The sequence below is a fragment of the Chromobacterium sp. Rain0013 genome (genome assembly GCF_015291765.1).
GTDB lineage: Bacteria > Pseudomonadota > Gammaproteobacteria > Burkholderiales > Chromobacteriaceae > Chromobacterium > Chromobacterium haemolyticum.
The window spans coordinates 396,152-452,443 of record NZ_CP031514.1; the positions used below are offsets into that span (position 1 = coordinate 396,152).

At 66.1% G+C, this 56,292-nt stretch carries 54 protein-coding genes (2 of these 54 only partly in view); 27 read left to right on the top strand and 27 right to left on the bottom strand.

The window, feature by feature from the left end:
* Positions 1–281 carry the beginning of a cytochrome gene (locus DXT74_RS01955; protein ID WP_194427184.1) on the bottom strand. It extends 826 nt beyond the left edge of the window, so only the first 281 of its 1,107 coding nucleotides appear in the window; the start codon lies at positions 279–281; the stop codon falls past the left edge of the window.
* Positions 278–904 carry a DUF6058 family natural product biosynthesis protein gene (locus tag DXT74_RS01960; RefSeq protein ID WP_194427185.1) on the bottom strand — a complete coding sequence of 209 codons (627 nt, stop codon included), beginning with the start codon at positions 902–904 and terminating at the stop codon, positions 278–280. Before DXT74_RS01960 ends, DXT74_RS01955 begins: the two co-directional genes overlap by 4 nt.
* 80 nt (positions 905–984) lie before the next feature.
* Here DXT74_RS01960 and DXT74_RS01965 point away from each other — a divergent pair, with 80 nt between their 5' ends.
* Positions 985–1,701, top strand: a complete 717-nt coding sequence (locus DXT74_RS01965; protein ID WP_081549963.1) for a helix-turn-helix transcriptional regulator — start codon at positions 985–987, stop codon at positions 1,699–1,701.
* A 49-nt stretch (positions 1,702–1,750) separates the two neighbouring features.
* Here DXT74_RS01965 and DXT74_RS01970 read toward each other — a convergent pair whose 3' ends face one another.
* Positions 1,751–2,200 carry a hypothetical protein gene (locus DXT74_RS01970; RefSeq protein ID WP_194427186.1) on the bottom strand — a complete coding sequence of 150 codons (450 nt, stop codon included), beginning with the start codon at positions 2,198–2,200 and terminating at the stop codon, positions 1,751–1,753.
* Positions 2,201–3,185: 985 nt separating this feature from the next.
* On the opposite strand from DXT74_RS01970, the gene DXT74_RS01975 reads away from it, so the two are divergent.
* Together DXT74_RS01975 and DXT74_RS01980 are read left to right on the top strand one after the other, a co-directional pair.
* Entirely contained in the window at positions 3,186–3,740 is a 555-nt protein-coding gene (locus tag DXT74_RS01975; protein WP_043642348.1) for a cysteine hydrolase family protein, read from the top strand.
* A 21-nt stretch (positions 3,741–3,761) separates the two neighbouring features.
* The gene (locus DXT74_RS01980; RefSeq protein ID WP_043642350.1) at positions 3,762–4,151 is read left to right on the top strand and encodes a VOC family protein; all 390 of its coding nucleotides are present in this window, start codon (positions 3,762–3,764) and stop codon (positions 4,149–4,151) included.
* 61 nt (positions 4,152–4,212) lie between these two features.
* Here DXT74_RS01980 and DXT74_RS01985 read toward each other — a convergent pair whose 3' ends face one another.
* From DXT74_RS01985 to DXT74_RS02040, 12 genes are read right to left on the bottom strand one after another with little or no spacing between them, the layout of a single operon-like run.
* Positions 4,213–5,685, bottom strand: coding sequence for a lipid II flippase MurJ (locus DXT74_RS01985; RefSeq protein ID WP_194427187.1), 1,473 nt, complete (start codon positions 5,683–5,685; stop codon positions 4,213–4,215).
* Between the two features lie 13 nt (positions 5,686–5,698).
* The gene (locus tag DXT74_RS01990) at positions 5,699–6,562 is read right to left on the bottom strand and encodes an acyltransferase (RefSeq protein WP_052052120.1); all 864 of its coding nucleotides are present in this window, start codon (positions 6,560–6,562) and stop codon (positions 5,699–5,701) included.
* The gene (locus DXT74_RS01995) at positions 6,559–7,983 is read right to left on the bottom strand and encodes an O-antigen ligase (protein ID WP_081555973.1); all 1,425 of its coding nucleotides are present in this window, start codon (positions 7,981–7,983) and stop codon (positions 6,559–6,561) included. Before DXT74_RS01995 ends, DXT74_RS01990 begins: the two co-directional genes overlap by 4 nt.
* Positions 7,980–9,083, bottom strand: coding sequence for a glycosyltransferase family 1 protein (locus DXT74_RS02000; RefSeq protein ID WP_194427188.1), 1,104 nt, complete (start codon positions 9,081–9,083; stop codon positions 7,980–7,982). The genes DXT74_RS01995 and DXT74_RS02000 overlap by 4 nt, the downstream gene beginning before the upstream one ends.
* On the bottom strand, positions 9,067–10,329 hold the full coding sequence (locus DXT74_RS02005; protein ID WP_196783809.1) for a glycosyltransferase: 1,263 nt from the start codon (positions 10,327–10,329) through the stop codon (positions 9,067–9,069). Before DXT74_RS02005 ends, DXT74_RS02000 begins: the two co-directional genes overlap by 17 nt.
* The gene (locus tag DXT74_RS02010; protein ID WP_081575740.1) at positions 10,326–11,657 is read right to left on the bottom strand and encodes a cellulase family glycosylhydrolase; all 1,332 of its coding nucleotides are present in this window, start codon (positions 11,655–11,657) and stop codon (positions 10,326–10,328) included. The genes DXT74_RS02005 and DXT74_RS02010 overlap by 4 nt, the downstream gene beginning before the upstream one ends.
* On the bottom strand, positions 11,650–12,834 hold the full coding sequence (locus tag DXT74_RS02015; protein WP_043642360.1) for a glycosyltransferase: 1,185 nt from the start codon (positions 12,832–12,834) through the stop codon (positions 11,650–11,652). Before DXT74_RS02015 ends, DXT74_RS02010 begins: the two co-directional genes overlap by 8 nt.
* On the bottom strand, positions 12,831–14,825 hold the full coding sequence (locus DXT74_RS02020; protein WP_194427189.1) for an exopolysaccharide transport family protein: 1,995 nt from the start codon (positions 14,823–14,825) through the stop codon (positions 12,831–12,833). The genes DXT74_RS02015 and DXT74_RS02020 overlap by 4 nt, the downstream gene beginning before the upstream one ends.
* A 27-nt stretch (positions 14,826–14,852) precedes the next feature.
* Complete coding sequence (locus tag DXT74_RS02025; RefSeq protein WP_019104153.1) at positions 14,853–15,659, bottom strand: polysaccharide biosynthesis/export family protein; 807 nt, start codon at positions 15,657–15,659, stop codon at positions 14,853–14,855.
* A gap of 5 nt (positions 15,660–15,664) precedes the next feature.
* Complete coding sequence (locus tag DXT74_RS02030; protein ID WP_194427190.1) at positions 15,665–16,579, bottom strand: glycosyltransferase family 2 protein; 915 nt, start codon at positions 16,577–16,579, stop codon at positions 15,665–15,667.
* On the bottom strand, positions 16,576–18,039 hold the full coding sequence (locus tag DXT74_RS02035) for a mannose-1-phosphate guanylyltransferase/mannose-6-phosphate isomerase (RefSeq protein WP_019104151.1): 1,464 nt from the start codon (positions 18,037–18,039) through the stop codon (positions 16,576–16,578). The genes DXT74_RS02030 and DXT74_RS02035 overlap by 4 nt, the downstream gene beginning before the upstream one ends.
* A 7-nt stretch (positions 18,040–18,046) precedes the next feature.
* Positions 18,047–19,480, bottom strand: a complete 1,434-nt coding sequence (locus tag DXT74_RS02040) for an undecaprenyl-phosphate glucose phosphotransferase (protein ID WP_081556006.1) — start codon at positions 19,478–19,480, stop codon at positions 18,047–18,049.
* 238 nt (positions 19,481–19,718) lie between these two features.
* Here DXT74_RS02040 and DXT74_RS02045 point away from each other — a divergent pair, with 238 nt between their 5' ends.
* The 20 genes from DXT74_RS02045 to DXT74_RS02140 all read left to right on the top strand — a co-directional run bounded on the left by DXT74_RS02045 (position 19,719) and on the right by DXT74_RS02140 (position 38,228).
* Positions 19,719–19,898, top strand: a complete 180-nt coding sequence (locus tag DXT74_RS02045; protein ID WP_019101069.1) for a DUF3460 family protein — start codon at positions 19,719–19,721, stop codon at positions 19,896–19,898.
* Positions 19,899–19,959: 61 nt separating this feature from the next.
* Entirely contained in the window at positions 19,960–20,628 is a 669-nt protein-coding gene (locus tag DXT74_RS02050) for a class I SAM-dependent methyltransferase (RefSeq protein ID WP_043642366.1), read from the top strand.
* Positions 20,629–20,894: 266 nt separating this feature from the next.
* Positions 20,895–21,305, top strand: coding sequence for a biopolymer transporter ExbD (locus tag DXT74_RS02055; protein WP_194427191.1), 411 nt, complete (start codon positions 20,895–20,897; stop codon positions 21,303–21,305).
* Positions 21,305–22,171: an energy transducer TonB gene (locus DXT74_RS02060; RefSeq protein WP_370551752.1), complete on the top strand. Its 867-nt coding sequence runs from the start codon at positions 21,305–21,307 to the stop codon at positions 22,169–22,171. The genes DXT74_RS02055 and DXT74_RS02060 overlap by 1 nt, the downstream gene beginning before the upstream one ends.
* 74 nt (positions 22,172–22,245) lie before the next feature.
* Positions 22,246–23,535 (top strand): Tol-Pal system beta propeller repeat protein TolB, encoded by a 1,290-nt coding sequence (gene tolB / locus DXT74_RS02065; protein WP_194427193.1) that lies wholly within the window; start codon positions 22,246–22,248, stop codon positions 23,533–23,535.
* A gap of 14 nt (positions 23,536–23,549) precedes the next feature.
* The gene (pal, locus tag DXT74_RS02070; RefSeq protein WP_043642370.1) at positions 23,550–24,077 is read left to right on the top strand and encodes a peptidoglycan-associated lipoprotein Pal; all 528 of its coding nucleotides are present in this window, start codon (positions 23,550–23,552) and stop codon (positions 24,075–24,077) included.
* Between the two features lie 308 nt (positions 24,078–24,385).
* Complete coding sequence (gene ybgF / locus DXT74_RS02075) at positions 24,386–25,129, top strand: tol-pal system protein YbgF (RefSeq protein ID WP_043642372.1); 744 nt, start codon at positions 24,386–24,388, stop codon at positions 25,127–25,129.
* 333 nt (positions 25,130–25,462) lie between these two features.
* On the top strand, positions 25,463–27,124 hold the full coding sequence (locus tag DXT74_RS02080) for a hypothetical protein (protein ID WP_156039087.1): 1,662 nt from the start codon (positions 25,463–25,465) through the stop codon (positions 27,122–27,124).
* 27 nt (positions 27,125–27,151) lie between these two features.
* The gene (locus DXT74_RS02085; protein ID WP_052371023.1) at positions 27,152–28,630 is read left to right on the top strand and encodes a S8 family peptidase; all 1,479 of its coding nucleotides are present in this window, start codon (positions 27,152–27,154) and stop codon (positions 28,628–28,630) included.
* A 316-nt stretch (positions 28,631–28,946) separates the two neighbouring features.
* On the top strand, positions 28,947–29,783 hold the full coding sequence (locus tag DXT74_RS02090) for a CPBP family intramembrane glutamic endopeptidase (protein WP_194427194.1): 837 nt from the start codon (positions 28,947–28,949) through the stop codon (positions 29,781–29,783).
* Positions 29,784–29,885: 102 nt separating this feature from the next.
* Entirely contained in the window at positions 29,886–30,374 is a 489-nt protein-coding gene (purE, locus tag DXT74_RS02095; protein WP_043642380.1) for a 5-(carboxyamino)imidazole ribonucleotide mutase, read from the top strand.
* Positions 30,374–31,504: a 5-(carboxyamino)imidazole ribonucleotide synthase gene (locus DXT74_RS02100; protein ID WP_043642382.1), complete on the top strand. Its 1,131-nt coding sequence runs from the start codon at positions 30,374–30,376 to the stop codon at positions 31,502–31,504. Before purE ends, DXT74_RS02100 begins: the two co-directional genes overlap by 1 nt.
* 184 nt (positions 31,505–31,688) lie before the next feature.
* The gene (locus DXT74_RS02105; RefSeq protein WP_194427195.1) at positions 31,689–32,108 is read left to right on the top strand and encodes a fosfomycin resistance glutathione transferase; all 420 of its coding nucleotides are present in this window, start codon (positions 31,689–31,691) and stop codon (positions 32,106–32,108) included.
* A complete protein-coding gene (locus DXT74_RS02110) occupies positions 32,105–32,791 on the top strand; it encodes a DNA alkylation repair protein (RefSeq protein WP_194427196.1) in 687 nt (228 codons plus the stop codon). Before DXT74_RS02105 ends, DXT74_RS02110 begins: the two co-directional genes overlap by 4 nt.
* Positions 32,788–33,666, top strand: coding sequence for a phosphoribosylaminoimidazolesuccinocarboxamide synthase (locus DXT74_RS02115; protein ID WP_194427197.1), 879 nt, complete (start codon positions 32,788–32,790; stop codon positions 33,664–33,666). Before DXT74_RS02110 ends, DXT74_RS02115 begins: the two co-directional genes overlap by 4 nt.
* Positions 33,667–33,898: 232 nt before the next feature.
* Positions 33,899–34,444 carry a cysteine hydrolase family protein gene (locus tag DXT74_RS02120; RefSeq protein ID WP_194427198.1) on the top strand — a complete coding sequence of 182 codons (546 nt, stop codon included), beginning with the start codon at positions 33,899–33,901 and terminating at the stop codon, positions 34,442–34,444.
* A gap of 5 nt (positions 34,445–34,449) precedes the next feature.
* The gene (locus DXT74_RS02125) at positions 34,450–35,031 is read left to right on the top strand and encodes a GNAT family N-acetyltransferase (protein WP_043642391.1); all 582 of its coding nucleotides are present in this window, start codon (positions 34,450–34,452) and stop codon (positions 35,029–35,031) included.
* A 298-nt stretch (positions 35,032–35,329) separates the two neighbouring features.
* Complete coding sequence (locus DXT74_RS02130) at positions 35,330–36,268, top strand: alpha/beta hydrolase (protein WP_194427199.1); 939 nt, start codon at positions 35,330–35,332, stop codon at positions 36,266–36,268.
* A 489-nt stretch (positions 36,269–36,757) separates the two neighbouring features.
* Positions 36,758–37,579, top strand: coding sequence for an SAM-dependent methyltransferase (locus DXT74_RS02135; protein ID WP_043642396.1), 822 nt, complete (start codon positions 36,758–36,760; stop codon positions 37,577–37,579).
* Between the two features lie 214 nt (positions 37,580–37,793).
* Positions 37,794–38,228, top strand: coding sequence for a lysozyme (locus DXT74_RS02140; protein WP_043642398.1), 435 nt, complete (start codon positions 37,794–37,796; stop codon positions 38,226–38,228).
* A gap of 89 nt (positions 38,229–38,317) precedes the next feature.
* On the opposite strand, the gene DXT74_RS02145 is transcribed toward DXT74_RS02140, so the two are convergent.
* The 10 genes from DXT74_RS02145 to DXT74_RS02190 all read right to left on the bottom strand — a co-directional run bounded on the left by DXT74_RS02145 (position 38,318) and on the right by DXT74_RS02190 (position 49,022).
* Complete coding sequence (locus DXT74_RS02145) at positions 38,318–39,415, bottom strand: AAA family ATPase (RefSeq protein WP_043642402.1); 1,098 nt, start codon at positions 39,413–39,415, stop codon at positions 38,318–38,320.
* A 49-nt stretch (positions 39,416–39,464) separates the two neighbouring features.
* Positions 39,465–40,292, bottom strand: coding sequence for a S1/P1 nuclease (locus tag DXT74_RS02150; RefSeq protein WP_194427200.1), 828 nt, complete (start codon positions 40,290–40,292; stop codon positions 39,465–39,467).
* 185 nt (positions 40,293–40,477) lie between these two features.
* Complete coding sequence (locus tag DXT74_RS02155; RefSeq protein ID WP_043642468.1) at positions 40,478–41,137, bottom strand: DUF799 domain-containing protein; 660 nt, start codon at positions 41,135–41,137, stop codon at positions 40,478–40,480.
* Positions 41,138–41,148: 11 nt separating this feature from the next.
* A complete protein-coding gene (locus tag DXT74_RS02160; protein WP_194427201.1) occupies positions 41,149–41,505 on the bottom strand; it encodes a DUF4810 domain-containing protein in 357 nt (118 codons plus the stop codon).
* 191 nt (positions 41,506–41,696) lie between these two features.
* The gene (locus tag DXT74_RS02165) at positions 41,697–42,371 is read right to left on the bottom strand and encodes a CsgG/HfaB family protein (RefSeq protein WP_043642407.1); all 675 of its coding nucleotides are present in this window, start codon (positions 42,369–42,371) and stop codon (positions 41,697–41,699) included.
* Between the two features lie 223 nt (positions 42,372–42,594).
* The gene (gene tauD / locus DXT74_RS02170; protein WP_194427202.1) at positions 42,595–43,425 is read right to left on the bottom strand and encodes a taurine dioxygenase; all 831 of its coding nucleotides are present in this window, start codon (positions 43,423–43,425) and stop codon (positions 42,595–42,597) included.
* Positions 43,426–43,482: 57 nt separating this feature from the next.
* Positions 43,483–44,346, bottom strand: a complete 864-nt coding sequence (gene tauC / locus DXT74_RS02175) for a taurine ABC transporter permease TauC (RefSeq protein WP_194427203.1) — start codon at positions 44,344–44,346, stop codon at positions 43,483–43,485.
* Complete coding sequence (locus DXT74_RS02180; RefSeq protein WP_194427204.1) at positions 44,333–45,127, bottom strand: taurine ABC transporter ATP-binding protein; 795 nt, start codon at positions 45,125–45,127, stop codon at positions 44,333–44,335. Before DXT74_RS02180 ends, tauC begins: the two co-directional genes overlap by 14 nt.
* Before the next feature lie 16 nt (positions 45,128–45,143).
* Entirely contained in the window at positions 45,144–46,148 is a 1,005-nt protein-coding gene (gene tauA, locus DXT74_RS02185) for a taurine ABC transporter substrate-binding protein (protein WP_114152888.1), read from the bottom strand.
* A 264-nt stretch (positions 46,149–46,412) separates the two neighbouring features.
* On the bottom strand, positions 46,413–49,022 hold the full coding sequence (locus DXT74_RS02190) for a glycoside hydrolase family 15 protein (RefSeq protein ID WP_194427205.1): 2,610 nt from the start codon (positions 49,020–49,022) through the stop codon (positions 46,413–46,415).
* A 236-nt stretch (positions 49,023–49,258) separates the two neighbouring features.
* Between DXT74_RS02190 and DXT74_RS02195 the strand changes: the two genes are divergently transcribed.
* The 3 genes from DXT74_RS02195 (at position 49,259) to DXT74_RS02205 (ending at position 54,124) form a co-directional block, all read left to right on the top strand.
* Positions 49,259–50,863: an FAD-binding oxidoreductase gene (locus DXT74_RS02195; RefSeq protein WP_194427206.1), complete on the top strand. Its 1,605-nt coding sequence runs from the start codon at positions 49,259–49,261 to the stop codon at positions 50,861–50,863.
* Between the two features lie 173 nt (positions 50,864–51,036).
* Positions 51,037–52,992 (top strand): hypothetical protein, encoded by a 1,956-nt coding sequence (locus DXT74_RS02200; RefSeq protein ID WP_194427207.1) that lies wholly within the window; start codon positions 51,037–51,039, stop codon positions 52,990–52,992.
* A gap of 37 nt (positions 52,993–53,029) precedes the next feature.
* Positions 53,030–54,124 (top strand): ferritin-like protein, encoded by a 1,095-nt coding sequence (locus DXT74_RS02205; RefSeq protein ID WP_194427208.1) that lies wholly within the window; start codon positions 53,030–53,032, stop codon positions 54,122–54,124.
* Here DXT74_RS02205 and DXT74_RS02210 read toward each other — a convergent pair.
* Both DXT74_RS02210 and DXT74_RS02215 read right to left on the bottom strand, forming a co-directional pair.
* A complete protein-coding gene (locus DXT74_RS02210) occupies positions 54,099–55,415 on the bottom strand; it encodes an ATP-binding protein (RefSeq protein ID WP_194427209.1) in 1,317 nt (438 codons plus the stop codon). The two genes, DXT74_RS02205 and DXT74_RS02210, sit on opposite strands and share 26 nt — an antisense overlap.
* Positions 55,412–56,077 (bottom strand): response regulator, encoded by a 666-nt coding sequence (locus DXT74_RS02215; RefSeq protein WP_194427210.1) that lies wholly within the window; start codon positions 56,075–56,077, stop codon positions 55,412–55,414. The genes DXT74_RS02210 and DXT74_RS02215 overlap by 4 nt, the downstream gene beginning before the upstream one ends.
* A 110-nt stretch (positions 56,078–56,187) precedes the next feature.
* On the opposite strand from DXT74_RS02215, the gene dsbD reads away from it, so the two are divergent.
* A protein-coding gene (dsbD, locus tag DXT74_RS02220) for a protein-disulfide reductase DsbD (RefSeq protein WP_194427211.1) crosses the window boundary here: on the top strand, positions 56,188–56,292 show its start. The gene runs 1,674 nt beyond the window's last position; the window shows 105 of its 1,779 coding nt (coding positions 1–105); its start codon is at positions 56,188–56,190; its stop codon lies beyond the right edge, outside the window.

The following is a 56,292-nucleotide window of genomic DNA, read 5'->3' on the forward strand; positions in this document are numbered from 1 at the left end:
TTCAAGGCCGGATGGCGCGGCGCCTCGCTCATCCGCGCCCACAGACAGAAAGTCCGCGCCAAGCCGCCATCGCCCAGTGGCGGCGGCGCGGGCTGCTCCAGCGGCCGCACCCGGCATGTCGCTGAAGCCAGCGCCGCCTGTACCGCCGCGTGGCCGGCGGCCACCCACAACCCCAGGCCGGCATCAAAATACAATGGCTGTCGCTGCGCCAGATCCCGGTAATAGGGATAGGGATGGGCGTGGACCACCGCCGCCAGCGGGTCCGAGGGCCAGGCGCTCACGCCGCCGCTCCCAGATACCGCCACCGCGTCAGCTCCACGCAGCGCGCGCGCGAGCTACCCGCTCGCTCATGCGGCGCAAACGGCGCCGCTACCTCGTCCAGCAAATCCACCGCCCACGCCAGGCGCTCACGTTCGGCCGGCGCCAACCCGGGCCGGCGTTGACGATCCGTCAACGCGTCGATCAGCGACACCAGCGCCTCCTTCTGCGCGACCTCCCCCGGCAAGCCGGCGCGGGTGCACACCCCGTAGCTTCCGGCCAGGAAATCCCGCCACACGGCCGCCAAGTCCGGCTCCGCCTCGGCAGGAGGCAGCTCCAACGCCGCCAGCCCCTCGCGCCACGCGCTCTCAAAGCCGGTGCGCAAACGCTCCGGCTCGCCGTCCAAGGCCAGCGCCTGACCCAACCAACACAGCATGCCCCGCGGATACCAGGCCGACTCCGCGCTCAAGGCCGCCGAGCCCATGCAGGACGCCGCCTCCCCGGCCAGCGTCAGCCGGTACGACGGCCACGGCGCCGCGCCGGCCCGCTGCCAGCCGCGCAAAGTGTCCAGGCTCACACCGCTGTGCGCCAACAGCTCCGGTTCCGCCAGAAAATGACGGCGCAAATAGTCCAGCAAATCCTCCACTCCCGCTCTCCTTGTTCCAACTTGACGATGGGTTTATCGTAGCCGGCGGCGTCCGCCAAAGTTTCAGCCGAGGATGAACCATGCTTGCAACCCCGCACGACCGCATACCCGACATCAGCCGCCTGGCCAGCCTGCTGGCCGATCCCGGCCGCGCGCTGATGCTGCTGCTGTTGCAAGACGGCCGCCTCTACCCGGCCAGCGACCTGGCCCAGGCCGCCGGCCTGTCGCCGCAAGCGGCCAGCAACCATCTGGCCAAGCTGCTGCACGGCCAGGCGGTGCGGGTGGAACAGCGCGGCCGCCACCGCTATTACGGGCTGGCCAGCCCCGCCATCGCTCATGCGCTGGAAGCCTTGTCCGCCGCCGCCGGCCACCACGCCGCGGTGCGCCCCAAGGGCAACGCCGACATCCGCCTGGCGCGCAGCTGCTACGACCACCTTGCTGGCCGGCTGGGCATCGTCGTCGCCGACTTCCTGCAACAGCAGCAACTGCTGCAACGGCGCGAGGAGCGCGAGTTCGCGGTGACGCCGGCCGGCTCGGACTGGCTGGCGGCGCGGCTGGACATTCAACTGGACGGCATCGCCCGTCCGCGCCGGCCGCTGGCGCGGGCCTGCCTGGACTGGAGCGAACGCCGCGACCACATCGCCGGCAGCCTGGGCGCGGCCCTGTGCCAGGCCTTTTTGCTGCGCGGCCTGACCGAGCGCCGCAACGACAGCCGCGCCTTGCGGATCACGCCGGCCGGTTACGCCTTCTTGAAGCAGGAATGCGGAGTGGGCAGCGAGCAGCTGCGAGGGGAGTGAGGGGGATTAAGGTGGGTATCGCCGGACGGCGATACCCACGCGGCGGAGGTCAGCGATTGCGCAGGCGGATGCGACGGAAACGCGCCTCCAGCTTGAGCCGTTGTCCCAGCGCCAGATAGAACTGATGTTGACTATCGACATGGCGGTAGACCCTGACCCGGTCGGCACCCAACAGCATCATGATTTCCAGATAGTTGAAGAAACCCATCCACTGACCGCGTCCATCGCGGTCGTCAAAATCGATGTCGCGCGCCACGCGGCTGAGCAGGCCTTTGCCAACGTATTCGCGGTTGTCCTTCATCCATTGCAGCAGGTGGGCCGCGCATTCGCGGCCGTAGGCGCTGTCGGCGGGGTAATCCTTACGGGGCGTGGGCATTTGCCAGTAATGCGCATAGGTGCGGCCGGGGCAGAAACGAACAAAGGGAAGCAAGACTTCCTGCTGCTCCAGCGAGTGCAGTTTGTAGCGGCGACGACGAGGGAAGTTTTGAGCGTGATGCATGGTGTTTCTCCTGCTGTGACACAAGATAAACCACCTGCCGGGGGAAGCTGAGGTGAGGCAGGCGCGTGGCAGGATTGGCGTACCGGGCTAGCATTAAACCGGCGAGTGCATGGCACTCTCCTCCCACACGCCTGCCGAATGGCGCTGCCATGGCAAAGCAGCCCACGCAGCATGCTGCGTAGGCCCAGGGTTAATGCTAGCGACGGGACGCCAATCCCGTGTGCCGCTTGTTTTGGCGGCAACGGGGGGATTGTTGCCGAGGGGGCGGTTGGGGTCAAGGTGGAGTGGTTGCTTTGATTGAGCGTGGCTTACTTGTTGAGTGATCTGGTTTTGAATCCGCTACGCGGATATTAATTAGGTGCCGCTTTCCGCGCGGCGAACGGGGAGGGGGCGGGCCGCCGCCCCCTTCCATCCCCGCTCGTCCCCCAGGATGCGAAACCCGGAGCGCGCCCCGAGGTGACACTTGGGCGCTACACGAGGTGGTCTTTTTTGAATAAGAGGGGTCGTTTAGCAAAGTGGGGCATTTCTGTGGGTAACTTGGCCCCATTGCTCTTGTCTGTGGATAAGCCTAGCTCCCTATAAAGAAAGCATGTATCCGACGCGCCCCAGGTCCCTTCAAGCCTGCCGACGGGTGGCAGGCCCGAGGTCTTAAGCGGCTGCTTGTTCGAGCAGCGCGACGTTAGCGCGCTGCGAGTTCAGCCGCGCCTCGGGCCTGACGGGAACCGGCGGGAAGCCGTAGGCCAGGCTTGCAGGGCGGCCTTTGGGGTGAAGGGGAATTTGGCCGAGCAAATTCCCCTTCCTGCCCGCCGGGCAGCCCCGGCAATCAAAAATATCATCCGCGCAGCGGATTCAACAAAACAACTCTCTCCAAGCACAAAGCTATCTAAAGACCGTAAGCCCCTCCACAAAACCAATCCCAAGCCATCGGCACACCCCCGCCTCCCCTGCTACACTAAACCCCCGCCATGACCCCGGCATTCCTGCCATGCACACCGCCCCCGCCCTCATCATCATCGACATGCAACAAGGCATGAGCCGCCCCGAAGCCGGCCCGCGCAACAACCCCCAGGCCGAAGCCAATATCGCCCAACTGCTGAACGCCTGGCGCCAGGCCGGCGCGCCGCTGGTTCACGTGCGCCACATTTCCCGCACCCCCGGCTCACCGTTCTGGCCCGGCCAGCCCGGCGTCGAATTCCAGCCGGCGCTGACCCCGCTGGCGAGCGAACACGTCATGGAAAAGAACGTGCCGGACGCCTTCGCACACAGCGGCCTGGAACGCTGGCTGCGCGTGCGCGGCATCGAACAACTGCTCATTGTCGGCGTCAGCACCAACAACTCGGTGGAAGCCACCGCCCGCAGCGCCGGCAACCTCGGCTTCCGCACCCTGGTGGCCGCGGACGCCTGCTTCGCCTTCGACAAAGTGGACTACGCCGGCACACCCCGCAGCGCAGATGAAGTGCACGCCATGGCGCTGGCCAATCTGGACGGCGAGTACGCTCGCGTCGTTGAATGCGCCGACATTCTGCGGCAACTGCAATAAACCCTGATCAGGAGCTCAACCATGCAATTCGGTTACACCATTCTCTACGTCTCCGACGTCGCCGCCTCGCTGGCCTTCTTTGAAAACGCCTTCGGCCTGAAGCGCCGCTTCCTGCACGAATCCGGCGATTACGGCGAGCTGGACACCGGCGCCACCACTCTGGCGTTCGCCGCCCACCCGCTGGGCCGGATGAATCTGCCGGAAGGCTATGTGGCGGCGGACGCCTCGCCGCTGCCGCTGGGCATGGAAATCGCGCTGGTCACCGACGACGTGGCCGCCGCGCACGCCCAGGCCTTGCGCCACGGCGGCGTTGAACTGCAAGCGCCGTCGCTCAAGCCCTGGGGCCAGACCGTGTCCCATCTGCGTTGTCCGGATGGCTTGCTGTTGGAGTTGTGCTCGCCCATTTCCTAAAGAACCTGTTCAAGGTCTGCCGCGCTTCGGCGATACGGCGTTGAAAACGTCTTCGGAATGCTCATGTACTTCTTGTAGATTCCGCTTCCTCAGCCGTTTTCGCCTTGCCTCGCTCTTGCTCGCGAGACTTTGAGCCGGCTCTAAAACGCCAGCCCAGAACCAGCAACAGCACAGCGCCGGCCACGGCGGCCAACGCCAGTTGCGGCCACGGGCCGAAGCCGCGCAGCGGAAACAGTAGCAGGCCGGCGGCGGCCAACGGTACGGACGCCGTCAGGCCCTGGCGGACCAGCCTTGGCAACAGGCCCTGACCCAAGCGGGCGGCGAGCAGGCCGCCGGTCAGCCATACTCCCGCCAAGGCGGCCAGCGCCAGGCCGGGCAAGCCCAGCCAGCGCGGCAGCGTCAGCAGCAGCGCCGCGCTCAACGCGCTGCCCGCCAGTTCCAGCAGCATCGGCCCGCGGGTATCGCCGCCGGCGTAGCAATAGCGCGCCAACAGCGCGTTCCAGGCGCCGAACACAATGCCCGGCGCGTATAGCGCCAGCAGCAGCGGCAGGCTGCTCGCCGCCAGCCCGGCCGGCAGCAACAAGGCCACCAGCGCCGGCGCGGCGCCGATCAAACCGGCTGCCGCCGGCAGGGTCAACAGAGTGCAGGCGGCCAGGCCGCTATCCAGCAACCGCAACCGGTCCGCGCCCAGCGCTCCGCTCATCTTGCTCAACAGCACCTGGTTCAAACTCATCAGCGCGATCAGCGGCAGATTGATCAGCTTGCGCGCCAGGTTGAGCAGGGTAATCGTTCCCTCCCCCAACAACGAAGCGGCCACCCGCTCCAGCAAGCCCAGGCCCTGGCTGGCGGCGCCGCTGGCCAGCAAGGGCCACAACTGCCGCCAGGCCTGGCCGGCTTCGCCGCGGCCGGCTCGCAGCCAGGGCCGCCAACCCAGCCGCCAGTTGCCGGGCAGCAGCGCCGCCGCCATCAGCAGGCTGCCGACAAGAAAGCATTGCGCCAGCGTGGCCGCCTCTGCGGCCGGTCCGGCCCAATACAGGTATGACACCGCCGGCAGATTGAACAGCAGCGACCCCAATCCGGCCAGCAGGAAACGGCCCTGGGCTTGCAGCGGCGCCGCCAGCGCCGCCTGGACCAACAGGCCGGGTGCCAGCCAGGCCAGCCAACGCAGCGCGGCGGCGGCCTGCGCCGCGTGAGCGGCGTCGACGCCGGGCGCCAGCGCCCGCGTCAGCCATGGCGCGGCCAGGCTCAACAACGCGGCCAGGCCCAAGCCAACGCCCAGCCAGTGGCGCAGTTGACCAGCCAGCCAGGCGCCGCGCCGCGCCGGCGTCTGCGCTTGCCACAAGGGCAGCAGCGCGGCGGACAGCAAACCGCCGGCCAGCAGAGTGCGCAAGGCTTCCGGCAGGAACATCGCCACCAGAAAGGCGTCGCTGCGCCCGCCGGCCCCCCAGGCGGCCACCAGCAGCCACTCGCGGGCGAAACCGGCCAACAGGCCGGCCAGCGTGGCCAGGGTCAATAAGGCGGCGGGACCGAACATGGGCTCAGTGTCATTAGTGGAACAGGGTGAACAGCCCTTTGCCGCCCACCTTGTAGTTGAGATCGCGCGGCCGCTCGCCCATGGGCTTGGCGCCGCTGCCGCCGACGATCTTGTACGGGGCCACTTCCTTGCCCACCACGGTATTGGCGGTGACCACGGCGCCGCGGCCGATGCGCGCGCCGTGACCGATCAGCGCTCCGGTGGCGATCCAGGCGTAATCGTCGATGTACACCGGCGCAGACACAGACCAGAATTCCGGCGCGCTCAGGTCGTGGCTGCCGGCGATGATTTTGGCGTAGGAGGCAATGGCGACATGATCGCCGATGATCAGCCCGGCGCGGGCGTCCAGCAGGCAATGCCAGGCCACGCAGCTGTCCGCGCCTATCACCAGATTGTTGACGCCCAGCACCTCGGTGTTGCGCCACACGCTGGAGCCCTTGCCGATGCGCGCGCCGCCCAGGCGCAGCCAGGCCAAGCGCAGGTGATGGGACGGCAGTTTGTTGATCAGGATGTTGTAGCACTGCTCCCAGGCGCGCAGCCAACGATCCTTGAAAGTGGGCCAGTTGAGGCCGTAACGCGGCACCAGTTGGGTGGGCACTTCGTCGCGCAGCAGCGCGTAGAAGCGGCTCGCCAACGGATGCGGGATGCGGCTTTCCATATTCACGGAAACGATGGAGACGCGCGGCTCCGCGGCGTCGCCCTCTTCGAAGGCCACATTATTGGCCAGCATCCAGTCGTAGGCGACGGCCAGTTCCGCGGCCGGAACGCCAAGGCGCGCGGCGTAGCCGTCCAGGCGCTCGCGCAGCGCGCTGCTGTGGTAAATACGGTGGCGTAGCGTCAGCGCCGGCGGCGCGGGGGGAAGGTCGGTCGGGTTCATCGCGGTTTCGCTTTCAGATCGATTGGCGCGGAGCCTGCCGGCGCAGAGAGGGTCAACAGCGGGTCGCCGCGGCCGGCCAGCCGGCGCGCCGCTTGCAGATTGACGCCCATCAGCAGCCAGAACAGGCCGATCAGCACCATGGTGAAGCTGTAATAGTGGTCAAACAGACCGGTGAGCAGCGCAGCCAGCAAGCCGGACAGGGTGCCGAGCCAGATGGCGCGCTCCGGGTCCAGCGCGGACAAGGGGCCGCGCGGCCGCGCCTCGCGCCACCAAGCCACGGTGACGGCGACGAACAGCAACATGCCGGGCGCGCCCAGCTTGTAGACGAAGTTGAGCCAAAGATTGGAGATGCCCAACAGGCCGCTGTCAGGCGGCGGCGGATCCACCTTGAAGCCCAGGCCCAGCGGGTAAGCGCGCACCGCGTCGGGAAAGCGGCGGTATTCGTCCATGCGCACCTCGGTGCTGGCGTTGCTGGCGGAAAAGGTCGTGGCCAGACGCTGTTGCAAGGGCGGGTAAAACAGGACCAAGGCTAGGCCCAGCGCCGCGGCCAAGCCGATGATGCGGCCGGCGTGCGGCGCGCGCCGCCAGCTCAGCCAAAGCAAGACCAGCGCCAGGCTGACGATGGCCCCGCGTGAAATGCTGAACAACAGGCCGGCCGCGCCCAACAGCGCCACCGTCAAGCCCAGCAGCCGGCGCCAGCCGCGCTGCGTCAAACCGTAAAAGAAAGCCAGCGGCAGGAAGAGCGCCAACGCGCCGCCGGTGAGGTTGGGGTGCACCCAGGGCGAGGCCATGCGGGTGTAGTTGGCGGAAAAGATGTCGCGCACCGCTTCCGGGTGGGCGTAGCGCAGTTTCTCCAGCACCGGGATGAAGCTGTTGGCGTCGCGGTCCTTGAGAAAGTAGCCGATGGACAGCAGCAGCATGGCCAGCGTGCCCAACAACAGCATCACGATCAGACGGTCGCGGCTGCGCTCGTCCGGCAGCAACAGCGGGGCCAGGAACAAGGCGGACAGATTAAGCAGCCAGCGCGCCCAGTTGACCGGGCCGTTGCCGTCGGCCTGCACCATCAGCTGCCCCGCCAAAAACGGCAGCAGGCTGAAGGCCATCAGCCACAGCAAGCGCCGCTCGACGCGGCCGCTCGGCCATTGCAGAACGCCAACGGCCAAGCGCGGCAGCGCGCCCAGCCAGGCCAGGCCCAGCAGCGCCTCGGATACGGTGACGCGCACGCCCAGTTGCACCGTGGAATAGGGCGTCAGGGTGGCGGCGAAGCCGAACAAAACCAGACCCAGCAGCGGCGCGCGCAGCACGGCGACTCCGGCGCAGGCGGCGGCCAGCGCCAGCGCGGCGGCGGCCGGGCTGAAGGCCAGCAAGCCGCCGAACAATAGCCCGCAGACCAGGGCGAGCGCGCGGTTCAGCGGCGTCATGCCAGTAGCCGGTCCAATAGCTGATCCACGCGGCGGCGATAGGCATCCATATCGTAGCGTCGCGCCCAGGCGCGGTTGGCGTCGGCGTCGCCGTCCGGCCCGGCCGCGGCCAGCCGGTGCATCAGGGCTTGCAGCCCGCTGGCGTCGTTGGGGGCGAAGCGCGCCGCTTGCGGCGGCGCGACTTCGTCCAGCGCCGAGCCGGTGGCCACCGCCACCGGCGTGCCTTGCGCCAGCGCCTCTATCACCGGCAGGCCGAAGCCTTCCGCGTAGGACGGTTGCCACAGCCGTTCCGCCGCCGCGTACACCGCGCTCAACATGCCGTCGTCCAGATCGCTGAGCCAGATAAGCCCCTCCAGCCGCCGCAGTTCCGCCGGCAGGTCTTCCGGCCGCGCCACCAGCGCCAATGCCGGCAGGTCCGGCTGGCGCTGACGCGCCTTCCTCCATTGCTCAACAAACCAGGGCATGTTCTTGCGCGGTTCGCGCGCGCCCACCGCCAGCCAGTAGCGCGCCGGCAGCGAGGCAGGCAGCGCCGCGGCCGGCGCGGCCGGCTGCGGCACCGCGTTGGGCAGCAGCGCCAGTTTGGCGCGCTGACGCGGGAACAGCCGCGCGGCGGCGTCGGCGGTGAATTGCGACGGTGTCCATATCGCGTCGGCGCGCTGCAAGGAGCGCGCGGTGCCGATCCAGTCGATCACGCGGTAAGCCAGCGCGCGCAGCAAGCTGACGTGGTAGTTGTCCAGGGTCAGCTGGAACACATCGTGCAGCAGCATGGCGTAGCGCACGCCGCCGGGCGCGCGCCAGAGCGGCAGGCCGGTGTTGGCGGTGGCGATGTACAGGTCCAGCCGACGGGCGCGGATGGCCCGCGGCAAAAAACGGCATTCAAAATGCCAACGCTCGCGCGGGCGGTGCAGTCCGTCCGTAGGACTGGGCCGCGCCGGGCATTCGGCCAGCCGCCGGTGGGGATGGTCTGCCGGACAGGCGGTGAAGCGCAGCACTTCCACGTTCGGCCGCGCCGCCAACGCGGCTTCCAGCGCCAGCACTTGCCGCGCGATGCCGGAGCGCGGCGCGGCGGTGACCGGACGGTAATCAATTCCGATGCGCATGTCTCAGCTCCCGATACAAGGTTTCCAGCTGGTCGGCGGCGATGGCCCAATCGTGCCGCCTCCTCACGTATTCCCGCCCGGCCGCGCCCAGGCTGGCGGCGCGCTCCGGCCGGCTCAGCAGCGCGGCGGCGGCCTCGGCCAACTGCTCGGCGTCGTCGCCCCTCAGGTAATCGCTGTCAGGCCGCAGGTCCAGCCCGGACGCGCCCTGCGGCGTGCTCAGCAGCGCCAGGCCCGCGGCCAGCGCCTCCAGCACTTTGAGCTTGGAGCCTCCTCCCTGACGCAGCCCGGCGATGAAGGCGGCGGCGCGGCGCTGCTGCGTCGAGAGTTCCGGCACAAAGCCCAGCCACTCCAGGCGCTCGTCCGGCCACCGCCGCGCCCAGTCTTCCGGCATCGCGTAACCGCATATCGCCAGCCGCGCCCGCGGCAGCCGCCGCCACAGCCGCGGCATCACTTCCTCCGCCAGCCAGACAACGGCGTCGCGGTTGGGCGGGTATTCGAAATTGCCGACGAACAGCAGGCGCTGGCTGGCGTAATCCGGGCGGACTTCGGCGAAGGCGTCGGCGTCCACGCCGTTGATCACCACGTCCACCAGCCGGCCGCTGTGCTGAGCCATTGCCGCGGCATCCTCCCAGGTGACGGCGGCGACGCGCTCGGCGGCGTTCAACGCCAGGGCCGCCCAGCGCCGATAACGCCAGCGGTCCCACCACACAAAGGGCGCGCACCAGCGCGGCAGGTGCTGATAAGTGGCCGCGCCCAGCTCGGATTCGACATTGTGCTCGGTCAGCAGGAAAGGCTGACCGTGGCGGCCCAACACGTCCAGAAAGGGCTGCAAGCCGTAACTGTGCTCGATTTGCACCACGTCCCAAGGCTGGCGCAGCAGGCCGTCGAAGGTCCGGCTCAAGTCCGGCGCCAGGCCGTTGACGCTGGCCAGCAGCGGATACGGGCCCAACGCGGCGGCCAAGAGCGTCAGCGGGTGTTTCAGCGGCCGGCGCGGCAGCACGATCAGCCGTTCAACAATGCTTTCCAGCTGGCGGCGGCAGGCGTCGCTGGCGGGCTCCTTGCTCTGCACCAGCAAGGTGATGCGATGGCCGCGCGCCGCCAGCGCGCGCAGCAGTTGGAACTGCCGCAGCTTGCCCCCGCTGGTGGTGGGCCAGGGCAGATAAGGCAGGGTCCACAAGATACGCAGCGGCGGACACGCGCCGGTGGAACCGAGGGAAAGTGGACGGTGAAGAGACCCCGGTTTCATTCTCGCCACTCCAAAATTTGCAGCTGCGGCGTCACCGTCACGCGCAGGCTGTCTCCGGCGGCGCTCAAGGCGGTGCTGCCTCCGCTCAGCGGCTGACGCAGCGTGGCGCGGGCGATGCCGGGCAAACGCGCCGCGCCGCCGCTCGCGCTCCAGAACATCCACAGGCGCGCGCCGTCCGGCTTGCGCCAGGCGATGCTGTACAAACCGTCCGGCGCGGCGTCCAAGCGCGGCGGGGCCGCCGGTTCCAGCCGCGGGCCGGTAATGGCGAGGAAACGCGCCAAGGCCTTGTAGGCGGGCTTGGGCTTGCCGTCGAGATCCAGCAGGCCGTAGCCGCGGTCGCGCGCGCTGGCGCGCTGGTCAAGATCGGACAGCGCAAACAGGAAGACACGGTCGTAATCCAGCGCGCTCATCAACGCCAGCCGGCGCAATAGATAATCCGCCTGGCCGTCGCGGCCGATAATGTCCTGCTCCTCCTTGGGCCCGGCGTAGCTGGACCAGCCCCATTCGGTGGCCCAGATCCCCGGCGCCTTGACCTGGCGCAGCCGGGCGTTGATCTGCTGCGCGCGCAGCACGAAGTCCCGCGTTTTAGGATCGTCGCCCTCCGGCTGCTGGCTGTACGGATGGTAGGCGACGATGGTTTTCAGGTTCAGGCTTCCCTTCTTGCCCAGCTCCTCCAGCATCAGCCCGCCGCGCACCGGCATCTGACTGTAATAAGCCATGCCGGCCATCACCACCGGCTTGCCCGGCGCAGCGGCGCGCAGCGCTTCGGCGCTGGCCTGCAACAAACGGCCGTACCCTTCCGGACTGGGCAGCGGCCGCCAGAAGCCGGGCAGATTGGGTTCGTTCCACACCTGCCAGGCATCCACCGTCGGATAGCGCCGCGCCAACATGGCCATGCGCTTGGCGAACACCTTGTCGTCCTTGGGCGGGTACTGGTCGCTGGAACCAAGCAGCGGCGGCACGCTGCTGGCGAAGGGCGCCGACCCCACCAAGTAAAAGACCGATTTGAGCTTCTGCGCCTTGAGCGTGTCCACCAGTTGGTCCAGCGGCGCAAACACAAACTGGTTTTCCTTGGGCTCGTGGCGATCCCAATGCAGGTCCACGCGCACCCAGTTCAGGCCAAGCGACTTGAGCTGCTGCATCTGGCGCTGGTATTGCGGCGGCGTGAACCACAGGAAATGCGCATTGACGCCAAGGAAATCGCGCCACACCACCGGCCGGCCGGCTGTCAGCTCGGTGGTTTCCGCACGCGGGCCAGCCGCGGCCAAACCCAGAACCGCCGCCAGAACCAACATCCGCCGCGCCGCGCCGCCGCGCGCGCTAGCCATGCGCTCTCTCCCGCAGCGCCGTCTGAAACAATTGCAGAAATTGCGTCGCCACCCGCGGCCAAGCGCGCTCCCGCCCCAAGCTCCGCGCCTGCTCGCTATGCTGACGCAAGCGCTCCGGCTGACGCAGCAGCCCGCTCAAGGTCCGGGCCAGCGCCGCGCTGTCGCCCCGGGCGTACACCGCGCCGTTGCCGAAGGAGGCCTCCTCGGCCAGGGCTCGGGCGTCGGAACAGACCACGCCGCGGCCGCAGGCCACCGCCCAGGACAGCGCGCCGCTGGCGCCGCACATCCGGCCCAGCAAGGCCAGCTTCCACGATTCCCGATAAGGCAGCACCATGGCGTGATTGGCCTGGATCAGGCCGGGAATCTCGGCCGCCGGCAGGTCCGGCCGCCATTCCAGCATGTCCCGGTGCAGCCCCAGCAGGATGGCTTGCTGGCGCAGGGATTCCAGATAAGAGCCGGAGCGGCCGAAGGCGACGTCCGGCGCCACTCCGCCCGCCAGAGTCAGCCTCACCCGGTCGCGGGTATCCGGCTCTTCCTGCAGCAGCGCCAGCGCGTCCAGCACATCCTCGATGCCCTTGCCCTGGTAGATGTAACCGAAGTACAGCAGCCGCAACGGCCCTTGCGGCGGCAAGGCCGGCAACGGCTGAGCGGCGATCTCGCAATTGCCGTGCGCGATATGGAACACCCGCCCGTCCGGCAGCCGCATCCGCCGGGCCAGGCGCTCCGCGCCGATGGTCGTCAGCGTCACCAGCCGGGTCAAGCGCCGGGCCAGCCGCCGCTCTCGCGCCAGCGTCAGCGGAGCGGCCAGCAAGGCGGCGGCCTGGCCAAGCGGGCGCGGCAGCCGCCGCGGCAAGCCGGGCGGCCTCCAGACCAGGCGTTCCGGGTCATGAACGGTGGCGGTCAGCCTCAGTTCCGGCTGATGACGCGCCAGCCACTCCAGCGCCATGAACTCGCCGCAGCGCCCGCCTCCCAGCTCCGCGTGCACCAAGTCGAAATCGCTCCAATTCACGTTCTGCATCTGCCAGGACAGTTCCAGAGCGTTGCTCGCCAGCGGCTGCCCCCCCAGCGGAGAGACGACGCTGACGCCTTCGTTTTCCAAAGCCCGGCGCCAGGCGTCGGCATAGTCGGCAATGCCGTTCTGCTCCGACGGCAGCGGAGCCAACAGGGCGATCTTCATCGGCCTTCTCCTTTCCAGCGCGCCGCGCGTTTCAACACGGCGGCGGGGATTTCAAAACGGCGGCGGTTGAGCACAATGCCGTCCACCTGTCCAAACGCGGTGCCGAGGATGGCCAGCGCGTTTTCCACCACCGGCACCGTGGAGGCGCGCGCCTCCACCACCAGCAGGATCAGATCGGCGCGCTTCAACTGCACAAAGGCCTGTTGATTGTCGAGCAGCGCCGGCGCCTCGATCAGCGCCACTTCGCCGGGGCCGACGCGCGCGTCGCCGGCGACCAGCCTTGCCGGCACGCCTCGCTCGGCCAACACGCGCAGGAACTGGCCGGCGATGAAGCTGACGCCCTCGCCGCGCCGCGAGGACACCAGACCGATGACCAGACCGTCTCGCGCCAGCTTGTCTGCCGGCAGTTGGCTGTAAAGTCGATAGACACTGGCTTCGAACGCCGGAGGCGGGGTTTGGCCCGGCTCCAATTCCATCAGCGTGCTCCACAGCGGCACGCCAAAACGGCGCTCAACGCCCCCACCATCGTGAATGCGCTGGTCCAGCAGGTAGCACAGGTAGAGCACGAACAGCCCCACCGCCAAACCGGCCGGCACCGCGGCCAACAGGATGGCCAAGCTCTTGGGAAACACTCGCGCCGGGCTAAAGGTGGCTTGCTCGATCACCGCGATATTGCTGATGCGGCTGTTGTCCAGCTCACGGTCGATGCGCGCTTTTTCCAGACTGTCGCGGTAGAGCAGGTAGTTCTTTTCCGCCACCGCCAGATTGCGCTCCAGCCGCGACAGCTCCGGCTCCACGCTCAGAATGCGCGCGCGCTCGTCCTTCAGCGCGGCGATGGCCTTGTCGTAAGCCGCCACCTTGGCCTTTAGCTCGCCGGCGCGCATGCCGCGCTCCAGCTTGCCGCGCTCCAGCAGATTGACGAGGTCGCTGGGCACGCGGTTTTCCGAGCGCTGCACCGTGTCTTTTTCGCGCGCGATCAGCGCCTTGAGCGCGGCGATGTTTTCGTCCAACTCGCGGATGGGCGGCGCGTCAGGCAAATAAGTCTTGAGCTTGTCCAGCCGCTCCAGCTCCAAGCCGTTGAGCTTGAGCTTGAGATCCTGCTGCGCCGGATTCAGGCTCAGTTCGCGCTCCTTGGTGATTTCACGCGGCAGCTTGCCGCCGCTGGCCTGGGCATTGGCGATGCCGCCCTGCGCCGCCATCCAGTCCGCCTGGTCGGCGCTGCGCGCCGCCTCCAGCTTGTTGAGCTGGTCGGTAAGGCTGTCCAGCCTCTCCTTGGAACTGATGCCGTCGATCTGGCGCAATTGCTGGCCGATGCGTTCCTTGTAGCCGGCGATCTGCTCGGCCAGCTTGCCGCTCTCGGTTTCGTAAAACGCGTACAGGCTTTTGCGGCCCAACGCGCGGCTGCGTTCATCGATGTACAAGGACAGCCACTTGGCCAGCACTTGCTGCGCCACCGCCGGATCGTCCCAGCTGAAAGCGATTTCCATCACCGCGGAGCCGCTCTGATGACTGACGCTGAATTGTTTTTCCAGCCTGGCGGCCAGGCGCTCTTGCGGGGTCTGCGTTTCCACCACCCCGATCAGGGCCAGCGCGTCGCGCACCCCGTCCAACACCGTGGCGGCGGCCTGCTTCGCCTGATACTTGAAGGTTTTCCACCAGCCTTGCGGCGGCGGAGAGCGCATTTCGTTCAGGTAGTAGTCGGCTACCTGGTGGATGATGGGACGGCCGGTCAGCAGCTTTTCCTCATCCACGATGGGATCGCGCTGGGTGCTGGGCGCCACCAGCGTCTGACGGTCGGCGTATTCGATCGGCAGCGTGCTGGTGTCGCGGCCGGGCTTGACCAGCAGCCGCGCCTCGGATTCGTAGCGGGCCGGCAGCAAGAAAGCGCCCAGCACCGCCACCAGCACGGTGGCGGCGAACGCCCATTTGAACTCCCGCCGGAAGATGAAGAACAGGCGGGCCAGATCGCGGAAGGAGCGGATTTCTATCATGTCGCTATCGCCGGTGCGGACCAGGGGCTAACCGCCGGCCTTGATGGTAGGGTTGTTCTGGATGTTGACGTTGTTGCTGCCTTTGCCGCCCAGGTCGTAATTCAGGCCTATGCCTATCGCCTTGGAGAAGGGCAGCAGCTGGTTGACGTACATGTCCACGCCTTCCACCGCCTTGCCGATGGCGGACTTGGGCACAAACACGATGTCGCCGCGTTGCAGCATGACGCCGCGCCGTCCAGCGGCCGGGTCCAGCATCCGCGCCAGATCGGTGAAATAGATCTGATACAGGCCGGTCTCGTCCATGCGCAGCAGCGCCACGTGCTCGCTGTCGGCGGACGGCAGCACGCCGCCGGCGCCGATCACCGCTTGTTCTATGCTGGCGGCGGCGCTCAGTTCGAAGGCGGACGGATTGCGCACCGCGCCGCCTACGAAGACGCGGTTGCCCGGCGCAATGGCGATGTTGACGGTGACTTGCGGCTGGCGATACAGCGTGGACAGCCGGTCGGTGATCTCCGCCCCTATCTCCTCCGGCGTGCGGCCGCCGCCGCGGACCAGGCCGGCGTGGGGGTAGGAAAAGCTGCCGTCCGGGCGCACGAAGAACAGCGCCATCTCGTCTTTTTCGGCCGGAGATTGCGCGTCTCGGACAATGCGCAGGGTGTCGCCGTTCATTACCCTGGTAACGGGCGGCGGCAATTGGCTGATGTCGCGCAGCGCCAGCTGCCGCGCTTCCACGGTCTTGGCGTCCGGCAGCGCGATGGTGCTGGGGGTGGAACAGGCCGTCAGACCGCCCAGAACGGCGAACAACAAAACGGCGGCGAGTTTGGCGGTAGTCATCGCATTCATTTCCAATAAGCGGGGAACATGCTGAGGCGGCGCTTGAACGCTCGCGGCAGCCAGCGCTCAACATGGCCCAGGCGGTAGCCGGCCAGCTTGAGCGCGCAACGCAGCAACACTTCGGACTGCCGCCACGGCTGGCCTGCCCGGCGGACGGTTTCCAGCTCGGAGCGCAGAAAACGCCGCCCTTCCGCGCCAGCGCGGCCAAAGCGCTCGGCGATCCAGCGCTCGCGGCCGTAAAACACGCCGATATCGAAATAGCGGCGCATTTCCTCCAGCAGTCCGTAATCGTGCGAGTGGTGAACGCAGGCGGCGGCCTCGTAACGCACCGCCCAGCCGGCCAGCAGCATGCGGCCGGCGACGTGGGCGTCTTCGGAGCCGATCACGTCGGAGGGGAAGCCCCCCACCTCGCGCAAGGCCTCGCGGCGATAGGCGGCGAAGGAGTCCGAGCTGAAACAGGTCTTGATGCCCAGTTCGGCGGCGTCGGCCAGCCGCTTGGTGCGGCTGAACGGCGGGTAATTGAAACGGCGCGCGTGCGCGCCCAACAGGCCGGCGTCTGGCTGCGGCAGTTGGCGGCCGTAGGCGACCCCGATGTCGTCCTCCGCCAACAGCGCGTCGCGCAAGCGGCGCAAGGCGTCGGGCCCGGCCGGGATGGCGTCCTGGGTCAGATAGATCAACACCTTGGCGTCGGTCAGTTCGCTGGCTAGCCGGCGCGTGCCGCCGTGATTGAAGTCCGCGGCGCGCACCGGCACCACGCTGGCGCCGGCGGCCAGCAAGCGCGCCCGGCTGCCGTCGCTGGACTCGCTGTCCAGCGCCAGCCATTCGTCCGGCCGCAAGCTTTGCGCCGCCAGCGCCGGCAACAGCCGGTCCAGGTGGCGGCCGGCGTTTCGCACAGGCAGGATCAATGCGGTGCGGCTCACGGCGCGGCCTCCGAGCGGCCGTAGTCATCGGCGAAGCGCACGATGTCGTCCTCGCCCAAGTATTCGCCGCTCTGCACCTCGATCAATACCAGATCGATCAGCCCGGGGTTGCTCAATCTATGCGTTTCGCCAGCGGGAATGAAGGTGGATTCATTGGTGTGCAGCAAGCGCTCTTCTTGGCCGTGGGTCACCATCGCGGTGCCGCTGACCACGATCCAGTGCTCGCTGCGGTGGTGGTGCATCTGCAAGGACAGCGACGCGCCCGGCTTCACCACGATGCGCTTGATCTTGTAGCGTTCGCTGTCCGCCAGCACGGTGTAATGGCCCCAGGGCCGCTGCGAGCTCAGATGCAGCCGCCAGGCAGGATGATTCTGGTCCTGCAGCCGCCGCGCCAGCTCGCGCACTTCCTGGCTGCGCCCGCGGTCTGCCACCAACAGGGCGTCCGGGGTGTCCACCACCGCCAGATTGTCCACGCCCAGCATCGCGATCAAGCGGCCGCGGCTCTGGATGAAGCAATCATGGCTGTCCCGCAGCAAGGCGTCGCCGCTGACGCGGTTGCCGTCCGCGTCGGCGGGAAACTGCTCGGCCAGGCTGTCCCAGTTGCCGATATCGCTCCAGCCCAGTTCGCAACGCACCACCGCCGCGGCGCGGGTGCGCTCCATCACCGCGTAGTCGATGGAGATGTCCGGGCAACGGCCAAAGCGCTCGCGCTCCAGCGCCCGCAAGCGGTGGTCCGCGCTCTGGGACGCAGGGCTGTGCGCCAAGCAATCCCGCACCGCCGCCAACACATCGGGCGCGTGTTCGGCCAGTTCCTCGCACAAAGCAGCGGCGGAAAAGCAGAACATGCCGCTGTTCCACAAATGACGTCCGCCAGCCAGATAGCCTTCGGCGGCGGCGTGGTCCGGCTTTTCCACGAAGCGAGCCACTTCCTGTCCGTCAGCGCCTATCGCCGCGCCGGCCTCGATATAGCCGAAACCGGTTTCCGCGCGGCTGGGCTTCAAGCCGAAAACGACAATGCGTCCATCGCCGGCCAGCCGCGCGGCTTTCTCCACCGCGGCGGCGAAGGCGGCTTCGTCGGCGATCAGATGATCCGCCGGCAGCGCCAATAGCAAGGGATTCGCCGCCGGTTCGCGCTCCAGCAGGTCCGCGGCGGCCGCCGCCAGCGCTGGAGCGGTATTGCGCCCTTCCGGCTCCAACAGCAGCTCCAACGCCAACCCGCCGGCGTTGACCGCCCGGCATTCGTCCAGGGTGCGCAGTTGCGCCTGCTGATTGGTGATGATCATCACCCGCTTCACCCCCGGCAGGCGCGCGGCGCGCAGAAAGGCCTTCTGCAGCAGGCTCTGATCGTCGGCCAAGCGGATGAAGGGTTTGGGAAAAGCCTGCCGGGACACCGGCCACAAGCGGGTGCCGGCGCCGCCGGACACGATGCAGGGAATCAGTTCTGGAATTTGGGTTTGCATGGCGGCCTCAATAGGCTTCGTCGGCCGACAGCACGGCCGGCAGAGTGCGGATCAGAATGTAGGCGTCGAACCATAGCGACCAGTTCTCGATGTATTCGAGATCGTGCGCCACCCGGCCCTCTATCTTGGCCAGCGTGTCGGTTTCGCCGCGGTAGCCGTTGACCTGGGCCCAGCCGGTAATGCCCGGCTTGACCCGATGGCGAGCGGAATACTCCGCCACCGCGTCTTCGAACAAGACACCGGCGGCCTTGGTGGCGGTTGCGTGCGGACGCGGCCCCACCATGGACATGCTGCCGCCCAGCACATTGAGCAATTGCGGCAGTTCGTCCAGGCTGGTCTTGCGGATGAAGCGCCCGACGCGAGTCACGCGCGGGTCGCTACGTGTGGTTTGCGCCTCGGCGTCGGCGTCGGTCCGCTCCACGTACATGGAGCGGAATTTGTAGACCTCGATCAAACGGTTGTTGTAGCCGTAGCGCCTTTGCCGGAACAGCACCGGCCCCGGCGAATCCAGCTTGATCAACAAGGCGATCAGCAACATCAGCGGCGCGGTCAGCGCCAGCGCGCAAACGGCGAGCAGCACGTCCTCGCAGCGTTTGAGCAAGGGCGACCACCCCTTGAGCGGGCGCTCGGAAATATTGAACATCGGCAACCCCGCCACCGCGGTCACCCGATGATGAGCGTGCTGCAAGCCCGCCATGTCCGGCGCCAGCAGCACCGTCACCGGCAAGCGTCGCAGCATGCTGACCAAGTCTCCCATCCGCTTGACCGCCGCCCAAGGCAGCGCCACCAGGATTTGCTGTACCTCGCCCTCGCGCACCATCGTCTCCAGCCGACGCATGCCGCCCAAATAAGGCAGGCCGGCCATGGCGTGCTGCAAGCGGTCCGAACGATCGTCCACAAAGCCGATCACGCAGGCGCGGATGTCCGCGTTTTCCTTCAGAAAACCGGCCAGCAAATGGCCGCTGGCAGTACAACCCAGGATCACCGTGCGTTGCAGGCCCACGCCGCGACGCACCAGCCGGCGGCACCAGACGTGCACCAACAAGCGCTGCGCCAGCAATAAGGCCAGCGTCGCCGTAAACCAGACCGGCCACAGCCGGTCCGGCAAGGCGGCCAAGGCCGGGGACAGCCCGCGGGCCAGCCACAAGACCAAAAACAAAAGCACGCACGCCGCGGCCAAGGGCCGCAGGCGCAACTGACGTAAAAACATGCCTCCGCCGTAAACGCCCAGCGCCTGGAAAGACAGCAAAGCCAGCGCGCCGGCCAACAACAAGAGCTGTCCGGCCTGCCCGCGGGCCGCCGCGGCGGCCGGATCAAACAACAGCAAAATACAGCCGGGCGCCAGCACCATCGCCAGGTGCGTCAACCGGGCCAGCAGCCGCAGATAGGTCAAGGTCTCGGGATAGAACTGCACCAAGCCGTCCACATTGCGAATTCGCATCTTGTAAACCATTAAGTTTAATTTGATTAAACAAATCCACCTTTTCAGTTTAAAATTTTAATTTAATGTCTTTAAACCTTTTGCGTAATATCGCAGCAAAGCGTCCTACACGCAACCAGGATTTGCTCTGCACCTTGAAATCTGTTGTCAAAAAGAATGTAAAGCGAAGCCGGCAAGCTGACTGCGCGACGATTTATCGATTAAAATCACAACATCAGCCTTAGGAAGGAACGATGCGATGTATCAGTCCGATTTCACCCAATTCATCAATGGCTTCCTGGAAGAACACCCGGAAGTGGACAGCCAACGCCGTGAGCTGCGCCTGACCCTGTGGGACCGTCAATTAAACGCCGACGACCAGAAGCGCTGGAAAGAATCCCGCGTTCCGCAGCAGCCCTACGTTTACCAGCCGGAATAAAACCGGCTCCCGCCTGACCCGACGCCCGCGCCGCGGGCGTTTCCGATTGCACTGCATACCCATGACCAGCCGCACCCTGGCGCTAGACGGCGCCTTGCACGACTACTTGCTGAACATCAGCCTCAGCGAACATCCGGTGATGCGCGAGCTGCGCGAATTCACCGCCACCCACCGCATGTCCAAGATGCAAATCGCGCCGGAACAAGGCCAGTTCATGGCCTGGCTGGCTCAACTGATCGGCGCGCGCCGCTATCTGGAAATCGGCGTGTTCACCGGCTACAGCGCGCTGGCGGTCACCTTGGCGATGCCGGCGGACAGCCGCACGCTGGCCTGCGACGTCAGCGAAACCTTCACCGCCGTCGCCCGCGATTACTGGGCCCGCGCCGGCGTCGCTGATCGCATTGAGCTAGTGCTGCAACCGGCGCTCGTCACCTTGCGCCAGCAGCTGGACGCCGGCCAAGCGGGTCAGTACGACCTGGCCTTCATCGATGCGGACAAGCCAGCCTACCGCGACTACTACGAAGCCTGCCTGCAACTGGTGCGCCCCGGCGGCGTGATCGCCATCGACAATATTTTCCTGTCCGGCCGCGTGGTGGAACCCAAGCCGGAAGACCCGCCTGGCGTGCACCTGATGCACGAATTCAACGCCGGGCTGAAGCACGACCCTCGCATCCGCATGTGCGTGCTGCCGGTGGGCGATGGGCTGACCTTGTGCACGCGGCTGGCCTGAACGCCTCAGGCCGGCGCGGCCATGAACTTTTCATGATCCGCCGCGGTCTGACCCGCTTAGAGCCTGCTCATCAGTCTCGCGAGCTAAGGCGAGACAAGGCGAAAGTCGTTGAGAAAGCGGAATGTACAAGCGGTACATGAGCATTTCGAAACGGTTTTCAACGCCGTATCGCCAACGCGCAGCAGATCGTAAACAGGTTCTTAGCCGGCCCACTTGGGCCGGAGCCCGGTGTATCATGACCGCTTGCCAACGCTAACAGACGCTCCATGCTCAATCGCCGTCCCCGCCGCCAGATGAACCAGATGAACGTCGTGCCTTACATCGACGTGATGCTGGTGCTGCTGGTCATCTTCATGGTGACCGCGCCGATGTTCACGCCTGGCGTGATAGAAGTGCCCAGCGTGTCCCAAGCCGCCAGCATCGACACCCGTCCGCTGGAAGTGACCGTGGACGCCCAGGGCAAGATTCAACTGATAGACCAAGACCGCAAGACAGACGTCGCCTCCGTCGCCGACCTGGCCTCGCAGATCCAGGCGCTGGGCGCGGCCGAGCGCCCGGTGGCCATCTCCGCCGACGCCAACCTCAAATACGCCGAGGTAGTGCGCATCGCCGACAAACTCCACCAGGCCGGCGTCAAGCGCGTAGCGCTGACGGTCAAGCAGCAAAAGCAGGGATGATGGCCGCAGTGTCCACCTCCCCGCGCCCTTGGTCGCTGATTGTCTCGGTGCTGCTGCACATCGCCGTGGTCGGCCTGCTGCTGTGGGGCGGCTTCCATTCCCAAACCTTGCAGGAACAAGCGCCGGTAGCGCTGGAGCTATGGACCACCGCGCCTCCGCCCCCCGCGCCCAGCGCCGTGGCCGAACCCAAGCCCGCGCCGGTGGTGGAGCCGCCGCGTCCCGCCGTGGCGGAGCCTCCAGCCGACGTCAACCTGGGCCGCCACAAGAAACCGCCGGAGCCGCCCAAGCTCAAACCTGAACCCAAGCCCGAGCCTAAGCCGGAGCCCAAACCCGAGCCAGCGAAGAAGCCCGAACCCAAAAAAGCGGACAAACCGGCCGAGAAAAAACCGGAGGCCAAAGCGCCGTCGGCGACGGCCGCCAAGCCGCAGGCCAAACCCAAGCCGTCCAAGACCTACAATCCGGAGGCTGACGACTTGCTGGCCAGCCTGGACAGCCCCCGCGCCAACGGCAAAGCCAATGCGCGCAGCGACCAGGCCGGTTCCCCCAACGGCGTGGCCGGCGGCGCGGCCAATGGCTCGTCAACGGCCAAGGCCGGCTGGATCAGCCGGGTCAAGGCCAAAGTCACTCCGCTGGTGCAGGTGCCGCCGGAACTGAGCGGCAACCCCAAGGTAGTGTTGCAGGTCAGCCTGCTGCCCTCGCTGGAGGTGAACCGGGTTCAACTGCTGCAAAGCAGCGGCAGCAAGGCCTACGACGACGCGGTGCAAAGGGCGATCTGGGAAGCGAAAACCTTTCCGGCGCTGCCGCCCGGCGCCAATTTCAACGACGGCTACCGGCAGTTCAAAATGGAATTCCGTCCCAGGTCATAAGACGGATCAAGCACAAGCCATGATGGAACGGCTGCGGCGTCGCCTCATGCCGATAGACTGATTCGAGGGAACTAATGTCCAGCTTTAAAACTCTGTTGAATATGCTGCTCGTCACGCTGGGCCTGATGGCCGCAGGCGGCGCGCAAGCGGAAATGACTATTGAGATCGTCGGCGGCGGGGCGAATCGCCACGCCATCGCCATCGCTCCGTTCAAGGACGAGGCCAACGCCCAGGGCGGCCTGGGTCCGGTGATCAAGAACGATCTGACGATTTCCGGCGTCTTCCGCATGGTGGACGCGGCCGGCGTGGCCAATGTGCCGTTTGAGCCTGCTGACATCCGCTACCCGATGTGGCAAGCCGCCGGCGCGCAATCGGTCGCCATCGGCAAGGTGGAGGCCGCGGGAGGCGGGCAGTTGAAAATCAGCTTCCGGCTGATGGACGTCGCGCAGAAGAAACAACTGACCGGCGGCGAATTCACCGTCACCCCGGACCGCACCCGCCAAGTGGCGCACGCGATCGCCGACATGATTTACGAGGCGATCACCGGCCAGAAAGGCTTCTTCAACACCCGCATCGTTTACGTGCTGAAGACCGGCGGCAGCTATCTGCTGCAAGTGGCGGACGTGGATGGCGGACGCGCCCAGACCATTCTGCGCTCCAGGGAGCCCATCATCTCCCCAAGTTGGAGCCCGGATGGCGGACGCATCGCCTACGTGTCGTTTGAAAGCAAGAAGCCGGTGGTCTGGGTGCAGAACTTGGCCACCGGCCAGCGTTTTGCCGCCGCCAACTTCAAGGGCAGCAACTCCGCCCCGGCCTGGAGCCCGGACGGCAGCAAGCTGGCGGTGGTGCTGACCACCAGCGGCAATTCGCAGATTTACGTGATCAACGCCAACGGCGGCGGCTCGCGCCGGCTGATGTACAACGGAGGCATCGACACCGAGCCCACATGGAGCCCGGACGGCGGCAGCCTGTACTTTGTCTCCGACCGCGCTGGCGGCCCGCAGATCTACCGCGTGTCCGCCGATGGCGGCAACGCCCAGCGCGTCACCTGGGAAGGACGCTACAACGTATCGCCCAAGGTGTCGCCGGACGGCAAGACCCTGAGTTACATCCGTCGCGAGGGAGGCAACTTCCGCGTGATGGCGCAAGACCTGGCCACCAACGACAGCCGAGTGCTGTCGGACGGCGGCTACAACGAACGCCCAAGCTTCGCCCCCAACGGCCGCATGGTGCTGTACGCCAGCGACGCAGGCGGCAAGAGCGTGTTGTACGCCGCCACCACGGATGGCAGCAGCAAAGTGAAATTGGCCGTGATCAACGGCGATGTACAGGACCCGGCTTGGGGCCCATTTAATCGTCCTTAATTGGAGCTATTGATATGAACTGGAAACAACTCGTCCTCGGCACCGCCACCGTAACCCTGCTGGCCGCCTGCGCCAGCACCAAACCGGCCGACACCACCGCCGGCACCCAGCAGCCCACCACGCCGCAGACCACCGCGCCGGTGGACACCGGCAGCGGCAACCAGAATCAGGTGTCCGTGGATCCGCTGAACGATCCCAACAGCCCGCTGGCCAAACGCAGCGTCTACTTCGGCTTCGACTCCTCCTCCGTCGACGCCAACGGCAAACCGGTCGTGGAAACCCACTCCGCCTACCTGAAGCAGAACGCGGACAAAAAAGTCATCATCCAGGGCAACACCGACGCTCGCGGCAGCCGCGAATACAACCTGGCCCTGGGTCAGCGCCGCGCCGAGAGCGTGAAGAAGGCGATGGAAGTGCTTGGCGCCAAGGAAAGCCAACTGGAAGCGGTCAGCTTCGGCAAGGAAAAACCGCGCGCCACCGGCAACACCGAAGCGGACTTCGCAGAGAACCGCCGCGCCGACATCGTGTACCAAGGCCACTAAGAACGGGTTTACGATCTCGCGGGCTAGGACAAGACAAGGCGAAAACGGCTGAGAAAGCGGAATGTGCAGCTGGCGCATGAGCATTTCGAGGCGCGACTCGCCTTGCCACGTCTCACGACGCGCAGCAGATCGTAAACAGGTTCTAGTCCTATGACGCCGGCCCGGTTCCCCGGGCCGGCTTTGCAGCCGGACATCGGGCGAGTGCGTTTTCACGCGCTTGCCGTTAAGATATCCGGCTGTATTCATTGCCACCCAACTCACAAGCGTCGTCCCCTCCGGGGCGGACGGCGGGACATCCTGGGACAACCATGAAACGGCTCACCCTTTGCAGCGCGCTGCTGCTGGTCCTCACCGGCTGCGCCACCACCGGCGATCTGGAAGAAACCCGCCGCCAGCTGGACCAAGTCAACCGCCAGGCCTCTACGCGGCTCAATGAAGTGGAAAGCAAGCTTTCCAATGAAAAGCTGCTGGAGATGGTCAGCCAACTGGAAACGATGAAGGCAGAAGTGGCCAAGCTGCGCGGCGACGTGGAAGTGCTGAACTACAATCTGCAAACCACCCAAAAGCGTCAGAACGATCTGTACAACGACCTGGACGGCCGGCTGGGCCATCTGGAGAACAGCGGCGCCAAACCGGTGCCCGCTACGCACGGCGACGCCTCGGGCGCCGCGGACGGCGGCGCGGCCACCAGCCCGGATTACGACAAGGCGCTGAACTTGCTGCGCGCTCGCGACTTCGCCAAGGCCGCCGACGCGCTGCGCGGCTTCATCGAACAAAACCCGCAGGCGCCGCAAGTGGCGGAAGCCACCTACTGGCTGGGCGTGTCCCACACCGCCTTGCGCCAATACGACGCCGCCATCGACATCCACCGCCGCTTCGTCGAGCAGTTTCCGGACAATCACTTCGCGCCGGAGGCCCTGCGCAATATCGGCAACTGCCAGCGCGACCTGGGGCAAATGGATCAAGCCAAAACCACTTATAAACGCCTGATCAAACTGTATCCCAAAACAGATTCCGCCCAGAAAGCGCGCCAGCAACTGGCAAAAATGTAACACCCCGGCCGGCTCGCTTTCGGCCCTCATGCCCCATTTTGACGCCAGCCCGCCGCGGCTGGCTTTGTCTTATGCGCCATTTCCTCCCCCGGCAAACATCTGATTTTTCAACAAAAAATTAAAACACAAATAATTATAACCGCTGGTTATCTACACATCGCACCAAAATAGCGCATTGCTCCGTCTTTTCCATCCGCTTGCCCCCCCGCTTCCTCTTGCCTTGTCCATGCGTTTTCTCTACCAAACATGCTTACCGCATGACAATATATTCATTCTGGGTTTAAACCCGGATTAAAAACACAAACGACAAGCTATACAAAGGAGTTATCCGTGATGAGAACCAGACAAGCAAGTGGAACCCAATGGTTCCGGCTTGGCGCTATCGCCGTGGGCGTGGCGCTGATCGGCGGCCTCGCCGGCTGCGAAGACGACGGCAGCACCCCCGGCGACGGTTCCAGCCATCATGGCGGCAGCGGCCGCCTGGCGGTGGACATCTTCGGCAACCGCGGCGGCGTGCTGACCGCCGTGCCCAGCGGCCGCTGCCTGGGCGAACCGCGCGTGCAATGGAGCAACGGCGCGCGCGGCTTCAGCGCTGAGGACAGCGCGCCGGACCAGCCGCTGACCGCCACCGTCAGCTGCGCCTTGACCAGCGCCAGCCAAACCCTGGTGCCGCAGAACGTCTTCAGCGCGCCGTCGGTGTTCGCCGTGCTGAAGACGGACCGCACGCTGGCGGTCTGGGGCAGCCGACGCCTGGGCGGCGACACTTCCACCCTGCCCGCCCAGCCTAAAAACGTAGTGGCGGTGGCCGGCAACGAACGCGCGATGGCCGCGCTGCAAGCCGACGGCACCATCGTGGGCTGGGGCCGCGCCGGCTCCGGCGCCAGCTACGCCGGCCCGGTGGGCATAGGCAACGCTGACGCCACCTCCCCGGTGGCGCCGCTGGGCAAGGTGGCCAAACTGTGGCCCACCAAACGCGGCTTCGTCGCTCTCAACGACGACGGCAGCGCCACAAGCTGGGGCAATATCGAAACCACCTTCGACGGCAACGGCGGCTCCAAATCCATTTCCTCCTACTTCGACGCCGCCCGGTTGGCCGCGCTGAAGGACGTCGCCAGCGTCAGCCACAACCTGGGCGCGGTGGCGGTGCTGAAGAAAGACGGCAGCGTGCTCGCTTTCGGCGACCCCAACTCCGGCGGCGACGCCTCTCCGTTGGCCGCCAAGCTCAACAATGTGGCTAGCATCGCCGCCACGGACTACAACTTCGCCGCGCTGAAAAAAGACGGCAGCGTGGTGGTATGGGGCCTGAACTGGGACGGCCAGACCAGCGACTACTACGACGGCAGCGAAGCGATGCCGGCCGGCGTCAGCGCGGTGCAAACCAACCTCAACGTCTTCGCCGCGCTGAAGCAGGACGGCTCGGTCGCCACCATAGGCAGCGCCTACTTCGACCGCGGCGCCGACACCGGCCCGGTGGCCGGCAGCCTGGCTGGCGTGGCTAAAATCTACGCCAGCAAGACCGCCTTCGCCGCCTTGCGCAAGGATGGCAGCGTGGTCACCTGGGGCGACAGCGCCCGCAACGACGCCAGCGGCGTGCAGCACAAGCTCAACCGCGTGCGTTCCATCGCCGCCACCGAGCTGGCCTTCGCCGCCTTGCGTCAGGACGGCAGCGTTGTGACCTGGGGCGACGAGCTGCGCGGCGGCGACAGCAGCGCGGTGCAACATCGTCTGCGCAACGTGGTGGCCTTGTTCTCCAACGACTACGCCTTCGCCGCCCTAAAGGCCGACGGCAGCGTGGTCACTTGGGGCGCGCCCACTCATGGCGGCGACAGTTCCGCCGTCAACGCGCGCCTGGTCAATATCCGCGCCATCTACAGCACCCCGCTCGGCGGCTTTCTCGCCGTGGCCAAGGACGGCAAGTTCGTCGCCTGGGGCAGCCCGTCCGCCGGCGGCAACGCCCCGGCCGGCCTCGCCGCCATCCCCTACGTCAAGAACTAAGTCCCCGACGCATTGGAGCAATAGAACATGAACCGCAAAACCTCGCTGTCCCTGCTGATCGCCGCGCTGCTGGCCGGCGCCGGCGCTGAAATCGCGGCGGCCGCGCCCTCCGCCGCCGGCATCACCGGCATCATCGTCAAATACCACAGCGTCTCCCAGCAGCAACTGGTCCAGGCGCGCATCGCCAACGGCGGCCGCGCCCCGTCCAGCCGTCCAGCCGACTTCGCCGCCCGCACCCAGCGCGTGCAGCAACTGAGCGGCAGCCCCTTGCAATTCCATCACCAGATGGGCACTGGCGCCTATGTCTACCAAAGTGGCAAGACGATGAGCGTGGCCGAGGCCCAGACCCTGGCGCGCAAAATCCAGCAAGACCCGGCGGTGGAATACGCCGAGCCGGACTTCGTCATGAGCCCCAACTATCTGCCCAGCAGCCCGCTATACGCCGGCAAGCAATGGGATATGCAGGCCAGCGCCGGCGAACCGGGCGCGATGAACCTGCCCGCCGCCTGGGACCTGTCGCTGGGCGCCGGCGTCACCGTCGCGGTGCTGGACACCGGCTACCGTCCGCACGCGGACCTCAAGCCCAACCTGCTGGAGCCGGGCTACAACTTCATCTCCGACCCCAAACGCGCCCGCCTGCCCGCCGTGGCGCAAACCAACGCCGACGGCAGCCCGCTCTTGGACAGCAACGGCCAGCCGGTGCAAAGCGCGCGCACCAACAACGGCCTGGACCAAGGCGACTATAGCGACGGCAGCCTGTGCCGCGCCGGCAATAGCAGCTGGCACGGCACCCACGTGGCCGGCACCATCGCCGCGGCCGCCGGCGACGCCAACGGCCTGACCGGCGTGGCGCCCAAGTCCAAACTGCTGCCGTTGCGCGTGTTGGGCCAGTGCGGAGGCGCCAGCTCGGATATCGCCGACGCCATGCTGTGGGCAGTGGGCGCCACCGTGCCCGGCGCGCCGATCAACGCCAATGTGGCTCGAGTGCTGAGCATGTCTCTGGGCGGGGCCCAGCCTTGCAGCCGCACCTATCGCGATGCCATCCAGCAGGTCAACGCCCGCAACGGCGTGGTGGTGGTGGCCGCCGGCAACGCGATGAAAAACGTGCGCAACACCAACCCGGCCAGCTGCCCCGGCGTGATCACCGTGGCCTCCAACGGCAAATCCGGCGGCATCGCCTCCTACTCCAACTATGGCGCGATCACCACCGTCACCGCGCCGGGCGGCGATCTCAACAGCGGCGACCCCGGCATCTACTCCACGCTCAATAGCGGCACCACCGTGCCGGGCGCGGACAGCTACGCCGCCTTCCAGGGCACCTCGATGGCCACGCCCCACGTGGCCGGCCTGGTGGCGCTGATGCTGTCCTCCAACCCCAGCCTCAACTGGAAAGCGGTGCGCAACATCCTGATCAAGACCGCGCGCCCACCGGCGGCGGATTGCGAAGGTTGCTCCGCCGGCATCACCGACGCCGCCGCCGCGGTGCGCGCGGCCAAAGCCAACTAAGCCCGCCGGCGGCGCGCACTTGCGTGCAGACCGCCGGTTCGCTTACGGCTTCCTTTCCCTGCACACGGGAACCTGCCGCCGTGGTTCTGGCCCAAGCCGGACGGCGGCGGCTTTTTTCTCAACGCTTCGCGGGCGCGTTTACGATCCAGCAAATCAAGACGCGGCAAGGCGTTGCGGCTGAGAAAACGGAGTGTACGCACAGTACATGAGCATTTCGAAGCCGTACTCACCGTGCAACGCTCCACGACGCGCAGCAGATCGTAAACAGGTTCTTAGGTATCATTCAGTATCCAAACCCATCCCGCCGCGAGCCCCCATGTCCCTGCCCACCCCGCCCTTGCCGGATTCCCTGTCCCTTGCAGCCTTCCTCCTATTGGCGCTCGCCCTGCTGGCGGAAAGCCTGCGCCTGCGCTGGCCCTCCCGGCTGGCCGCGCTCAGCAGCGCCGGCACCGCCGTCGCTTGCGGCCTGGTGCAGCCCTTGGGCGCGGCGGCCCTCCTCGCCGCCCTCGCCGTCAGCCTGGCCGCGATCCGCTACCGCCGGCCGGAGTTGTGGCTGGTCTGGATCGCTCTGCTGCTGGCGCTGGCGCTACACGCGCTGCCCGGCTTCGACAACCCCTTGCTCTGGCAAGGCCTGAGCACGCCGAACAGCGCGCCCTATCGGCTGTACTGGAGTTACGACAAAGGCGCCGCCGGCTGGCTGCTGCTGATGGTGCTGGCCGCCAGTCCGCAGGTGGAGCGACGCTGGGGACCGGCCGCCGCCGGCGTTGGAGCGCTGCTGTTGCTGATCGTGCTGGGCCTGGCCAGCGTGGCCGGCGTCATCGCCTGGGCGCCGAAATGGCCGTACTGGCTGCTGCCCTGGCTGTTCGCCAATTTCTTCCTGGTCTCGCTGGCGGAGGAAGCCTTCTTCCGCGCCGGCCTGCAACGCTGGCTGGAACTGCGCACCGAACCCTTCGCCGCCTTGATGGCCGCCTCCGTGGCCTTTGGCCTGGTCCATGTTGCCGGCGGTTGGGTCTGGGTCGGCCTGGCTACCCTCGCCGGCCTGGGTTACGGCCTGGTTTACGCCGCCACCCGCCAGGTCTTGTGGGCGGTGCTGGCCCACGTCGCTTTCAACACTGTGCACCTGATTCTGTTCACTTATCCGCGGCTGATGTGATATGCCCTAAGTACCTTGATGTCAAAATAAAAAACCATAACGGCAGCAGGCCCCAATCGGGTAAAATCACGCCTTTAGCCTCAACCAGCGAGCTTCTCCGCCATGATTGAAGTCGGCATCGTGATGGGTAGCAACAGCGATTGGGAAGTCATGCAGAACGCCGCCCGCGTGCTCAAGGACTTCGGCATCGCCTGTGAAACCCGCGTCGTCTCCGCCCACCGTACTCCCGACCTGCTGTTCCAATACGCAGAAACCGCTGCCGAGCGCGGCCTGAAGGCCATCATCGCCGGAGCCGGCGGCGCCGCCCACCTGCCGGGCATGCTGGCCGCCAAGACCCATCTGCCGGTGCTGGGCGTGCCGGTGCCGTCCAAATACCTGCGCGGCGAGGATTCACTGCTCTCCATCGTGCAAATGCCCAAGGGCATCCCGGTGGCCACCTTCGCCATCGGCGAGGCCGGCGCCGCCAACGCCGCGCTGTTCGCCGTGGCCATGCTGGCCGCCACCCGCCCGGAACTGGCGGAACAGCTGATCGCCTTCCGTCGCCAGCAGGAACAGACCGTGCTGGCGATGACCTTGCCGGAGATCGAATAATGTCCGCCATCCTGCCCCCGGCAATGCTGGGCATCCTGGGCGGCGGCCAATTGGGCCGCATGTTCGCCGTGGCCGCCAAAACCATGGGCTACCGCGTCACCGTGCTGGACCCGGACGAAGCCGCGCCGGCGGCGGATTTCGCCGACCGTCACCTGTGCGCGCCGTTCAACGACCCGGCCGCGCTGGAAGATCTGGCCAGGAGCTGCGCCGCCGTCACCACCGAATTCGAAAACGTCAACGCCGACGCCATGCGCGTCTTGGCCAAGACCACCCGCGTGTCGCCATCCGGCGACTGCGTCGCCATCGCTCAGGACCGCATTGCGGAGAAAGGCTGGATCCGCAAGGCCGGCTTGCCCACCGCTCCCTATCTGGCCATCCAGAGCGTGGAAGACATTCAGGTTGAGCTCGCGCCCTACCTGCCCGGCATCCTGAAAACCGCCCGCCTGGGCTATGACGGCAAGGGCCAGGTGCGGGTCGGCACCGCGGAAGAAGCGCGCGCCGCCTACGCTAATCTGGGCGGTCAAGCCTGCGTGCTGGAAAAGATGCTGGACCTGCAGCTGGAAGTGTCCGCCATCGTCACCCGAGTCAGCGCCACCCAGTGCGCGGTGTTCCCGGTGGCGGAGAATATCCACGTCGGCGGCATCCTGGACGAATCCATCGTGCCGGCGCGCATCAAGCCGGCGCTGGCGGCCGAAGCCCAAAGCATGGCGCTCAAGCTGGCCGAGGCGCTGGACTACGTCGGCGTGCTGGCGGTGGAGTTCTTCGTGCTGGCCGACGACAGCCTGGTGGTCAACGAGATCGCGCCGCGGCCGCACAACTCCGGACACTACACGCTCACCGCCTGCCTCACCGACCAGTTCCAGCAACAGGTGCGCGCAATGTGCGGCCTGCTGCCGGGCCGCACCGACCTGCTCAGCCCGGTGGTGATGGTCAACCTGCTGGGCGACGTGTGGAAGGACAACGGCGGCCAGCCCAATTGGGACGTGCTGGCGGAAGCGCCCAACGCCCAACTGCATCTGTATGGCAAGAAAAGCGCGCGCCCCGGCCGCAAGATGGGCCACTTCAATGTGATGGCGGCCACCGCCGACGAAGCCTTGGACCAGGCCCGGGCCTTGAAGGACACCTTGTAAGCGCATGGCGAAGCCTAAGAGCCCGTTCAATGTCTGCTGCGCGTCGGCGATACTGCGTTGAAAACGACTTCAGAATGCTCATGTACCACATGTACATTCCGCTTCTTCAGCCGTTTTCGCCTTGTCTCGCTCTAGCTCGCTAAACTTTGAACAGGTTCTTACAGAACTTCGCCATTTTTCCGCCATGACACTGAACGGACTGAATCACCTGACCCTGGCGGTGCGAGATCTGGAGCGCGCCTGGGATTTCTACGCCGGCATCCTGGGCTGCCAGCCCCACGCGCGCTGGGACAGCGGCGGCTATCTGAGCCTGGACGGCCTGTGGCTGTGCCTGTCCTTGGACCCCGACGCCGTGCCGCCCGCCGGCTACACCCATTACGCCTTCGGCGTCGACGCCACCGACTTCCCGGCCTGGCGCGAACGCCTGGCCGCCGCCGGCGTCCGCCAATGGCGGGACAACCGCAGCGAGGGCGACTCGCTCTACTTCCTGGACCCGGACGGCCATCAACTGGAACTGCATGTCGGCACGCTGGCCTCACGGCTGGCCGCCTGCCGCGCCCGGCCTTACGCCGGCATGCGCTTTTTCGACGAGGCCCCGGCGTGAACGCCGACATCGCCGCGCTGCGCGCTGAACTCAGCGCCGCCGCCGTCCCGGAGCAGGCCGCGCCGATGCGCGCCTATATGCGCGAGCGGTTCGACTTTCTCGGCGTGCCCACGCCGGCGCGCCGAAAAGTATCCACGCCCTGGATCCGCGCGCTCAAGAGCCGCTCCGCGGAATACTGCCTGGACCTGGCCGAGCAACTGTGGCGGCAACCGGAACGCGAATTCCAATACGCGGCGGTGGACCTGCTGACCGCGCGCGCCGAGGAACTGCCGGCCGCCAGCCTGCCGCGGCTGCTGGCCCTCGCCGCCGCCAAGCCCTGGTGGGACTGCGTGGACGGCTTGGCCGCCTGGGTGGTCGGCGCGCTCACGCGCCAGCACCGGGATTTGCAGCGCGACATGGACGCCCTCAGCGGCGATGCCGACTTCTGGCTGCGCCGCGTCGCCATCCTGCACCAGCTGCGCTGGAAAGCCGACACCGACGCCGAACGCCTGTTCCGCTACTGCGCCGCGAATGCCGGCGACGCCGAATTCTTCATCCGCAAGGCCATAGGTTGGGCCTTACGCGAATACGCTTACACCGACGCCAACGCCGTGCGCGCCTTTGTAGCGGCCACGCCGCTATCCGGGCTCAGCCGGCGCGAAGCGTTGAAACACATTGCCCGTTCCACCGAGGATTTCCGATGACCGGACTCAACACCACCCAACTGACCAGCTTGAAGAAAATCTACTCCGGCAAGGTCCGCGACCTGTACGAGATCGACGACCAGCGCATGCTGATGATCGCCACCGACCGGCTGTCCGCCTTCGACGTGATCCTGGACGACCCCATTCCCGGCAAGGGCCAGATTCTCACCGCCATCTCCAACTTCTGGTTCAACAAGCTCAAAGACCTGGTGCCCTGCCACCTGACCGGCGACGCGCCGGAAGACGTAGTCTCCGCCGCCGATCTGCCGCAAGTGGCCGGCCGCGCCGTGGTGGCCAAGCGCCTGAAGCCGGTGCCGATCGAAGCCGTGGTGCGCGGCTACCTGGCCGGCTCCGGCTGGAAGGAGTACCGCCAAAGCGGTACCGTCTGCGGCCTGGCGCTGCCGGCCGGCCTGCGCGAGGCGGACAAGCTGCCCGAACCCATCTTCACCCCGTCCACCAAGGCGGCGGTGGGCGATCACGACGAAAACATCAGCTACCAGCGCTGCGAGGAAATCGTCGGCGCCGAGCTGGCCGCCCAGGTGCGCGACACCGCCATCAAGCTCTACCGCGCCGCCGCCGAATTCGCCGCCAGCCGCGGCATCATCATCTGCGACACCAAGTTCGAGTTCGGCCTGGACGAAAACGGCGTGCTGACGCTGATGGATGAAGCGCTGACCCCGGACTCCAGCCGCTTCTGGCCGGCGGACAGCTACGCGCCGGGCGGCAACCCGCCGTCCTTCGACAAGCAGTTCGTCCGCGACTGGCTGGAAGCCTCCGGCTGGGACAAGCAGGCGCCGGCGCCGGCGGTGCCGCTGGAAGTGCGCGAGAAGACCGCGGCCAAGTATAGAGAAGCGCTGGACAGGCTGACCGCCTGAGAACCTGCTTACGATCTGCTGCGCTTCAGCGATACCGCGTTAAAAATGAGCTCAAAATGCTCATGTACCACTCGTACATTCCGCTTTTTCGCTCGTTTTCGCCTTGTCTCGCCTTAGCTCGCGAGATCGTAAACAGATTCCAAGTTCCCACCCAAGCCCCGCCCTAGCGGGGCTTGCTTTTTGCCGCGTTTCATATGACATTGGCGACTCAATCCCGCGACAGGAAACCCCGATGAAAACCGCCCTGCTGATCATCGACGTGCAAAGCGGCATGTTCGACCACGAACCGCGCGCCGACCAGGCCGACGCCGTCATCGCCCGCCTCAATCAACTGGCCACCGCCGCGCGCGCGGCCGGAACGCCGGTGGTCTGGGTTCAGCATGAACGCGCCAGCGCGCCGTTGACCCACGGCTCGGCGGAATGGCGGCTGGCCCGCGGCCTGGACGCGCAGCCGGACGACCACTACCTGCGCAAGACCACGCCGGATTCCTTCCTGCGCACCGGCCTGCATGAGCAGCTGCAACAATGGGGCGTCGGCCAATTGGTCATCGCAGGCTACGCCAGTGAATTCTGCATCGACACCACCACCCGCAGCGCGGCGGCCCACGGCTACGCCATCATCCTGGTCAGCGACGCGCACACCACCCACGATAAGGACCACGCCAGCGCCGCCCAGATCCGCGCCCATGAAAACGCCACTCTGCCCAAGCTGGGCAGTTTCGGCGTGCCCATCCTGCTGCGCGCGGCGGCCGAGATCGCCTTCCCCGCCAACGCCTGACCCGCATGCCCATCGTCCAACCCACCCTCAGCACGCCGCGCCTGCTGCTCTTGCCGGCGCAGCCCGCGCTGGCGCGCGCAATGCTCGATTTCCACGTCCGCAACCGCCAGCACTTCGAGCCCTGGGACCCGAAGCCCGGCGACATGTTCTTCACCGAGCTGTACTGGACCATGCAGCTGCGCCAGCGCGTACGCGACTGGGAAGAAGGCCGCGGCGGCCGCTTCCTGCTGGCGCTGCACGCCGAGCCGGAGCGGGTGATCGGCAGCGTCGGCCTCAGCAACATCAGCCGCGGCGCTTTCCAATCCTGCCACCTGGGCTACGGCCTGGACCAGCACTGCCAAGGCCAGGGCCTGATGCGCGAAGCGCTGGAAGCGGTGATACGCTGCGCCTTCGACACCCTCAGGCTGCACCGGATCCAAGCCAACTACCAGCCGCATAATCTGCGCAGCGCCGGCCTGCTCAAACGCCTGGGCTTCGAGATAGAAGGCCACGCCAAGAACTACCTCTATCTGAACGGCGGCTGGCGCGACCACGTGCTGACCTCGCGGCTCAACCCGGACTTCGACCCGGAACACATGCTGGCCTGAAAGATTGTCCACCACCTCCCCGCCAAGCCGGCGGGCTCATGACGTGATGGTTTCCAGCCTTTCCACGCCTCCTGCAAGCACCATGGCAAAGTCTCCAGCAAGGCCCACAACCCCTTGCCGCGCACTTGCGCCTTTTCGGCGTGATCCAGCATCAACCTCTCGATGGCGACGCAAACGCAAGGACATTTGGATAGCGCTTGCCAGCATCGTCGCCCCATGTTCTGCTGTGAAGCCGCCGCTCCACCGCAACCCTGATGCCGCGGCGTAGTCAAAACAGGCCATAAAAGGGCTCACCGCCATGCAAACCTTCCACCTGAACGCCGACGACGGAGAAACCCTGCACGCCGCCTGCTGGCTGCCGGACGGCGCGCCCCGCGCCGTGGTGCTGATCTCCCACGGCATGAGCGAATACGCGGTGCGCTACCACCGCTTCGCCCAAACGCTGACCGCCGCCGGCTACGCGGTCTACGCTCACGACCACCGCGGCCACGGCGCCGCGCCGCGGATGCGCGGCTATTTCGCCGCCGAGAACGGCTGGGATAAGGTGGTGGCCGACGTGGAGACCCTGCGCCGCCACGCGGCGGAGCGCCACCCCAGCCTGCCAGTGGCGCTGTTCGGCCACAGCATGGGCTCCTTCATCGCCCGCGCTTATTTCCTGCGCCACGGCGCGGCGCTGTCCGGACTGGCGCTGTCCGCCACCGGCTACCGCCAGCGGCCGCTGGCCTGGCTGCTGCGCGGCCTGGCGCGGCTGGTGGCCCGCTGCGGCAGCCCGGAACGGCCAAGCCGGCTGCTGGCGCGGCTGATTTTCGGCAGCTTCAACCTGGGCTTCCTGCCCGCCCGCACCAGCATGGACTGGCTGAGCCGCGACCCGGCGGAAGTGGATAAATACCTGGCGGACCCGCTGTGCGGCTTCGACCCCTGCCCCGGCCTGTGGATAGATTTGTTCGGCGGCATCATCGCCATGGAGCGTGGCGAGGCGAGCGGCGACAGCCTGCCGCGCCGCTGTCCGGTCTGGCTGCTGGCAGGCAGCCGCGATCCGGTCAGCCTAGGCAAACTGGGCTTGGGCCAGTTGGAAATCCGCTACCGCGAAGCCGGCCTGCTCGACGTGCGGACCACGGTCTACCCCGGCGGCCGCCACGAAATGCTGAACGAAACCAACCGGGTGGAAGTGGAGCAGGACATGCTGTGCTGGCTGGAGCGGATAAGCGCGCAACCGGCCGGCGCGGGTTCAGCCTGAGAACCTGTTCACAATTCTTTTTCAGCACTTTGAAACCTTGCTAGCTAGGCAGGAAACCGCGTATTCGACGCGCCCCCCCCCTTCAAGCCTGCCGACGGGTGGCAGGCCCGAGGTCTTAAGCGGCGGCCCTGTTTGAGCGATTTGACGCTAGCAAATCGCGAGTTCAGTCGCGCCTCGGCACCTGACGGAACCCAGCGGGAAGCCGCAGGCCAGGCTTGCTGGGCGGCCTTTGGGGGACTACGTGCGAATCTTTGATTCGCTCAGTGATAGGGGAATTTGGCCGCGCAAATTTCCCTTTCCGTTTTATTCCCTCGCGACGCTGCGTTTGCCTCGCTTGGTCACGGCGGAACCGGCCCTAAATCATCATCCGCGCAGCGGATTCAAGGCATTGGGCAATGGTTCCGAACCGGAAGGATCAGAAACAGCTCCCAAGCGCGCTGGCGCGAATTGGACTAAAATCCGGCGATTCGTTTTCCGCAGGAGGCCGCCATGAGCCTGATTCCCGAGATCAAACCGCAGCAATCGCTGGAACTGCTCAAAGAGCTGCACATCCTGACCCGCGATGGCAAGATCAACCAGGACACCCGCCGCAAGCTGAAGCAGGTGTACCACCTGTACCAGTTCATCGAACCGCTGATGGCCGACGTGCTGGCGGAAAAAGGCGAGATGAGCCTGGCCGACCACGGCGCCGGCAAATCCTATCTGGGCTTCATCCTTTACGACCTGTTCCTGAAGGACAAAGCCGCCGGCAGCGTCTACGGCATCGAAACCCGGCCGGAACTAGTCAGCCGCTCGCAGGAACTGGCCGCCCGCCTGGGCTTCGAGCGCATGGGCTTTTTGAACCTGAGCGTGGAGCAGTCGATCACCTCGGACCAACTGCCGGAGCAGGTGGACATCATCACCGCGCTGCATGCCTGCAACACCGCCACCGACGACGCCATCCGCTTCGCGCTGGCCAAGAACGCACGCTACATCGTGCTGGTGCCTTGCTGCCAGGCGGAAGTGGCCGGCGTGCTGCGTCAGAAGAAAAACCAGAGCTTCGGCCTGACTCCGCTGTCCGAAATATGGCGCCACCCCATCCATACCCGCGAGTTCGGCAGCCATCTGACGAATGTGCTGCGCTGCCTGCAGTTGGAAGCGCGCGGCTATCAACTCACCGTCACCGAACTGGTGGGCTGGGAGCACTCGATGAAGAACGAGTTGATCATCGCCAAGTACACCGGCCAGCGCAAAAACAGCGCGCGCGAACGCCAGGAGGCGATTCTGAAAGAGTTGAACCTGGAAGACCTGCGCGAGCGCTTCGTTTACTAGTCGCCAGTTCAAAGGCTTTAATGATTCGCGGGTTGCGGCATCATTGCCACTGACACCCGTCGCCTCGGCCCGTTTCCGGGCCCTGAGCATAATGGGGACGACGCACCCGGACCGCCCCGCGCGGCCGGCCTCGCCCCCGCCCGCTTCTCCTCCCGCCTCAGATTCTTTCGAGCGTCTCTCCGCGTCCGCCGGGGGCCCTTCCCAGGAGCCCGACATGAATATCAGCGCCAACGGCATCAAACTGATCCAGCAATTCGAAGGCCTGCGCCTCAAGGCTTACCAGGACGCGGTGGGCGTCTGGACCATAGGCTACGGCCATACCGGTCCGGACGTGACGCCGGGCCTGGTCATCACCCAGGCCCAGGCCGACGCGCTGCTGGCGCGCGACCTGAGCCGCTTTGAAACCGGCGTCACCCGGTTGGTTCAGGTACCGCTGAATCAGAACCAGTTCGACGCGCTGGTCAGCTTCAGCTACAACCTGGGCCTGGGCTCGCTGCAGAACTCCACGCTGCTGCGCCTGCTCAATCAGCGCGACTACGCCGGCGCGGCCGCCCAGTTCCCTCGCTGGAACAAGGCCGGCGGCAAGGTCTTGCCTGGCCTCACCCGCCGCCGCGCGGCGGAGCAAGCGCTGTTTCTGCAACCGGTCTGAGCGAGTGGTCTGAGCCATGAAAAAGCCCAAGCGGATGCTTGGGCTTTTTCGCAGTCGGCGTATAAGCAGAAACACATCTCAGCCGCAACTCAATCCTCGTCCGCCAGCACCGTCTCGCCGTCGCGCTGCGTCAGCGTGAAACGGCGCAGCGGCCGGTGACGCGCGATCAGCTCCGCCAGCCGCGGCGAATGGCTGGTCACCCACAGCTGGCTGTGGCGGCCCGCCTCCGCGATCAGCCGCGCCAGCGCCGGCAGCAAGTCCGGGTGCAGGCTGTTTTCCGGTTCGTTCAAGGCCATGAACGCCGGCGGGCGCGGGCTGAGCAAGGCCACCGCCAGGCATAGGAAACGCAGGGTGCCGTCGGACAATTCGGCCGCCTCCAGCGGCCGCAGAATGCCGTCGCGCTGCATCAGCATCTGGAAACGGCCATGCAGCGCCTCCACCTGGAAGCGGCTGTCCGGAAAGGCGTCGGCCAGCACGCTGCGCAACAGCTCGACGTCGCCGATCTCCACGATGGTCTGGAAGGCCGACGCCAGGTTGCCGCCGTCGTGCGCCAGCACCGGCGAGCGGATGCCCACCTGCGGCGCGCGCGGCGGCGAGCCGGGCCACACCGCGAACTCATGATAGAAGCGCCAGCGCCGCAACGTCTCGCGCACTTGCGATACTTCGGGATAGAGATGCGGCTCCGACAACTGGCCAAACACCGACTCCTCGGCCTGCAGGCCCAATGGATAGGTCGTCCTGACCCCGTCCACGCTGGTAAGAAAGGCGCTTTGATTGCGCCGCTCCAGCACTTGGGCCGAAGGGCGGCGGCCCTGGCCGGCCAGCCACAGCGTCTCCTCCTTCACCAGCGGGTCCAGCGAGAACAGGCTGAGGCTGGGCTCGGGGTAACCCAGCTGCAATTCGTAGTCGTAATCGGCCAGCCGCGCCGCCAGCGTCATGCGCTTGGGCTCGCCCTTGCGGTCCCCACGGCGCAGGCCGCCGGCCCACATCGCCTTCTGAATGCCGCCTTCTTCCGCCAGCGCCGCGGACAGGCGACCGCAAGCAGCCTCGTGCAGCAGGCGTACCGCTTTGTAGAGATTGGATTTGCCGCAACCGTTGGGACCGACGACGACATTGAGGGGCTCCAGTACCAACCGCAGTTGGCGGATGGATCGAAAACCCTTGAGGCTGAGCTCGTGAATGGACATGGCGGCTCCGGTGACGACGGAGCCGCCATTCTAGCGCGGACGCGCCGTTTTACTGCAACGCCTGGTTGATCACCATGGCGATGCGCGCGCCGGCCTTGGCCAGTTGCTGTTTGACCAACTGAGCGCCGGCGGTCTGGTAGGTGCGGTCCAGGTAGGCCACGTCGCTGGGCGCGCTGCCGCAGCTGAAGTTGGACAGCGGGCCGTACACCTCGCTGCGCGCGTACTGGTTGGATTCCTTGATCCAGTCATTGACCTGCCCGCTCTGCCAGCCGGCGATGTTGCGCGCGTAGTACTTGAGGTCCTGCGCCGCCCAGCTCTGCTCGTTGGCGCCGTTCAGCGCTTGCTGCACCAGCGCGGTGTCCCACACCGAATGCAAATTGCTGATCTTGCTGCTGCCGGCCAGGCGCACGCGGACGTCGTTGCCGCCGCGGTCGTGGTTGTCGGCCGCGTGCAACGGCTGGTGAATGTCGCCGATCATATGAAGCAGGAAGGTCAGCGCCTGAGCGCGGGCGGACTTGCTCGCACTCTTGTCGGCCAGCACCTTGCTGTAGCGCGCAATCTGGTTGGACGCGCAGTTGCCGCTGGGGCAGTCGTCCTCTTCCACCCCGTCGCATACCGGCTCGTCGTTGTAATGCCATTGATCAGAACCCGGCAGTTGCTGCTTCAATTCCTGCTTGTGCTGGTCCATGTACAGGGCCAGCTGGGCGAAGTCCGCGTTGGGGATCAATTGATTGACCGCGGCCTTGGCTTGAGGGCTCAGCAATTGCTGGGCGATATAACCGGTGATGCGGTGGCCTTCCTGACCCCAGGCCAGCGCTTGGGCGCTGGGCAGCGCGAAGGCGGCGGACAGCAGCATGGCAAGCGTGAGTTTCTTCATGATGGTTTCTCTTCTGATTGTGATGGGCCGCGGCCGGCGAAATGCAGGCCACTTTTATGGCGAACGCATATTACCTGAAAATCATTAAACTAAAATGCCATTCAGATTTCACGTGAAGATAAACCGCAGGCGCAAAAAAGCCCGGCATTGCCGGGCTGGGTATCTGCTACCTATCCATTGTGGACTCAGTCGGTACCGTACTTTGGAGAGTACGGGCCATACAGCAAACCACCGTTATAGCCGGTGCTGAATAGACGCTGGCTGGTGATGCCGGCTACATCGTGGCTGGCGTCGGTGGCGGTGTTGATGATCTGTTTCAAGGCCGCGGTCACCAGAATGCCCACCAGGCCGCCGGAGTTATTGTTGTTGCCTTCGTTGTTGGAAGCGGAGGCGGAACCGGTCCACAACACCGCACCGGTCTTCAGGTCCACCATCTTGGCGCTGGCGGACACGATGGTGTCGCTGCTGATTACGCTGTAGCTGGTGCCGTACTTGCTCACTGTCACGTACAGGGCCGCATCCGCGCCAAAGATTTCCTTCAGTTTGGCCGGAGCCACGCCGTGGATGTCCGAAGCCGTGCTCATGCCGTTCTGCTTGAAGGTTTCTTCCACCAGCGTCACCGGCAGCACATAGTAGCCGGCTTCGGCCAGCGGCATGGTGACTTGCGACAGCATGCTGAGGCTGGCGGCTACTTCCGGCGATTCGTTCAACGGCGGCAGCACCAGAATGGAACGAGGACGGCTTTGCTTGTAAGCGGTGTAGTCGTAGGACTTGGGAGTGGCGCAGCCGGTGGCCAGCGCCGCGATGGCCAGGCAAGCCAGCCATTGGGCAATGCGTTTGATCATGGTGCGGTCTTTCACTTCTTGGCTTTTTTCAGCAGGAAGTCCATATAGGCGGCGGACTCCGGAAACAGCTGCTTCTCGGTCTGAAACTGCTGAACCATCTGATCGTCCTTGCCCAGGTTGGCGTACAGCATGCCCAGATGGGCATGGTAACCCGGCGGCGGTGTCTTGCCGCTGGAACGGATTTTTTGCAGGTCGCGCTCCAGCGCGGTGACCTGCTCTTCAGCCGCCGCGCCCTTGAAGTGCTGATAGACCTGAGGCTGGTAGCTTTCCCACTGATACAGCGAGCTTTGGCTGGCGCAGCCGGTCAACAATGCGCCGCCCAACAGGGCCAGCCCCCATAGCGGCGTTTTCGCCATCTTGTGTTTCATGATGTTCAATCTTGCAATAGTTATCACGGGCGGGTCGCAAGGCCCGTCCTGCAATCATTCGAGGCTTGCTTAACGCTTAAAGCCGTTAACAAAACCTCGCAGAGAACCTGAGCCAAGGCGCGCCGACGCAGACAGTACAAGTCGTACGACAAGGAGGCGCAACGCAGGGTCAGGGGTTTTGTTAGCGGGTCTTATTTGCCCGGCTGCCAGGCGCCGGAATCTATGGCCGCGGTCAGCCTGTTCACCGCCTCGCGCATCGCCAGGTCCAGCACTTTGCCGTTCAGCGTGGAGTCATAGCTGGCGGTGCCCCCGAAGCCGATGATTTCCCGGTTGGACAGGCTGTACTCGCCGGCGCCCTGAGTGGAGTACACCACTTCCGAGGTGGCCACCTTGACAATGTTGAGGTTGACCTTGGCGTAAGCGATCTGCTGTTTGCCGCGGCCGAGAATGCCGAATAGCTGATGGTCGCCCACTTCCTTGCGGCCGAATTCGGTCACATCGCCGGTCACCACATAGGCGGCGCCCTTGACCGCCTGCGCCTGCTTACTGAACGCGGCTTCCTGCTTCATTTCTTCCAGGTTGTCGCGGTCCAGAACATTGAAGCGGTTGGTCTGCTGCAAATGGGTGATCAGAATGGTCTTGGCCTGGCCGCCCAGACGGTCCACGCCGTCGGAGAAAATGCCGCGCATATAGCTAGAGCGGTTATCGAACTTGCCCACCGCGATAGGAGAGCGTGGGCCGGCGTAAGGCTTGCCGGCGGTTTCCACCTGGGCCACCGTCAGCGCGCGCGAGCTTTCCGTCGCGCAGCCGCTCAACCCTGCGGCCGCGGCCATGGCGAGTACCAGGCATTTCTTTGCGATCTTCATTGTTATTCTCTCAAAACATCCAACACAGAAAGTCGAATATCATACTAACCGCCACGTGCAGGGTCGATGCAATTTATGCCAAAACAGCAACGACTTATCTGCGCTGAACCCAGTCTAGCCAGTGCTTGCAAGCGGCCCCTGGCGTCGCTGCGCCACACCGCCAAACCAAAGGCATGAAAAAACCCGGCCGTGGCCGGGTGGTTTGCACTGGAGTGGACCGCGTTCAACGCGGCCGGTCGCCCAGTATGGTGGCGCGGTGCATCACTCGCCGCTGCGGCAGGTAATCCGCCACCGCGTAATGCTGGGTGACGCGGTTGTCCCAGAACGCCAGGTCGTTTTCCTTCCAGCGCCAGCGCACGGTGAATTCCGGCCGCGCGGCATGGGCGAACAGCAGGGCCAGCAAGGCCTCGCTCTCACGCGGCGCCAGTTCCAGAATCCGAGTGGTGAAGCCCTCGTTGACGAACAAGCCCTTGCGGCCGGTGACGGGATGGGTCCGCACCACCGGATGCACTACTGGCGGATGATCACGGCTGGCCTGTTGCCAGCGCGCGTATTGCGGCGTGTCCTTAAAACGGCTTTCCGGGAAAGAGTGGATAAAGCTGTGTTCGGCGCTGAGGCCGTCAAGCAATGTGCGCAAGGCCGGCGACAAGGCCTCGTAAGCGGCGCTGTTGCTGCTCCACAGCGTGTCGCCGCCCACGTCCGGCAGCTGCCGCGCCGACAACACCGCGCCCAACGGCGGGGTGGCGATGAAGGTAACGTCGGTGTGCCAATTGTCGTTGTCCGGCAAGTTGTCGACGTGGGTGTCCAGCACGATGATTTCCGGCTGCTCCGCCACCGTCGGGTAGACCGGATGCAGATGCAGATCGCCGAAGCGGGCGGCGAAGTCGCGCTGCTGGCGCGGCGTCAGCGGCTGGTTCTCGAAGAACAGCACCTGGTGACGCAGCAGCGCGGCTTCAATCGCGTCGCGCTCGGCGTCGGACAGCGGCGCGCTCAAGTCCACGCCGGAGACAATGGCCCCCAGGGCCGGACTAAGGGCTTGCAGTTGCAGGCTCATGAATGTGTGCTCCCTATGCGCGCGGCGGATTCAATACCAAGAAAAACGAAAATCAGATCAGAAACGCTCAGGCGCGGCCCAGCCGGCGAAACGCCGTTCCACCCAACGCAGCCCCAGCTCCAGCGCCAACGCAATCCAGGCGATGATCAGGATGCCGGCGATCACCGCGTCGGTGACCAGAAACTGGGCGGCGGACTGCACCATGAAACCCAGGCCGCGGGTGGCGGCCACCAGCTCCGCCGCCACCAGCGTGGACCAGCCCACGCCCAACCCGATGCGCAGCCCGGTCAGGATGTCCGGCAACGCGCTGGGCAGCACCACCAGCCGCAGCAGCTGACCACGGCTGGCGCCCAGCGAGCGCGCGGCCTGCAGTCGCGCCGGGTCCGCTCGGCGCACGCCGGCGGCGGTGGCGATAGCCAGCGGCGCGAAGATGGCGAGATAAATCAGCAGCACTTTGCTGACCTCGCCGATGCCGAACCAGATCACGATCAAGGGCAGATAAGCCAAGGGCGGCACCGGCCGGTAAAACTCGATCAATGGGTCCAGCGCCGCATGCGCGCGTCGGCTCAGGCCCATCAACATGCCCAGCGGCACCGCGGTGGCCGCGGCCAGCAATAGCGCCAGGCCCACTCGGCCCAGGCTGGCGGCGGCGTGACGCCACAGGCTGGCGTCCATGAAGCCGTTGACCGCCAGATCCGCCAGCCTTTTCGCCACCTGAGCAGGGCCGGGCAGAAATAGCGGCGACACCAGCCCGCCGGCGCTGGCCGCCCACCACAACAACAGCAGGCCGCCCACCGACAGCGCGCTGGGCCAGCGCCGGCGCCAGGCGGCGCGGCCAGGGACGGGAGGATGTGCCGGCGGCGACGCGCTTAGCTCGGCTTGCGCGGCCGGGCCCAATTCAGTCAGTTCAAGCGGCGGCATGGTCGGCCTCCTCCGCGCGGAAAATCCAGTCCAGCAAATGCTCGCGCATGGCGATGAAAGCGGGATCGGCCTTGATCGAGCGCGCCGATTCGCCGGCGGCGTAGCGATGGGCGAAACCCAGCTTCTGCCGCAGCGCGATACGGCCGGGGCGCGGTGTCAGCACCAAAAGCTCGGTGCCGAGGAACAACGCTTCCTCAATGCTGTGGGTAATCAGGAAAATGCCCTTGCCGCTGCGCTGCCACAGGCTGAGGATCAGCGACTGCATCTTTTCCCGGGTCAACGCGTCCAGCGCGCCCAGCGGCTCGTCCAGCAGCAGGAAATCGGGATCGGCCGCCAGCGCGCGCGCCAGGCCCAGACGCTGGCGCATGCCGCCTGACATCTGGCTGAGCGCGTGGCCGGCGAAAGCCTCCAGCCCCACCCAGCCCAACATGCGGCGCGCCTCGAGTCGCCGCTGCTCGCGCGGCACCCCGCGCAGGCGCAGGCCAAAAGCCACATTGTCTTCGGCGTTGAGCCAGGGCATCAGCGCGTCGTCCTGGAACACCACGCCGCGATCCGCGCCCGGCCCGCGCACGGGGCGGCCGTTGGCCAGCACCCGGCCCTGGCTGGGCGTCTGGAAACCGGCCATCAGCCCCAGTAAAGTGGACTTGCCGCAGCCGGACGGCCCCAAGGCCACCACGATTTCGCCGGAGCGCAGCTCCAGCGACACCCGGTCCAAGGCTTGCACAGGACCGGACGGTCCGGCGTAGCTGACGCCGGCGTTTTCCACGATCAAGCTCGCCATCGCGGCCTCCTCGCGCTCAGCGCGTCTGCGCCAGCCGCACGAAGCGCGGCTCGACATAGGCTTGATAATCCGGCAGCACCGTTTCCACCTTCTTCTGTTCCTTCAAGAACAAGGCGGTGTCGCGCAGCGCCTTGGCGGTGCCGCCGCCCAGCAAGCGCGGCGACAGCTGCTCCTGCGCCAGCGGGAAGCGGCTGCCGGCCAGCAAGCCGGGAATCTGCGCCGGATCGGCCCCGGTCAGCCGCGCGATCTTGGCCACCTGCGGCGAGCCGACGCTCCAGGCCGCCGGCTTGGCTCGGTAATCGGCGAAGGCCTGCAAAGTCACCTTGGCGAAGGCGGCCAATGCCTGCGGCTGAGCGGCGGCGAAGTCCTTGCGCGCCACCCAGGCTTCGAAGGTGGGCGCGCCCCATTGCCCCACTTGTTCGGAATTAACCAGCACCGAGCCGGTTTTCAGCGTCTGGCTCAGCGCCGGGTCCCAGACATAGGCGGCGTCGATGTCGCCGCGCTGCCAGGCGGCGCTGATCTCGGACGGGCGCAGATTGACGATGGACAGCTTGGCCGGGTCCAGCTTCCAGTGCTTGAGCGCGGCCAGCAGGCTGTAATGGGTGGTGGAGACGTAGGGCACCGCCACCTTTTTGCCAATCAGGTCCTGCGGGGTCTTGATGCCGCTGCCCTTGCGCGCCACCAACGCCTCGGAGTTCCCGATCTCGGCGACGATCAGAAAGGTCTGGATCGGCAGTTGACGGGTGGCGGCGGCGCTAAGCGGGCTGGAGCCCAGATCGGCGATATGCACGTCGCCGGAAGCCAGCGCGGCGAGCACTTCCGCGCCGCTCTCGAACTTGCGCCACTGCAGCGGTCGGCCGATGGCTTTTTCGTACAGGCCGTCGGCCTGGGCCACCTTGGATGGATCGACTCCGGTCTGATAACCGATGACGATGGGCGCCTCGGCGGCGTTTGCCGCCAAGGCAGCGAGAGAGAGGCTGGCGAGGCTGAGCGCCAGCAGGGAACGGCGGGATATGGACATGGCGTGCTCCTGAGAACCGGCTCACGCTCTGCTGCGCGTCGGCGGGGCGGGGTTGAGAACCGCTTTGGAATGCTGAGGTACCTGGGTACACTCCGCTCCCTCAGCGGCTCTCGCCTCGTCTCGCCCTAGCTCGCAAGATCGTAAACAAGCTCAAAGTGGTGATGGACTCAGCACACTATAAAAGCCATGTTTAATATCAAAAAGTAATTTAATTTGCTTTCAATATTCCAAATAAATCAATAGCGTATTGAATCCCGACCCGCCTCACCACTTCACCTGATCGTTCAGCGTCAGCCCGCCAGCCGGCGCCTGCAACACGCGATTGCCCGCTCGCTGCTCCCAGCTCACGCTGCCGTCGGCGTTCTTGCGGTAGTACTTGTACTCGATCCGCTGACCCGCCGGCAGATTGACCCTGGTTCTCCACAAGGGGTAAGCCGCCGCATCCGCCGGCAGGCCCAGGTCCGTGTTCCAATTGCCCAATGCGCGGGCCGCGCCGGTTACATACAGCTGTTGTCCCCAACTGGTATCGGCGGCGGCCTGGATCTCCACCGCCGCCTCACCGGCCTTGGGTTCAACGCGGCAGGCGTAGTAACGCGCGCAGGCGGCTTCCGGCAAATCCACGACGCGGCCGGCGCGGATGGAGGCCAGCAGGCTGATGTACTCGCCCATCGCCCAGCTCAGAGGCGCGATCGAACGCGTGGGCGTACCGGCGCGGTTGCCGGCCGGCGTCTCCACCGCCCAGCCGTCCGGCAGCACCGCGCTGTGCGGCCACACCTGTTCCGGCAGCATGCCCTCCGGCGTGGCCAGCTGTTTCAGCGCGGTCAGATACGGCTGGCCGGCCGCGCCGCCGCCCTGGCGCGCAATCTCGTAGATGCCGCGCTCCGCGGTGAAGATGGGCCACAGCCGACCCACCCCGCTGCCGGCGAAATCGCCGCCGTCGTTGCGCTCGCCATAGCCGTCGAAGTTGTAGCGGAACCAGGCGTTGACCGGCAAAGCCGGCACGCCGGGCAGCTCCAGCCGCTGGCCCAGCACCGCGTCGTAAATGCCCAGCGTGGCCAGCACAGCCGGATCATCGGCGCGCTTCACCCCCATGCGCACCAGTTCCAGGAAGCCGCCGTCCACCACCCGGCGCGCGTCGCGGCTGCCGCCGCCGTTTTTCACTTCCAGCGTTTGCGGCGTATCCGGCCCCAGCGCCGGCGCCTGGCCGGCGCGGCTCATCCCGCCGGCGCGCGCGGACGGGTTGAGGCGCAGATAATAGCGGCCGTCGCCAAAGCCGCCGCTGCGGGTGAAGGTCCAGGCGTCCACGTTCTGCTGCCAGTAGTCGGCCGCGGACAGATAGCGCGCGGCGCTGGCATCATCGCCGTTGGCGCGGGCGATGTCGGCGGCGGCGGCCAGCCCGGCGATCTGCGCCGCCAGCGTGGACGGCGAGTAGCCGCTGTTCTCCTCCCAGCGCTCCTGATAGGTCCACGGCCCGGCGCTCAGGATGTAGTCGGCGGCCAGCTTGATGCGCGGCCACAGCGGCGAGTACACCGCCGGTCCCTGCCGCCAGGCCAGCAGGATGGGCATGGCCTGCTCGTCCATCTGGGTGCCCTGCCAATACTGCGCGCCGCTGACCCAGGCGTTTTGCGGGAAACGGCCATTGCGGCTGAAGCCGTCCGGGCAGCCGGCGGCGTCGTATTCCGCCGCGCCGCAGTCGCGACGCTGCTGCAAGGTATTGAACAGATAATCCGTCACGCGCGCTGCGGTCGCGCGGTCACCGGCGGTGAGCAGGGCGTTGGCGAACTTGAACAGGTCGCGCGGCCACACCAGGTGGTAGCCGCCGGCGTTGGCATCGCCCTGGCTGGCGCCCCATGGCGTGCCCAGGCCGGCCACCATCGCGCCGCTGGCCTTGTCCTGCATGGTTTTCAGCGTCATCGCCGCCAGGTAATAGCCGTCGTCGGCGCTGCCGCCCTGATCGGACAGGCCGGCGGCGTAGGCCTGCCAGCCGGCGTCATAGCGCCGCTGCGCCGCGTCCAGATCGCCGCCCAGCGCGGCGGCGGCCGTGTCCAGCGCCTGCCTCTGGCTGGCGCCGAATCCCAGCACCACATCGAAGGACACGCTGGTGGCGCGCGGGTCGCCCGCATCCAGCCAGCCCATCTGCGCCACATTGCCGTTGCCGGCGGAATCGAAAGTCCAGTCCATGCGCTTGTCAGCCGCGCCGCCCAACAGATCGGTCCAGCCGTCGCTCAAACCGACAAAGCCGCTGGACACCATGCGGCGGCCGTTCTGCGTCTTCCACGGCAGGCTGCTCAGCAGCGCCGAAGCGCGCTGATTGCGGCTGGCCGCCAAGGCCGCATCGCCGCCAACACGCGTCAGGGTGGCGGCGCTGTTGCCCGCGCCGGCATTGTCCAGATAAGGCTTGAACAGTAGGTAGAGGCGAAAATCGCCGACGCGGCGGCCATCCAGCGCGCTGAAGGTGACGCGCTGGATCAGCGCGTCACGCGCCGGATCGGTGAAGATGCGCTTGCTGATGCGCCAGTGATGGGCCGCGTTACCTGTCTGCGCCTGCCAGCTCATGCTGCGCGGATGCAGCCGCTGCACGCGGTAATCCTGCTGCTTTTCCTCATCAACGAAGCCGCCGCCGGCATCGCCCACCAAGAATTGCAAGTCCACCGCCGCCTGAGTATCCACCGCCGGGTAGAACACCTCGGAGACCACGCCGCGGTAGCCAGTGAAATACACCCGCGACGGCCCCTCCGCCGCCACGCCCACGAAAGACTTCGCCGCCGGGCCGCGCACCGCCGTCAGCCCCGGCGCGCCAAAGGCCTCGCCGGCCTGCGCCGCGCCGCACAAACCGCCCAACAGCAGGGCCAGGCCCATCCATTGCTTGATCATGTCCGCTCGCTCCTGAATTTGGCAGGGAGCGTAGCAAAGCAACATACAAATGTCATTTCATGCCAGAACAAAACCCAGCTGTTTCAAGCATTGAGCACCCGCAATGAAGCGATAAAACACTCAAATCCTCCCACGCTCAGCATTTGCCAGCTTTCTCCGCTTTAGGCTCGCCTATAAAACAATGTCATGCAAATCAAATGGACGCCGCCACCGCGGCCGCACAAGGAGAAAACGCTATGGGCTTGAATGCCATCACCCCGGACGACCGCCGTTACGAAACGCTGAAAAAAGGCTTCAATCTTCGCTGGCCGGCTGCCGGCCAGGCTGCGGGCGGCATCATCATCTGCAGCGATGAAGCCGAAGTCGTCGCCGCGCTGCAATACGCGCTGGACCACAAGCTCAAGCCCACTATCCGCAGCGGCGGCCATTGCTACGAGGGCTTCGTCAGCAACAACCCCGGCGGCCTGATCATAGACATCGGCCAGCTCTCCGGCCTACGCCGCGACGTAGCCGCGGACGGCCGGCGCTATGGCTTCCAGCTTTTGGCCGGCAATCAGAACTGGGATGGCTACGTAGGCCTGTACAAACTCACCGGCAAGACCATGCCCGGCGGCTCTTGCTACTCAGTGGGCGCCGGCGGCCACATTAGCGGCGGCGGCTACGGCCTGCTATCGCGGCTGCAGGGCCTGACCGTGGACTGGTTGAGCGCAGTGGACATTCTGCTGGCGGACAGCGGCAAGGTGCGCAAGGTACACGCCCGCGTCGACAATGAATTCGCCGACTTGCTCAAGCTGTGCAAGGGGGCCGGCGGCGGCAATGTGGGCCTGATCACCAGCTATTACTTTGACGATTTGCCGCCGGCGCCGCAGCAGGTGGGCGTGCAGCTCCTGCAATTCAGCTGGGACGATTTCAAGGATTTGGGCCGCTTCAGCGACTTGCTGCAAACCTATGGCCAATATTGGCAGGAGGCGGACAGCGAGCCCGAAGGCTACGGCCTGTTCAGCCTGCTCAAGCTCACCCACATCAGCGCCAAAAACCTGGGCCTGGTGGTGCAATACACCGACAGGGACGGCAAGCTGAATCACACCGCGCCGTTCAACGATTTCTACCGGCGCATCAAGCAAGTGGCCCAGCCGCAACTGCTCAACACCTATCTGCCCGGCGGCGGCCATCTGCCCCACATTCCGCACCGCTCACCGCCAAAAAACACCGGCTCCTTGCCTGAGCACACACAGGCGATGGACTGGCTGTACGCCACCCAAACGTTGAACGGCTCAGGCAGCAATCAGCGCGGCAAGTACAAGTCCGCCTATATGAAGCGGAACTTCAGCCCGGCGGAGTGCAAGGCCATCCACCAGCACCTTAGCTCCGATCCCGACAACCAGGATCTGGCCCAATCGCTGCTACAGGTGGACTCCTACGGCGGCGCGATCAACCACCGCAGCCCCGGCAACAACGGTTTCGACCCGGCCGACAACCAGACCGCGGTGCCTCAGCGCGCCTCGGTAATGAAGCTGCAGTACCAAAGCTACTGGACCGACCCGGCCAACGACGCCATGCACGTGAGCTGGATGCGGGCGTTTTTCGACGCCGTCTACGCCGCCGACGGCTTCAACGGCACGCCGTATCCAAGTTCGGCGGCCTTGCCGGATTCACCTTACGAGGGCTGCTACATCAACTACCCGGATGTGGATATGTTGAACGGCGCGCGGCCGGGAGCCCCTGGCTACAGCTGGGGCGAGTTGTATTACGGCGCGCTGTATCCGGAGCTGGTGGCGATCAAGCGCAAGTACGACCCGGGCAATGTGTTCAACCACGCGATGTCGCTGGGCGCGGAGTAGAGCGCCCAACTCCGGCCGGGGCTCGCAAAGCACCGGCCACACCGCTCCCGGCATTCACCTGTCCTAAAGAACATTGCCCTTATGGTCAGCGCTGCCTATACCCGCGCTATGCCTATGGGATTAAATCGTCAGCCATAGCCGTCCGCGGATTTTCCGGCCAGCAAGGAGCCAATATGAGCTATCTGCAGTTTCCCCGCCTGGCCTTTTCCGGCCAGTTCCAGTCAGATGTCTCCACCGTCAACAACGACCCGCGCCACTACGACAACGCCACCTTCGAACCTCGTTTCCAGGAATACCAACAAGCGGGAGCGGACGGGCGCACCAAAACCTATAACGGCTGGTGGCACCCCACCGGCACCGCCATCATGCGCTTCGCCAACTGCCAAGTGACCAGCTTGCGCGGGCCCAGCGGCATCCTGGTCACCAATCCGGCGCAAGACCCGCTGCTGTCCTGTAGCGTGGGCAACGCCATCGGCAAACCGTCCGGCAAGATGGTGGACCTGGACCCGGACTGGCAGCTGGCCTCCAGCATCTACGGCCTCGCGGTATCGCTGCTCAAGCCGGACGGCACGCCGCTGATGACCGCCGACTACCAGAGCAACCCCTTCCGCGATCTGTGGTTTTCCCGCGCCCAAAGCCAGGGCGACAGCGCCGCTTCCGCCGTCTTTCAATCCGTGCTCATCAATATCCAGTGGCATCTGGACGGTTTCGACAGCCCGCTGCTGGCGCGCCTGATCGAGTTGAGCGAACAGGACCGGCTCTCCATCCGGCTGTCCACCTACGGCTACAGCACCGACTACAGCGATCCCGGCTTCGGTTATGGCACCGTGCTCGGCGCCATCGGTCCGGCCTATCTGGGCCAGCCGCGCTCCTTCATCCTGGGCCGCCGCTTCATGCCGACCACGCAGCAGGGCAACGACCTTGCCAGCCAGAACGGCATCGGCTGTTTCTCCTCCTGGCTGGATCAGGACACCGCCAGCCTGCAAGTGGACCTGAGCAACGCGTTGCCCCTGGACAGCCGCTTCCAGGTGGCGGCGCTGCCGTCGCTGCAATACGCCGTCCTGCACAATGAATGGACGGCGCAGGACGCGGACATAGGGCCTGACGACTACACCGTCATCGCCGGCGTGGACACCTCGCAAGCGCTGCAAGACCAGCAGGCCGGCATCCAATCGGTGCCGCTGACCGAGGAACAGTTGCGGCTGGCCAATCAGCCCTTGCCGCTGGCCATCGTGCAGCCGGTGGGCGTGGAGGGACGCGCCGTGGTCTGCGTGCGCGAGGCCTTGCTGGGCAACGAGGTGCGCGCTGAAGACTTCGCCATCCGCCTGGACCCCAACCATCCGGACCGAAACCACCAGCACACCCACGTTTACGCGGCGCGTTACGGTCAGCCGCTGGCCGGCGCGGCGCTGGCTTTCTGGGCCGGCGCGCCCATGCTGGACTACGACGACACCCCCACCGACAAAACCCAGGGCACCACCCCGCGCGCGCTGTTGCCGGTCAACAACGTGCCCAACGCCGCCATCCGCATCAGCCCGGCGGAGCCGATCACCGACCAGGCCGGCCGGGCCGCCGTCACACTGCACGGGCCGGAAAGCTTCGGCACCCCGCGCGAATACATGGACGGCCAGCTGTTCACCATCGCCTACAATCTGGCGGGCTCCGATCCGGCGCTGCAACAGCCCTTCGACAACTTCGCGGTGGTGGTTTTCAGCAGCTTCCCGCAGCCGGGCCAGGACATAGACCTGGACAATCCGCGCTGGGAAGACGTGCAGCCCATCCTGCAGCAATACGCCAACCTCTACCCGGTGATGAGCCAGGGCCTGTTCGACTTTTCCAAGCAAGCGGTAGCCGACGCCAGCGCCTTCATCATGCGCTTCGTTTTCGACAAGCCCATCGATGACCCGGACCAGATGCCGGTGACGCGTGATCTGTCCGCCAGCAAGCGGCGCATGCTGATCAACTACTTCCAGAACGTCATAGACCTCACCGGCAAAACCTTCGACCGCCAGCGGATGTACGGCAAGCGCTGCCCGCTGCGCCAGAGCGCGCCGCCCAGCGAGGCCGATATCGCCGCCACTCGCGGCTCTCTCAGCACGAGCAAGAGCCGCAAAGGCAACGACGCCTGACCGTCCAACCGGCATCCCTTTCCAAGGAAACCAAGCCATGCTGAAGATACGCCAAGAACTGATGGACGAACTGCGTCAGGCCGACCACATCCAACATGTGCGGACCATGCTGGCCGGCGCGGTGCGGCTGGAGCTGTCCACCATCCCCACTTATCTGACCGCGCTGTTCTCCATCAAGCCCGGCCAGAATCAGGAAGCGCGCGCGCTGGTGCAATCGGTGGTGGTGGAAGAAATGCTGCACATGACCCTGGCCGCCAATACCTTGATCGCCATCGGCGGCAACCCACGCATCGTCGAAGACGGCCTGGCGCTCAACTACCCTGGGCCGCTGCCGATGTGCGTGGATACCGGCCTCATCGTCACCCTCAAGGCCTTGAGCCGGCAGCAGGCGCTAGAAGTGTTCATGGAGATAGAACGTCCGGACACCCAGGCCATCCTGCCCGGCGAAACCCAGGCCTATGTCGACAACCAGTCCGGCTTCGACTCCATAGGCCGCTTTTACCAGGCCATTCTAGATCGGCTGCAACACCTGGAAAACCATGGCCACGACTGCTTCGCCCAACCGCGGCTGGACGAACAGGTGGACGTCAGCCAGTGGTTCCCGCACGAGGTGCAGGGCTGTCCGGACGGCAAGGTCTACGACATGGCCAGCGCCCGGGCGGTGATAGACACCATCGTGCGCCAGGGCGAAGGCGTGCTGGAGGAGGACTGGATCAACCCCAAGGACGAGGCCGGCGGCGGCTACGCCCACTATTTCAAGTTTGGCGAAATCTACTACGGCAAACGGCTGATCCGGGACTATTCCAGCCCCTCCGGCTGGTCCTACACCGGAGAGCCGGTGCCGCTGGACGAAACCGGGGTGTTCAACCTGCTGCCCAACGCCGCGCTTTCAGACTACCCGGCGGGCAGCGGCGCGGCCGTCAGCGGCGCCCAGTTCTACCAGGCCTACCAAAACCTGCTGGCCGCGCTGGACCGCACCTTCAACGGCGAGCCGCGGCACTTGGACGCCGCCATCGGCATCATGTACGAGCTGAAGCTGGTGGCGCAGAAGGTGATGCAGCACCCGGTCAACAGCAGCGTGCCGGACGTGGTGGCCGCGCCGCCGTTCATGCGCCTGCATCAGTCGAGCTGAGCGCCGGCAGCGTCAGGGCGGCGCATAGCCCTCCCTCCTCGCCGGCCAGCAGCTCCAGACGGCCGCCAAAACGCCCTGCGATCGCGGAGACGATGGACAGGCCCAGGCCGCTGCCAGCGCCGGCATGCCGCCCGCGCCAAAAGCGCTGCGCGGCCTGCTCGCGTTGAGCCGCCGTCAATCCCGGCCCCTGATCGCTCACTTCAAAACGCATGCCCGCCTCGCTCAGCGCGGCCTCCAAACGCACCGGCGCGTCCGGCGGCGAATACCGCAAAGCGTTGTCCAGCAGATTGCGCAGCGCGGTGGCCGCCAGCGCCTGAGGCAAGGCCAGCGTGGCCTCAGGCAACGGGCCGCAGACAATGCGCCGCGGCGGCGCGGGCTCCGCGTCGCGCATCGCCAGCCGCGCCACCTCGTCTGCGCGGGCCGGCGGGCCTTCTTCCCAATCGAAAGCCCCTTCCAAACGCGCCAGCATCAGCAACTGCGCCAAAGTGTTCTGCAAACGGTCCGCCCCTTCGGCTGCATGGGCAATCGCCTGCGCCGCGTCCGGCCCCTGGGTGATGCGCGCCACTTGCAGGTGGGTCTTGATCGCCGTCAGCGGGGTGCGCAGCTCATGGGCGGCGTCGCTGGTCAAACGCCGCTCGCGTTGCAGTACCTCGCCCACGCGCCGCAGCAGCTGATTCAGGCTGTCCGCCAGCGGCAACACATCGCGCGGCAGGCCCTGAGTGGCCACCGGCTCCAGCGCCTCCGGCGCGCGGCGCGCCAAGGCGCGGCGCAGCCGCTCCAGCGGGCTCAAGCCCCGGCTCACGCCCAGCCACAAGGCCACCAGGCTGCCGGCCAAGGCAGCGAGGAAGGGCACGGCGGCGGCCCAGCGGATATCCGTCAACATCGCGTCGCGTTCGGTCAGCCGGTCCGCCGTGGTCACCCGCAAGCCGTTGGCCACCACCGTATAGCTGCGCCAGCGCTCGCCGCGCAGGGTTTGTTCGGCATAGCCCGGCGCCGGATCAGCGCGGGTGTCCGGCGCGCCCGGCGTGCGCGCCAGCACCTCGCCGCGCACGGAAACGATCTGACAGGCAATGCCGGCGCCTATGCCCTCGAAACGCGGCACGGCGCGCGGCGGCGGCGCGGGCAACTGCTCCATCAGCCCGGCCACCATCTGCGCGGACATCGCCAGCCGCCGGTCCAGCGTCAGCCGCATCTGCCGGTCCAGATCATGCAGCGTCCAGGCCGCCACGCCGCCCCACAGCAGGCACAGCGACACCCCAATCCATAACAGCAAGCGCAGACGCAAACTCATTCGCTGGCCCTGCCGTAGCGATAGCCCAGGCCGCGCACCGTCTCCACCACCGCCGGCCCCAGCTTGCGCCGCAAATGGTGGATGTGCACGTTCAAGGCGTTGCTTTCAATTTCCTCGCTGTAATCATAGAGCCGGTCCTTCAGCTGCTCGGCGCTGAGAATCCGCTCCCGCGCCTGCATCAAGGCCGCCAACAGCGCCAGTTCGCGGCGCGCCAGCGCCACCGGCCGGCCGTGTAGCCAGACCTCACCGCGCACCGGGTCCAGCCGCAGCGGACCGTCCTCGATCACATCGACGCAACGGCCGGCGGCGCGCCGGCGCAAAGCGTGCAGCCTCGCCACCAGTTCGTCCAGATCAAAAGGCTTGAGCAGATAGTCGTCCGCGCCGGCGCGCAGACCGGCCACCCGGTCCTCCACCGCGTCGCGCGCGGTCAACACCAGCACCGGCAACGCCTCTCCGCGCGCGCGCAAGCGCGCCAGCAAGCGCATGCCGTCCTCGTCCGGCAGCCCCAGGTCCAAAATCATCAAATCGGCGTCCAGCGTCGCCAGCGCCGCCTCGGCCTGGGCCGCGCTGCCCACCGCGTCCACCGTCAGGCCGTGAGCGCGCAGCCCGGCGACGATGCCCAGCGCAATCAACTCGTTGTCTTCCACCAATAACACCCGCATTTCCTGCCTCCTTGTCGCCGCCAGCTTGCCGACGACGGATTATCCCATTGTTAACGGCGGCTTAATCCCCGGCATCCAGGCTGTGCGCATTCATCGCCATGGAGACCGCAATGCCGCTCATCTTCCGCAGCCTGTTGCTGCTGCTTTTTCTCTGGATGCCCGCCACCCAGGCGCAAACCGGTTTTTTGCCGCCGGAACAGGCCTTCCGCCTCAGC

Bases quoted from the DNA above. Each gene is read 5' to 3' on its own strand.
- DXT74_RS02090 (WP_194427194.1), top strand. From the start codon at position 28,947: ATGTCCCTGCCCACCCCGCCCTTGCCGGATTCCCTGTCCCTTGCAGCC.
- DXT74_RS01985 (WP_194427187.1), bottom strand. From the start codon at position 5,685: ATGTTCGGTCCCGCCGCCTTATTGACCCTGGCCACGCTGGCCGGCCTG.
- DXT74_RS02205 (WP_194427208.1), top strand. From the start codon at position 53,030: ATGCTGAAGATACGCCAAGAACTGATGGACGAACTGCGTCAGGCCGAC.
- DXT74_RS02040 (WP_081556006.1), bottom strand. From the start codon at position 19,480: ATGCGAATTCGCAATGTGGACGGCTTGGTGCAGTTCTATCCCGAGACC.
- ybgF (WP_043642372.1), top strand. From the start codon at position 24,386: ATGAAACGGCTCACCCTTTGCAGCGCGCTGCTGCTGGTCCTCACCGGC.
- DXT74_RS01990 (WP_052052120.1), bottom strand. From the start codon at position 6,562: ATGAACCCGACCGACCTTCCCCCCGCGCCGCCGGCGCTGACGCTACGC.
- DXT74_RS02125 (WP_043642391.1), top strand. From the start codon at position 34,450: ATGCCCATCGTCCAACCCACCCTCAGCACGCCGCGCCTGCTGCTCTTG.
- DXT74_RS02150 (WP_194427200.1), bottom strand. From the start codon at position 40,292: ATGAAGAAACTCACGCTTGCCATGCTGCTGTCCGCCGCCTTCGCGCTG.
- DXT74_RS02160 (WP_194427201.1), bottom strand. From the start codon at position 41,505: ATGAAACACAAGATGGCGAAAACGCCGCTATGGGGGCTGGCCCTGTTG.
- DXT74_RS02015 (WP_043642360.1), bottom strand. From the start codon at position 12,834: ATGAAGATCGCCCTGTTGGCTCCGCTGCCGTCGGAGCAGAACGGCATT.
- DXT74_RS01965 (WP_081549963.1), top strand. From the start codon at position 985: ATGCTTGCAACCCCGCACGACCGCATACCCGACATCAGCCGCCTGGCC.
- DXT74_RS02055 (WP_194427191.1), top strand. From the start codon at position 20,895: ATGCTCAATCGCCGTCCCCGCCGCCAGATGAACCAGATGAACGTCGTG.
- DXT74_RS02010 (WP_081575740.1), bottom strand. From the start codon at position 11,657: ATGGCTAGCGCGCGCGGCGGCGCGGCGCGGCGGATGTTGGTTCTGGCG.
- DXT74_RS02020 (WP_194427189.1), bottom strand. From the start codon at position 14,825: ATGATAGAAATCCGCTCCTTCCGCGATCTGGCCCGCCTGTTCTTCATC.
- tauD (WP_194427202.1), bottom strand. From the start codon at position 43,425: ATGAGCCTGCAACTGCAAGCCCTTAGTCCGGCCCTGGGGGCCATTGTC.
- DXT74_RS02060 (WP_370551752.1), top strand. From the start codon at position 21,305: ATGGCCGCAGTGTCCACCTCCCCGCGCCCTTGGTCGCTGATTGTCTCG.
- DXT74_RS02210 (WP_194427209.1), bottom strand. From the start codon at position 55,415: ATGAGTTTGCGTCTGCGCTTGCTGTTATGGATTGGGGTGTCGCTGTGC.
- tauA (WP_114152888.1), bottom strand. From the start codon at position 46,148: ATGTCCATATCCCGCCGTTCCCTGCTGGCGCTCAGCCTCGCCAGCCTC.
- tolB (WP_194427193.1), top strand. From the start codon at position 22,246: ATGTCCAGCTTTAAAACTCTGTTGAATATGCTGCTCGTCACGCTGGGC.
- DXT74_RS01980 (WP_043642350.1), top strand. From the start codon at position 3,762: ATGCAATTCGGTTACACCATTCTCTACGTCTCCGACGTCGCCGCCTCG.
- DXT74_RS01995 (WP_081555973.1), bottom strand. From the start codon at position 7,983: ATGACGCCGCTGAACCGCGCGCTCGCCCTGGTCTGCGGGCTATTGTTC.
- DXT74_RS02135 (WP_043642396.1), top strand. From the start codon at position 36,758: ATGAGCCTGATTCCCGAGATCAAACCGCAGCAATCGCTGGAACTGCTC.
- DXT74_RS02130 (WP_194427199.1), top strand. From the start codon at position 35,330: ATGCAAACCTTCCACCTGAACGCCGACGACGGAGAAACCCTGCACGCC.
- pal (WP_043642370.1), top strand. From the start codon at position 23,550: ATGAACTGGAAACAACTCGTCCTCGGCACCGCCACCGTAACCCTGCTG.
- DXT74_RS02050 (WP_043642366.1), top strand. From the start codon at position 19,960: ATGACCAGCCGCACCCTGGCGCTAGACGGCGCCTTGCACGACTACTTG.
- DXT74_RS02080 (WP_156039087.1), top strand. From the start codon at position 25,463: ATGAGAACCAGACAAGCAAGTGGAACCCAATGGTTCCGGCTTGGCGCT.
- DXT74_RS02215 (WP_194427210.1), bottom strand. From the start codon at position 56,077: ATGCGGGTGTTATTGGTGGAAGACAACGAGTTGATTGCGCTGGGCATC.
- DXT74_RS01975 (WP_043642348.1), top strand. From the start codon at position 3,186: ATGCACACCGCCCCCGCCCTCATCATCATCGACATGCAACAAGGCATG.
- DXT74_RS02200 (WP_194427207.1), top strand. From the start codon at position 51,037: ATGAGCTATCTGCAGTTTCCCCGCCTGGCCTTTTCCGGCCAGTTCCAG.
- tauC (WP_194427203.1), bottom strand. From the start codon at position 44,346: ATGCCGCCGCTTGAACTGACTGAATTGGGCCCGGCCGCGCAAGCCGAG.
- DXT74_RS02195 (WP_194427206.1), top strand. From the start codon at position 49,259: ATGGGCTTGAATGCCATCACCCCGGACGACCGCCGTTACGAAACGCTG.
- DXT74_RS02120 (WP_194427198.1), top strand. From the start codon at position 33,899: ATGAAAACCGCCCTGCTGATCATCGACGTGCAAAGCGGCATGTTCGAC.
- purE (WP_043642380.1), top strand. From the start codon at position 29,886: ATGATTGAAGTCGGCATCGTGATGGGTAGCAACAGCGATTGGGAAGTC.
- DXT74_RS02100 (WP_043642382.1), top strand. From the start codon at position 30,374: ATGTCCGCCATCCTGCCCCCGGCAATGCTGGGCATCCTGGGCGGCGGC.
- DXT74_RS02155 (WP_043642468.1), bottom strand. From the start codon at position 41,137: ATGATCAAACGCATTGCCCAATGGCTGGCTTGCCTGGCCATCGCGGCG.
- DXT74_RS02025 (WP_019104153.1), bottom strand. From the start codon at position 15,659: ATGACTACCGCCAAACTCGCCGCCGTTTTGTTGTTCGCCGTTCTGGGC.
- DXT74_RS02165 (WP_043642407.1), bottom strand. From the start codon at position 42,371: ATGAAGATCGCAAAGAAATGCCTGGTACTCGCCATGGCCGCGGCCGCA.
- DXT74_RS02035 (WP_019104151.1), bottom strand. From the start codon at position 18,039: ATGCAAACCCAAATTCCAGAACTGATTCCCTGCATCGTGTCCGGCGGC.
- DXT74_RS02045 (WP_019101069.1), top strand. From the start codon at position 19,719: ATGTATCAGTCCGATTTCACCCAATTCATCAATGGCTTCCTGGAAGAA.
- DXT74_RS02180 (WP_194427204.1), bottom strand. From the start codon at position 45,127: ATGGCGAGCTTGATCGTGGAAAACGCCGGCGTCAGCTACGCCGGACCG.
- DXT74_RS02105 (WP_194427195.1), top strand. From the start codon at position 31,689: ATGACACTGAACGGACTGAATCACCTGACCCTGGCGGTGCGAGATCTG.
- DXT74_RS02190 (WP_194427205.1), bottom strand. From the start codon at position 49,022: ATGATCAAGCAATGGATGGGCCTGGCCCTGCTGTTGGGCGGTTTGTGC.
- DXT74_RS02005 (WP_196783809.1), bottom strand. From the start codon at position 10,329: ATGAAACCGGGGTCTCTTCACCGTCCACTTTCCCTCGGTTCCACCGGC.
- DXT74_RS02145 (WP_043642402.1), bottom strand. From the start codon at position 39,415: ATGTCCATTCACGAGCTCAGCCTCAAGGGTTTTCGATCCATCCGCCAA.
- DXT74_RS02140 (WP_043642398.1), top strand. From the start codon at position 37,794: ATGAATATCAGCGCCAACGGCATCAAACTGATCCAGCAATTCGAAGGC.
- DXT74_RS01970 (WP_194427186.1), bottom strand. From the start codon at position 2,200: ATGCATCACGCTCAAAACTTCCCTCGTCGTCGCCGCTACAAACTGCAC.
- DXT74_RS02085 (WP_052371023.1), top strand. From the start codon at position 27,152: ATGAACCGCAAAACCTCGCTGTCCCTGCTGATCGCCGCGCTGCTGGCC.
- DXT74_RS02115 (WP_194427197.1), top strand. From the start codon at position 32,788: ATGACCGGACTCAACACCACCCAACTGACCAGCTTGAAGAAAATCTAC.
- DXT74_RS02000 (WP_194427188.1), bottom strand. From the start codon at position 9,083: ATGCGCATCGGAATTGATTACCGTCCGGTCACCGCCGCGCCGCGCTCC.